This window comes from Pseudomonas sp. Irchel 3A18, assembly GCF_900187465.1.
GTDB classification, from domain to species: domain Bacteria; phylum Pseudomonadota; class Gammaproteobacteria; order Pseudomonadales; family Pseudomonadaceae; genus Aquipseudomonas; species Aquipseudomonas cichorii.
The window spans coordinates 1-57,671 of sequence record NZ_FYDI01000003.1 but is presented as its reverse complement, the minus strand read 5'-3'; the positions used below and the strand labels follow the sequence as shown (position 1 = coordinate 57,671).

Below are 57,671 nucleotides of genomic sequence, written 5' to 3'. Positions count from 1 at the left end.
CCCAGACGGTTTCCACCGAGGCGACGATCATGGCGCCGACCAGTACAACGGCCATCGGACCGCGCTCGGTGTCGAACAGGCAGACCACGCGCTCATTGCGGGCGAACAGCTCTGGAACGTTTTCGGCGGTGGTCTGGTTGACCGAAAAGAGACGGCCTGGCACGTAGACCATTTCGCGCAAGGTCCCGGCAAGAGGCATGTGGACGCGGTGGTAGTCCTTTGGTGACAGGTAGACAGTCGCAAACTGGCCGCCCATGAACGGAGCCGAGAGTTTTGGATCGCCGCCCAGCAGCTCGAGTGCGCTGAAGCTGTGGCCCTTGGCCTGGAAGATACGGCCGTGCTCGATAGGACCCAACTGGCTGATGGCGCCGTCGGCCGGGCACAGGATGGCGCCGGGAGTGGTGTCCAGTGGGCGTGCGTCCGGTTTCAGGGCGCGGGTGAAGAAGTCGTTGAAGTGCTCGTAGGCAGTGAGGTCTTCGACCTGGGCCTGAGACATGTCCACCTGATAGCGGCGTGCGAACCAGGCTGTGAAGGCATTCTTGAACCAGCGCACGCGGCATTCGGTAACGCAGCCCGCCAGACGGGACAGAAGATGATGTGGCAGCAGGTGCTGACTAAGGATGAACAGACGCTCTTTCATTTATATTCCTAAAGCTTGAGGGAGGAGCCGACTCGTTTGGAGCTGATGTCACTTCTCGATCGGGGTGTCCGGGTGATTGCCCCATTCACCCCATGACCCGGCGTAAGCCTTGACTCGTGGATAGCCGAGAGCCTTGGCCACCAGATAAGTGAAGCCGGAGCGGTGGTGGGTCTGGCAGTGGGTGATCACTTCCTTGTCGGGAGTGATGCCCAGGTTTTCCAGGATCTGCGGCATGTCCTGGCGGATACGCAGGTTGCGGGTCTTGTCCATGCCGGCAGTCCACTCAAAGTTGACTGCGCCAGGAATATGACCGCCTCGGGCTGCCACAACCTTTTCCCCTGAATATTCGGTCGGCCCACGTGCATCCCAGATCGCCAGATCGGCAGCACCGAGGCGCGACTGCACATATTCGCGGGTCGCGGTGGGCTCGCCATGCAGGGTGAGGGCCACAGGAGTGGTCGCAGCAGCCGGAACATCGGTGGTCAGCGGCAAGGATTGCGCTTCCCATGCCAGCACGCCGCCATCCAGATAGTGGTAGCCAGTGTGGCCGATGACATCCAGCAGCCAGATGAAACGTCCGGCCCAGCCGCCGCCTTCGTCGTCATAGACCACATAGACGGCGTCCGGATTGTGGCCGAGTTCGCTGAACAGTCTTTCGAGATCCCCATGGGCCGGCAGCAGGCCTGGCGCAGGTGGCTGGCCCAGTTGGGTACGCTTGGGATCGACGAAGCGGGCGCCGCGGATATGACCAGCCTCGTAACGGGCGCTGCTGGTCAGATCGACGAGGATCAGTTGCGGGGCGTCAAGGCGCTCAAGCAGATCTTGTGGCTCGATGACCAACGGCAAACCAGTGAAGACGGACATTTGCAGCCTCCGATAAAGGGGAAGTGCGAATTGTACGCCAGGCCTCAGGCTTTGCGTTGGCTAAAGATAGCCAGTGATCGCTCAATACATTGCGCGGTTTTTCCGAATGCCTGAACGGATATTTCCGACAATGGACCTCCACCCTGATCCGCGACCACCAGCAGCAGGACCCTGCCGTTGTTGCCCAGTGAGCGGATCAGCCAGTGCTCGCCCTTGAAGATGCCTTTCAGGGCAGCAGGCAGCAGCGCCGCAAATTGTGCATGGTTGGTGGGGGTGATGCGCAGTTGGGTTGGTTGGGTCAGCAGGCGCTGCAGGACCGTACTTTCCTTTATAGAGAATTGGAGTCCCGAAACTTCTGGTGGCAGCCCGCCGGCCAGATGCACGCGCACTACGCTGGCCGTCTTGTCCGCCATCAGCAGCATGACCCGCTCCATACCGCAGGCCACCAAAGCATCGCGAGCGGTCGTGGTCAGGTGCATGGAATTGATGAACGGCGTGGGTTCTACCAGCAATTCGGCGCACTGCTTGCGCCACTGTTGCAGGGCGTCGGCGGAGGGCGGGGGGGCGACATCGTTGTCGCGTCTGATGCGTCGGGCATCCCAGGGCCAGATCAGGGATTCGGCCGGATGCCACAAATCTGTTTCGGCATGGATGCGAGCGCTGTTGGCGGCGTTCTGGTGAGCCTGTTGCTGGACTTCCGCCAGTGGCTGTTGCAGATAAAGGCTGGCGAGCCGCTCCCAGCGCAGGCAATGCGGGCTGTTCCAAGCCTGTTGGGCCGACAGCGCCAGGCCATTGCCCAGCAGCACGGTATTGGCTGGCTGATTCAGCCAGCGACGCAGGTTCGGGTCGGCATCCATGAGTTGCTGCTGGCGCAACGGGTCTTGATCCTCACGGGCGATGTGCAGGGCCTTGACCAGCTCGCGTCGCTCGTTGATCAGCACTTTATAGCCGCGGGTGACCCAGACCGGCAGACGCCAGAACTCGGCCAGCGCCAGGCACAGCTCCAGCAGGCTGACGCCGAACAGCTCTTTCTCGACCACGCTGCTGGACTCGCCCTTGTGAATGACCCGCACTTCCCAGTCCTCCAGAAGCTTGGGGTGCGCGAGTGCCATGGGCCACAGCGGCGACAGAAACAACAGGCTGCCCAGATGGATGTCCTGCCACAGACGGGCGAGGCGACTGGCGAACAGCCCATTGGCCTGTTGCGTGGCATGCTGGCTGATAAGGATCAACTGGCGGAAAGCGGCCGGTATGTCCTTGGGGTCCTTGGCAGGCAGGCGACCGAGCAGTATTTCGGTGCGGGCCAGCCCCAGTCGGTTGATTGCAATCTCCAGGCTTTCCGCCGGTTCCACCATGCCATGGCTTTTATGGTTGGCTTCACGCAGCACGCTCAATACCAGCTCCGGGCTTTCCTGCATCATGTCGGCGATGTCGCGCAGCGAGCGGCGGCTGTCTTTCAGCGCGTCGCGAACATGATTGTGGTTCACCGAGGGGATAGGCAAGTCCACGGCGTCCAGATGCTTGATCCAGGCATCGAGGGTCTTGGGTATCGAGTGCTTCACAGAGCTTGCGGTCGACATTGGAAGGCCTTTACAGCTGATTTTTTTATGCAGCGCAGGCTGCGATTCTTCAGGGCTGGACAGCTGTTTTCAAGCCTTTGTTCTAGGGTCGAACTGGTTTTTCACAATAACTGACTATAGTCTGGACCAAGGAGGCCGATACGTAGAACAAGAGTTTCCGCACTTGCCCCTGAACCCGACTCGATAAGTATTTTCTACCTATGGCTAAAATTATCGGCATCATCGTCGTTTTCGCGAGCGTGCTCGGCGGATACGTTCTATCCCACGGCCAGGTCGCAGCGCTGTTTCAGCCCTATGAAGTGCTGATTATCGGTGGTGCAGCCCTGGGTGCATTCCTCCAGGCCAACCCTGGCTATATGACCATGCACGTCTTCAAGAAGTCCTTGCAGATGTTCGGTACGCGTTTTACTCACGCCTACTATCTGGAAGTGCTGGGTCTGGTCTACGAGATCCTCAACAAGAGCCGCCGCGAAGGCATGATGGCGATTGAAGGGGATATCGAGGAGCCGGCTTCCAGCCCGATCTTCGCCAAGTACCCTGGCGTGCTCAAGGATGCACGCATGACGGCCTATATCTGCGATTACCTGCGGATCATGTCGTCGGGCAACATGGCGCCCCATGAACTCGAAGGCCTGTTCGACATGGAGTTGTTGAGCATGAAGGAAGAGCTTGAGCATCCTTCCCACGCCGTTACCGGTATTGCCGACGGTATGCCCGGTTTCGGTATCGTGGCAGCGGTACTGGGTATCGTGATCACCATGGCTTCCCTGGGTTCCGGCGACAAGGCCGCTATCGGTATGCACGTAGGTGCGGCCCTGGTAGGTACCTTCTTCGGTATTCTGGCGGCCTACGGCTTCTTCGGCCCGCTGGCCACTTCCCTGGCTCACGATGCCAAGGAAGAGATGAACGTCTACGAATGCATCAAGGCTTCCCTGGTGGCTTCGGCTTCCGGCATGCCACCTTCACTGGCCGTGGAGTTCGGTCGCAAGGTTCTGTATCCGGCGCATCGGCCCAGCTTCAGTGAGCTGGAACAAGCGGTTCGCGGTCGTTAAGTCATGGAAAATAATCAGCCGATAATCATCAAGCGCGTAAAGCGCTTTGGTGGCGGACACCACGGTGGCGCCTGGAAGATTGCCTTTGCTGACTTTGCGACAGCGATGATGGCGTTCTTCCTGGTGCTGTGGCTGTTGTCTGCTGCCACACCCGAGCAGTTGATCGCGGTCGCAGGTTACTTCAAGGACCCGGTCGGCTTCACTGACAGTGGCTCGCCCTATGTGATCGATCTGGGCGGCTCGCCCGAGATGTCGCCTAACCAGACCCTCAACCCCGAGGTCAAGACCACGCCGTCCCCGGATACCGTGCCTATCGAGTCGGATACCTCTGAATCCAAGGCTGAGCAGGTCGAGCAGGAGCGTCTTGAGATGCTGTTGCAGGAACTGCAGAACAAGGTTGAAGAGAACCCGCAACTGCTGAAGTTCAAGGATCAGATCCTGTTCGAGATCACTCAGGATGGCCTGCGGATCCAGATCATGGACGCAGATAACCGGCCCATGTTCGACTCCGGCAGCGCCCGTCTGAAACCGTACTTCGAGGACATTCTGTTGGCCATGGCCGACACCATTCGCACGGTGCCGAACAAGACCAGCATCAGCGGCCACACCGACGCCAAACCTTATGTGGGTAGCGGTGAGTTCGGTAACTGGGAACTGTCGGCAAACCGCGCCAACGCTGCACGTCGTGCGCTGGTGGCAGGCGGTTACCCTGATTCGCAGGTCGCCCGGGTGGTCGGGTATGCTTCTTCGTCGTTGTATGACCGTGAGCATCCGTTCAATCCGGTAAACCGTCGTATCGATATCGTCGTGTTGACCAAAAAGGCCCAGCAGCGTATCGAGGGTGATCAGAATACCGGTGGTGCGCCGCAGACTCAGCCTGCTCCGGCAGCGCCAGGGGCTCCGGGAGCGTCCACTACGGTGCCGGTCGATCCGCAGGCCTATGCCCAGCCTCACGAGATTCGGCAAAAGCTGAATATCTTCGAGGAAGGCCAGTTGCGGGCTGAACCCGCCAAAAACTGAGTGATGACAACCGATACAAAAGCGCCGCGATCATCGCGGCGCTTTTGTGTGCGTTTCAGTAACTGTCTTGCGGCAGACTGGCGATGATCGAGCGATAACTGTTCATGCGCTGCTGCTGAACCCGGCCATCTTCCAGAGCCTTGAGCAAGGCACAGCCCGGTTCACGGTCATGCTTGCAGTCACGGAAGCGGCAGGTGCCGATCAGGTCGTTGAACTCGATGAAACCGGCTTCCACATCGGCACGGCTGACATGGCCCAGGCCGAATTCGCGTATACCCGGTGAGTCGATCAGGTCGCCGCCACGGGGGAAGTGGAACAGGCGGGCAGTGGTCGTGGTGTGCGTGCCCTGGCCGGACAGCTCCGACAGCGGGCCGACACGTGTCTCGACTTCCGGCAGCAGGCTGTTGACCAGCGAAGACTTGCCCACGCCCGACTGGCCCACGAATACGCTGATATGGCCATCGAGGCGGTTCTGCAACTGTTGCATGCCATCGCCATGATGTGCCGACACTTCCATGACCGGATAACCCAGTGTGCGGTACACCGCCAGCAGGGCGTTGAGCGCCGGAGCGTTCTGCTCGTCGATCAGATCGGCCTTGTTGAGCAGCAGCAACGGGTGAATGCCGGCGTGTTCGGCGGCAACCAGATAGCGGTCGATCAGGTTGGCGTGAGGCTCGGGCATCGGCGCGAAGACAATCACGATCAGGTCGACGTTGGCTGCTACCGGCTTGAGCTGGCCGCGGGTGTCCGGGCGACAGAGTTCGGTGGTGCGGGGCAGTTGCGCAACGATAACGCCAATGCCCTGGTTGCCTGCACGCCAGACCACCTGGTCGCCGGTAACCAGCGCTGGCAGGTTGGCGCGCAAGTGGCAGCGGAAAACCTGACCACGCTGTTCGCCGTCCTGGGCTTCGACTTCAACCTGCACACCGAAGTGAGCGATCACAAGCCCGGTCTGCTCGGGGCCGAGGTCGCCGCCCTCCAGGGTTTCCAGAGCCTGCGTCTCGCGTTTTGCAGCGCGGGCGGCGCGTTCGCCCTGGATCTTTTCGATGCGCCAGTTCTGGCGGCGATTGAGTTGGCGTTTGGCCATGGGTGTTCCGAGTTGATGAAGCGAATGATTGGGTCGTACATTGAATCCGGCGGAGTCTAGCACGCCGGGGTGAGCTAAACTGCGAAGCCTAGCCAAGGAGTCGTCACATGCAGAACAAGCAAAACCTGATCTGGATCGATCTGGAAATGACCGGCCTGGACCCGGACACCGATGTCATCATCGAAATGGCCACGATCATCACCGACAGTGAGCTCAATACGCTGGCCGAAGGGCCGGTGATCGCCATTCACCAGAGCGACGAAACGCTGGCCGGGATGGACGAGTGGAATACCCGTCAACATGGCGGCTCGGGCCTGACCCAGCGGGTTCGCGAAAGCACCATCAGCATGGCTGAAGCCGAGGCTCAGACCCTGGACTTCATCAAACAGTGGGTACCGGAGCGCAGCTCGCCGATCTGTGGCAACAGCATTTGCCAGGATCGCCGCTTCCTGTATCGACACATGTCGGCACTGGAAAACTATTTCCACTACCGCAACCTCGATGTTTCCACCCTCAAGGAACTGGCTGCCCGCTGGTCGCCGGAGTTGCGCTTCAAGAAAGGCAACACCCATCTTGCGCTGGACGACATTCGGGAGTCGATTGCCGAGCTGCGTTTCTACCGCGAGCATTTCATCAAGTAATGGGTTGCTGCCTGAGTGTGGCGAATAAACCTCGCCGCACTCTTTCAGTGCGTTGATCCGCTGGTTAGACTGCGCGCCTTTGTCGCAGGTGTAGTCGCCATGTTGCTGATGCTTTATCTGATTGCCATCACGGCTGAAGCCATGACGGGCGCTTTGTCTGCCGGACGTCGCGGCATGGACTGGTTCGGTGTGGTGCTGATCGCTTGTGTCACTGCGCTTGGCGGCGGTTCGGTGCGCGATGTGCTGATTGGGCATTACCCGCTGACCTGGGTCAAACACCCGGAATACCTGGTCCTGACCAGCGTAGCGGCATTGGTGACGATCTTTATCGCGCCCTTGATGCGCCATCTGCGCTCGCTGTTTCTGGTCCTTGATGCCCTGGGGTTGGTGGCTTTTACCCTCATTGGCTGCATGACTGCGCTGGAGGCCGGGCATGGCATGCTCATTTGCGCAGTATGTGGCGTTATCACCGGCGTTTTTGGCGGCATCCTTCGGGATATCTTCTGCAACGACATTCCCCTGATCTTCCGGCGCGAACTCTATGCCAGCGTGTCATTCCTGGCGGCCTGGTGTTTCCTGCTGTGCCGCTATCTGGAGCTGCCAACCGAGCAAGGCATCCTGATTACCCTCTTCGGCGGCTTCCTGCTGCGCTTGCTGGCCATCCGCTTCAAATGGGAAATGCCGAAGTTCGTCTACAAGGACGAACACTGAGCTTACTGAACGAATTCATTCCTACAGGGCGTGCTGCTTCAGCGCCCATTCCACATGCTCGCGCACCATTTCTGATGGATGGTCGCGGCGAGCTTCCAGGGCCTGGAGGACGGGGATGGTGGAGGGGGCGTTGCCCAGTCCCACTGCCAGATTGCGCAGCCAGCGCTCGTAACCGGCGCGTCGCAGTGGCGAGCCTTCGGTGCTGCTGAGGAATTTTTCTTCATTCCACATGAACAGTTCGGCCAGCCCGGCGTTGTCCAGGTTGTGGCGTGGCTGGAAGTCGCTCTGGCTTGTGGGGCGGGCGAAGCGGTTCCAGGGGCAGACGATCTGGCAGTCGTCACAGCCAAACACCCGATTGCCGATCAAGGAGCGCAGCTCTTCGGGGATCGAGGTCTTGAGTTCGATGGTCAGGTAGGAAATACAACGCCGGGCATCCAGCACGTAAGGCCCGACGAAGGCCGCGGTGGGGCAGATGTCCAGGCAGGCGGTGCAGCGTCCGCAATGTTCGGTTGCGTGCGGTGCATCTACAGGTAACGGCAAGTCCACGAACAGTTCGCCGAGAAAGAAAAAGCTGCCTGCCTTGCGATTGAGCACCAGAGTGTTTTTGCCGATCCAACCCAGCCCGGCCTGTTCGGCGATGGCCTTTTCCAGTACCGGCGCGCTGTCGACGAATGCCCTGAAGCCGAACGGCCCGATTGACTGCTGAATGCGCTCGGCCAGTTGCTGGACGCGCTTGCGAACCAGCTTGTGATAATCGCGCCCAAGGGCGTAACGCGAGACGTAGGCCTTTTCCGGTTCTGTCAGGCGCTGTGCCATTTCGGTATCGCCCGGCAGATAATCCATGCGTAATGACACGACACGCAACGTGCCCGGTACCAATTCGTCTGGATGGGAACGTTTGCTGCCATGGGCGGCCATATAGTCCATTTCGCCGTGGTAACCCGCCTCGAGCCAGCGCTCTAGGTGCTGTTCATGCTCTGCCAGATCGAGCCCTGATATGCCGACCTGTTGAAAGCCCAGCTCACGGCCCCACTCCTTGATCGATTGCGCAAGGCTGATGAGGTCATCGGAAGTTGGAAGTTCAGCAGTAATAGCAGGCATGCGCAGAGAGAAACCGGGTCCAAGGTGCGTATAATTCTGCCAGACATCGGAGCCCGGATACGCATGTTCGACACTAAACCTCATTTACCCGACGCGCTGTACAGTGCCGATCAGGTCCGGGATCTGGATTCCCGGCTGATTGCCGCAGGTACGCCGGGTCTGGAATTGATGCAGCGCGCAGCCCATGCGACTTGGCGAGCCTTGCGTCGGCAGTGGCCTCAGGCGGGTGAGTTGACGGTGCTGGCCGGGCGCGGCAACAACGCCGGGGATGGGTATCTGGTGGCGTCACTGGCACAGAAGGCCGGTTGGCGGGTAAGGGTGCTGGCGGTGGGAGATTCTGCCGCGCTGACGGGCGATGCCGCCACAGCCCATGGCGAGGCTGTTGCCACGGGTGTGGATATTCAGCCCTGGTCCGCTCAGGCGTTATCCGGAGTGGTGCTGGATGCCTTGCTGGGGACGGGCTTGAACGGCGAAGTGCGCGAGCCTTATCTGTCGGCGATCAAGGCAATCAACGCCAGTGGCTTGCCGGTTGTGGCGGTGGATATTCCGTCGGGCCTGAGTGCCGATACGGGACGAGTGCTGGGTGTCGCCGTACGTGCCGAACTGACCGTGACCTTTATCGGCCTGAAGCTTGGGCTGCTGACCGGTGATGCGGCGGATCGGGTCGGTGAGCTGGTCTTTGATGATTTGCAGGCGGATTCGAGTCTGGTCGCGCAGACGCCGGTCAGTGCGAAACGCCTGGATACATTTAACCTGCCAGCGCTGGCGTCACGTCCCAAGGCCGCTCACAAAGGGCTGTATGGGCGGGTTCTGGTGATTGGCGGCGATCATGGTTTTGGCGGTGCAGCCTTGTTGAGTGCCGAAAGCGCATTGCGTAGCGGCGCCGGCATGGTCACTCTGGCGACCCGCAGTGAGCATGTGCCTGCGGCATTGGTACGGATGCCGGAAGTCATGAGCGCGGCGATTCATTCTGCCAATCAGTTGCTGGCTTTGATCGAGCCAGCCGCTGTGCTGGTGGTCGGTCCCGGATTGGGGCAGGCGAGTTGGGGCCGCTGTCTGTTGTCGGCAGCGGCTGATGCCGGGCGACCGCAGGTCTGGGATGCCGATGCCTTGAATCAACTGGCGGGTGGCATTGTGAGTCTGCCGGTAAATAGTGTCATTACCCCGCATCCCGGTGAGGCTGCGCGGCTTCTGGGGATCAGCACCCAGGAGGTCCAGGCCGATCGCCCGTCAGCGGCGCGTGCGCTGGCCCGTAAATTCAATACCGTCTGTGTGCTCAAGGGCAGCGGCAGCCTGATTGTCGATCCCGATGGGCGCCTGGCCTTGTGTGATCGAGGCCATCCGGCCATGGCCACGGCTGGTCTGGGCGATGTGCTGGCCGGGTTGATCGGCGCGTTGCTGGCGCAACACATGACGCCATTCGATGCGGCCTGCCTCGGTGTCTGGCTGCATGCCCGCGCCGGAGAGCAGGCGGGTGCTTCAGGTCGCGGGCTGGCGGCCAGCGATACAATTCCAGCCATTCGTCAGTTATTGGAGGAGCTACAACCGTGTCTGAGTTAACGCTGCATTTGACTGGCGAAGAGGCCATGATGGGTTTTGGCTCGCGTCTGGGTCAGGTCACCCAGGGTGTCGGCGTCATTTTTCTCGAAGGTGATCTTGGGGCGGGCAAGACCACGCTTTCCCGTGGCCTGATCCGTGGGCTCGGGCATGTGGGGGCGGTCAAGAGCCCGACGTTTACCTTGGTCGAGCCCTATGAAATCGGTTCGATACGCGCCTTTCACTTTGATCTGTATCGTCTGGTGGATCCCGAGGAGCTGGAGTTCATGGGCGTGCGGGATTACTTCGATGGGGATGTGCTCTGCCTGATCGAATGGCCTCAGCGCGGCACAGGCTTTTTGCCAAAGCCCGACCTGACCATTACCATTAGGCCGCATGAGCAGGGGCGGTCTGTAACATTGAGCCCTCAAGGCTCGCGTGGCGAAACCTGGTGTGCCGCTTTGGCTTTGGAATTCAAATAGATATGGGGTTAGGTATGCGCATGCGCGCGCTGGTTACTGTAGTGGGCCTGCTGGTGATGGCTGTGGCCGTCGAAGCGCTGGCCGCTACCCAAGTACGAAGTGTCCGCTTATGGCGTGCACCGGATAACACCCGGCTGGTTTTCGATCTGTCCGGGCCTGTCCAGCACAGTGTTTTCACGCTGACATCGCCTGATCGTCTGGTCATCGATATCAATGGTGCGACCCTTGCCGGGCCGCTGAATGTGGCAACGGCCAATACGCCGATCACCAGCATGCGTTCGGCTCAACGTACTCCGACGGATCTGCGGGTGGTCATCGACCTGAAAAAGGTGGTCACGCCCAAGAGCTTCACCCTGGCGCCCAACCAGCAGTACGGCAACCGCCTGGTGGTGGACCTGTTCGACAATGCCGCCGACGCCAATCCTGCGCCGACTATCCCGGACAACGTGGCCAATACTGCGCCCGCTGTCCCTGTGAGCCCGGCCAAGCCCGAAATCAAGCTGACGCCTGTGCCCAACGGCAAGCGCGATATCGTGGTCGTCATCGACGCCGGTCATGGAGGCGAAGACCCTGGCGCCTCTGGCGGCAGAGGCCAGCAAGAGAAACATGTGGTGTTGTCCATCGCCAAGGAGTTGCAGCGCCAGATCAACGGTGAAAAGGGCTACCGTGCCGAGCTGACGCGCACCGGCGACTATTTCATTCCGTTGCGCAAACGTACGGAAATCGCTCGTGCCAAGGGCGCAGACCTGTTCGTGTCCATTCACGCCGACGCCGCACCTTCAAAAGCAGCCTTTGGTGCCTCGGTGTTTGCCTTGTCCGACAAGGGCGCAACCTCCGAAACAGCACGCTGGCTGGCGGACAGTGAAAACCGTTCCGACCTGATCGGTGGTGCCGGTGCGGTCAGTCTGGATGACAAGGACCGGATGCTGGCGGGCGTGCTGCTGGACCTGTCCATGACGGCTTCGCTGTCGTCGAGCCTGAACGTCGGGCAGAAGGTGTTGAGCAATATCGGTCGGGTGACTTCGCTGCACAAATCCCGTGTCGAACAGGCCGGGTTCATGGTGCTCAAGTCCCCTGACATTCCGTCGATCCTGGTGGAAACCGGCTTCATTTCCAACGCCAACGAAGCGAACAAGCTGACGACCTCTTCTCACCAGCAAGCGTTGGCCCGCTCGATCAATTCGGGCGTCAAACAGTTCTTCCAGCAGAATCCGCCTCAAGGCACTTACATCGCCTGGCTGCGGGATAACGGCAAGCTGGCGCAAGGGCCTCGTACCCATGTCGTGCGCTCGGGGGAAACCCTTGCGATGGTGGCTGCCCGTTATGACATGAGCGTGGCGACCCTGCGCAATGCCAACAACCTGAAGACCGATGCCTTGCGCATCGGCCAGGATCTGAGCATTCCGAGTACGGAGGTCGCTGCGCAATAATGAGTGACCTCCTTCTCGATGGCGATCAATCCGACGCCGTGAATGCAGCAGTGAATGCTGCCCGAATCGAACTGCTCAGCCCGCGACTGGCCAACCAGATCGCCGCGGGCGAAGTGGTCGAGCGCCCGGCCTCGGTCATCAAAGAGCTGCTGGAAAACAGCCTGGATTCCGGTGCCCGGCGCATTGATGTCGATGTCGAGCAAGCCGGTATCAAGCTGCTGAAAGTCCGTGATGACGGCAGCGGCATTTCTTCCGATGACCTGCCTCTTGCACTGGCGCGACATGCCACCAGCAAGATTCGCGAGCTGGAAGACCTTGAACGTGTCATGAGCCTGGGGTTTCGGGGTGAGGCGCTGGCGTCGATCAGCTCTGTGGCGCGCCTGACCCTGACATCTCGTACCCGCGATGCCGACAAGGCCTGGCAGGTCGAAACCGAAGGTCGCGACATGGCGCCGCGTGTGCAACCCGCCGCGCATCCGGTCGGTACTTCGGTGGAAGTGCGGGATCTGTTTTTCAATACGCCGGCGCGTCGCAAGTTCCTTAAGGCCGAGAAGACCGAATTCGATCACCTGCAGGAAGTCATCAAGCGCATGGCGCTGGCGCGTTTCGACGTCGCTTTCCATCTTCGCCACAACGGTAAAACTGTGCTCAGCCTGCACGAAGCCCATGACGATGCTGCGCGAGCGCGTCGTGTGGGGGCGATCTGCGGGCCTGGCTTCCTGGAGCAGGCGCTGCCGATAGAAATCGAGCGCAATGGCCTGCATCTGTGGGGGTGGGTCGGCTTGCCGACGTTCTCGCGCAGTCAGGCGGATCTTCAGTATTTCTTCGTCAATGGCCGTGCGGTGCGCGACAAGCTGGTGGCCCATGCGGTTCGTCAGGCCTATCGCGACGTGCTGTTCAATGGTCGGCACCCGACATTCGTGCTGTTTTTCGAGCTGGATCCGGCTGCCGTGGACGTCAACGTTCACCCGACCAAGCATGAAGTGCGCTTCCGTGACGGGCGCATGGTGCATGATTTCCTGTACGGCACCCTGCATCGTTCCCTGGGTGATGTGCGCCCCGACGATCAGTTGACCAGTGCGCCGATACCCGTGGTCGAACGCCCAAGCGGGCCGCAGGCCGGGGAGTTCGGGCCGCAAGGTGAAATGCGTCTGGCGAACAATGTGCTGGAGCAGCCTCAGGGCGAGCCTTATGCGCGACCGGCATCTGGCGGTTCGGGCGGCGGCTATCAGTATCAGTACTCGCCACGTCCGACTTCCGCATTGCCAACTGCCGAAGCGCAAAGTGCCTATCGGGAGTTTTTCGCGCCGCTGCCCGAGGCTGCACCGGCTTCGCTACCGGCGTCGCAAAGCGATATTCCGCCACTGGGTTACGCACTGGCGCAGCTCAAGGGTATTTATATCCTGTCCGAAAACGCCCACGGGCTGGTGCTGGTGGACATGCATGCCGCCCATGAGCGCATCATGTACGAGCGCCTGAAAATCGCCATGGCCAGCGAAGGCCTCAGCGGGCAGCCGTTGTTGGTGCCCGAGTCGCTGGCGGTGAGTCAGCGCGAGGCCGATTGTGCCGAAGAGCACATCGCGACCTTCCAGCGCCTGGGCTTCGAATTGCAGCGCCTTGGCCCGGAAACCCTGGCCATCCGGCAGATTCCGGCACTGCTCAAGCAGGCCGAGGCGAACCGTCTGGTCAGCGATGTACTGGCCGACCTGATGGAATACGGCACCAGCGACCGGGTGCAGGCGCATATCAACGAACTGCTGGGCACCATGGCGTGTCATGGCGCGGTTCGGGCCAATCGCCGTCTGGCCATCCCGGAAATGAACGCCTTGCTGCGCGATATGGAAAACACCGAGCGCAGCGGCCAATGCAACCATGGTCGACCCACCTGGACCCAGATGGGCCTGGACGACCTGGACAAATTATTCCTGCGCGGTCGTTGAATGAATGCTTTACCACCGGCCATCTTTCTCATGGGGCCAACTGCCGCTGGCAAGACCGATCTTGCCATCGAACTGACCAAAGTCCTGCCCTGCGAGCTGATCAGCGTCGATTCGGCGCTGGTCTATCGTGGCATGGATATCGGCACGGCCAAGCCTTCACGGGAGCAACTGGCCGAATTTCCCCATCGTCTGATCGATATTCTCGACCCGTCCGAAAGCTACAGCGCCTCCGATTTCCGTACTGACGCCATGGCCGCCATGGCCGAAATTACCGCACGGGGAAATATTCCTTTGCTGGTGGGCGGCACTATGTTGTATTTCAAGGCTCTATTGGACGGGCTTGCCGATATGCCTGCCGCCGATGCACAGGTTCGAGCCGAGCTTGAAGCTCACGCAAAGGCCCATGGCTGGCAGGCGTTGCATGATCAGTTGGCTGCCGTGGACCCGGTGTCTGCGGCACGTATACATCCCAACGATCCGCAGCGTCTGATCAGGGCGCTGGAGGTGTATCGAGTCAGCGGGATGAACATGACTGCGCATCGCGAGCAACAATCTGAGCAAACTGCTCAAGCCGCAGCGTCCGGGCGTCAGCAATTGCCCTATACTGTGGCCAGTCTCGCGATAGCTCCGGCTGATCGCAAGGTGTTGCATGACCGCATCGCGCTACGCTTTTTGCAAATGCTGGATCAGGGGTTTCTGGACGAAGTACTGGCTTTGCGCTCAAGAGGAGACCTGCATTCGGGTTTGCCATCGATAAGAGCTGTCGGTTATCGCCAGGTCTGGGATCACCTGGATGGGAAGCTGACACGGGAAGAAATGCAGGAGCGGGGCATCATTGCCACGCGCCAGTTGGCTAAAAGGCAGTTCACCTGGCTACGCAGTTGGGAGAATTTGCACTGGTTGGACAGCCTGGCACGCGACAATCTGCCACGCACCTTGAAATACCTGGGATCGGCCTCCATATTGGGCTGAGTCCTTGCAATTGCCGTCTATCCTTGGGGGGTGGCCGGTTCAAGCCAATCGAATTCGTTTTATTATTATTGATCCTTAAAGGAGTGCGGCACATGTCAAAAGGGCATTCGCTACAAGACCCTTACCTGAATACCTTGCGTAAAGAGAAGGTCGGGGTTTCGATCTATCTGGTTAACGGCATCAAGCTGCAAGGCACCATCGAGTCTTTTGACCAGTTCGTCATCCTGCTGAAAAACACTGTCAGCCAGATGGTCTACAAGCACGCAATCTCCACTGTTGTTCCTGTTCGTCCGATTCGCCTGCCTAGCGCTACCGATTCCGATTCGGGTGACGCTGAGCCAGGTAACGCCTGATAGGAGTCTGCCTTGTTCTTTGAGCGCCACAGTGGTGGTGAGCGGGCAATTCTCGTTCACCTGGATGGTCAGGACCCTGAGGCGCGCGAAGATCCGCAGGAGTTTCAGGAGCTGGCCATATCGGCGGGTGCCGATACCGTCGCGTTTATCAACGTGCCGCGTCATCGGCCATCGGCCAAATACCTGATTGGCACTGGCAAGGTCGAAGAGCTTCGCGACCAGGTCAGGTCCGAGCAGGCCGATCTGGTTATCTTCAATCACACCCTCTCGCCCAGCCAGGAACGTAACCTCGAGCGTGCATTCGAGTGTCGCGTGCTGGATCGCACCGGTCTGATTCTGGACATTTTCGCGCAACGTGCGCGCACTCACGAAGGCAAGCTGCAGGTCGAACTGGCCCAGCTTGAGCATATGAGTACCCGTCTTGTTCGTGGCTGGACTCACCTTGAGCGTCAGAAAGGTGGTATCGGTTTGCGTGGGCCGGGTGAAACCCAGCTGGAAACGGACCGTCGCCTGCTTCGGGTTCGCCTGCGGCAGATCAAGGCGCGCCTGGAAAAGGTTCGCAGTCAGCGCGATCAGGCCCGCAGAGGGCGCAAGCGCGCCGATATTCCTTCGGTTTCACTGGTGGGTTATACCAACGCCGGCAAATCGACACTGTTCAATGCGGTGACAGACTCTGAGGTGTTCGCGGCCGACCAGTTGTTCGCAACCCTCGATCCGACCCTGCGCCGTCTGCAGCTCGACGATCTGGGGCCGATCGTTCTGGCCGATACCGTGGGTTTCATCCGTCACCTGCCGCACAAGCTGGTCGAGGCTTTCCGGGCAACGCTCGAAGAGTCGAGCAACTCGGACCTGCTGTTGCATGTGATCGATTCCCATGAGCCTGACCGCATGTCGCAGATCGAACAGGTCATGGCGGTGCTGGGAGAGATCGGCGCCGAGGGCTTGCCGATCCTTGAGGTGTATAACAAACTCGATTTGCTGGAAGGTGTGGATCCTCAGATACAACGCGATGCCGATGGCAAGCCGCAGCGTGTCTGGGTGTCTGCCCATGACGGTCGAGGGCTGGACCTGCTCAAGCAGGCTGTGGCCGAACTGCTGGGTGACGATTTGTTTGTCGGCACCTTGCGTTTGCCTCAGCGTTTTGCTCGACTGCGCGCACAGTTTTTTGAGTTGGGCGCGGTGCAGAGTGAAAACCATGACGAAGAAGGTGCCAGCCTGTTGGCAGTTCGTCTGCCGCGAGTCGAATTCAATCGCCTGGTGAGTCGCGAAGGACTGCAGCCGCTGGAGTTCATTGAGCAACACACTTTGCAATAAAAGCGCGGTAAAGCCATTGTACGGCTTTAACGGGCATTCTGTAGCATTGGTTGGCGCGCCGTGGGCGCGTCTTTGCTTTATCAGATGGAGAGCGCTATGGCTTGGAATGAGCCGGGTGGCAACTCGAATAATCAAGATCCCTGGGGTGGAAAACGCCGTGGCGGCGACCGCAAGGGACCACCTGATCTCGACGAGGCCTTCCGTAAGCTGCAGGAAAGCCTGAATGGGTTGTTCGGCGGCGGTAAGAAACGCAGCGGTGACGGTAATGGCGGCGGTTCGGGTGGTGGCGGTGGCTTCGGCCTGCTGGGCATCGGCCTTGTCGTGCTTTTCGCTTTCTGGCTTTACAACGCCGTTTACGTCGTTGACGAGCAGGAGCAGGCTGTAGTTCTGCGTTTCGGCCAATACTACGAAACCGTAGGTTCGGGTCTGAATATCTATTTCCCGCCGTTCGATCGCAAGTACATGGAAAACGTGACTCGCGAACGTGCCTACAGCAAGCAGGGCCAGATGCTGACCGAAGACGAGAACATCGTCGAAGTGCCGCTGACCGTGCAGTACAAGATCAGCAACCTGCAGGACTTTGTGCTGAACGTCGATCAGCCTGAAATCAGCCTGCAGCACGCGACCGAAAGTGCGCTGCGCCATGTCGTGGGTTCCACGGCGATGGATCAGGTACTGACCGAAGGTCGTGAGTTGATGGCGAGCGAAATCAAGGAGCGTCTGCAACGCTTCCTCGATACCTATCGCACCGGTATCACCATCACCCAGGTGAACGTACAGAGCGCCGCTGCACCGCGTGAAGTGCAGGAAGCCTTCGATGACGTGATCCGTGCCCGTGAAGACGAGCAGCGTGCCCGCAACCAGGCCGAGAGCTACGCCAATGGCGTGATTCCTGAAGCCCGTGGTCAGGCCCAGCGCATCATCGAAGATGCCAACGGTTATCGCGATGAAGTGGTTTCCCGCGCCAAGGGTGAAGCTGACCGCTTTACCAAGCTGGTTGCCGAATACCGCAAGGCTCCTGAAGTTACCCGCCAGCGTCTGTATCTGGACACCATGCAGGAAGTCTTCAGCAACACCAGCAAGGTTCTCGTGACCGGCGACAAGGGTCAGAACAATCTGCTTTATCTGCCGCTCGACAAGATGATCGAAAGCAGTCGTGGCGGTAGCACCGGAAACACTTCGGGTTCCGGCAGTGCATCCGCAACTGGAACGGATACTGGTGCGCGAGCGCCCGATACCCAGCAGCGCGATGTACGTACCAGGGAGAGTCGCTGATGAGCAATAAATCGCTGATCACCCTTATTGTTGGCGTGGTGCTGGCAATCGTTGCCTGGAACAGCCTCTATATCGTGTCCCAGACCGAGCGTGCGGTTCTGCTGCAATTCGGTCGTGTGGTCAAGGCTGATGTGCCGCCGGGCCTTCATGTGAAGATTCCTTACATGAACCAGGTGCGCAAGTTCGATGGCCGCCTGCTGACGCTCGACGCGCCTACCCAGCGTTTCCTGACGCTGGAAAAGAAAGCGGTCATGGTCGATGCCTACGCCAAATGGCGCGTGAAGGATGCGGAGCGTTTCTACACCGCGACTTCCGGCCTCAAGCAGATTGCCGACGAGCGCCTGTCGCGTCGTCTGGAATCCGGCCTGCGTGACCAGTTCGGCAAGCGCACCCTGCACGAAGTCGTGTCGGGTGAGCGTGACGCGCTGATGGCTGACATCACGGGCTCCCTGAACCGCATGGCCGAGAAAGAGCTGGGTATCGAAGTGATTGATGTCCGCGTCAAGGCCATCGACCTGCCCAAGGAAGTCAACCGCAGCGTATTCGAGCGCATGAGCACCGAGCGTGAGCGCGAAGCGCGTGAACACCGGGCCAAGGGTAACGAGCTGGCTGAAGGTATTCGTGCCGATGCCGATCGTCAGCGCCGTGTGCTGCTGGCTGAAGCCTATCGCGAGTCTGAAGAGGCACGCGGTGACGGTGATGCCCAGGCTGCTGCGATCTACTCCAAGGCTTACGGCCAGGACCAGGAGTTCTACGCGTTCTACCGTAGCCTGCGCGCCTACCGCGAAAGCTTCACGAGCAAGAGTGACGTGATGGTGCTTGATCCGGGCAGCGAGTTCTTCCGCTTCCTGGAAAAAGCCAAGCCGTAATTCATCAACCCGCCGGGCGGCAAAACCGTCCGGTGGGGTGATCGTACGGTAAAACGTGTGTATGATGCGGCAGCCGGGAAATTCCCGGCTTTTTTGCGTCTGCACGATTGATTGGCCGCAGCCGACTTAGCGGGCGGCAAGATTTTTCGAGGAGAGTGGTCAGCAAGGCCTGTCTCGGGCGTTTGTCGTGCCCGTCATACGGGCGACCACTTTCTGCTTCACTCAAGGCTTGCCTCACGGCTGGCCACCCGGATCACAGGGGAATGGCGTAATGGCAACGGTTGACCGCTGGCTGCTACCAGATGGCATCGAAGAAGTACTGCCACCAGAAGCGGCGCGTATCGAAGTAGCGCGTCGTCAGGTGTTGGATCTGTTCCAGAGCTGGGGCTATGAGTTTGTCGTCACCCCGCATATCGAATATCTGGAGTCTCTGCTCACCGGAGCCGGCTCGGACCTGGATCTGCGCACCTTCAAGGTGATCGATCCGCAGTCGGGACGGCAAATGGGCTTTCGTGCCGATATCACGCCGCAGGTGGCGCGTATCGATGCGCACACCCTCAAACGTGAAGGGCCAAGCCGTCTTTGCTACGCGGGCAGCGTCCTGCATGCCCAGCCGCGTGCCTTGTCATCCTCGCGCAGCCCGATTCAACTGGGCGCCGAGTTGTATGGCGATGCGAGCCCGAGCAGCGATGTCGAAGTCATCAGCCTGATGCTGGCGATGCTGCAACTGGCCGACGTACCTGATGTCCACATGGATCTTGGGCATGTGGGCATTTATCGTGGGCTGGCCCGTGCGGCCGGTCTGTCGGGCGAGGTCGAGCAGCAGTTGTTCGATGCCCTGCAGCGCAAGGCCATCGATGAAGTCATTGCCCTGACGGCCGATCTGCCGCAAGAGCTGGCCACGATGCTGCGGGCTCTGGTCGACCTGTGCGGCGGCCGTGAAGTTCTGGCTGCTGCTCGTGACCGTCTGGCGAATGCGCCTGCGCCCGTGCTCGCTGCACTGGACGATCTGCTGAGCATCGCCGAGCGCCTGTCTGCGCGCTTCCCGCAGTTGCCTTTGTATTTCGATCTCGGTGAGCTGCGCGGCTACCACTACCATACCGGTGTGGTCTTCGCGGTGTTCGTGCCGGGCGTAGGTCAATCGATTGCCCAGGGCGGTCGTTATGATGATATCGGCGCCGACTTCGGTCGCGCCCGTCCGGCAACCGGTTTCTCCACGGACCTGAAAACTCTGGTGACACTGGGTCGTGCAGAAATCGAGCTGCCATCGGGTGGTATATGGATGCCGGACAGCACGGATGCAGCACTCTGGCAGCAGGTTTGCCAGTTGCGCAGCGAAGGGCAGCGTGTGGTTCAGGCTTTGCCTGGGCAGCAGGTGAGTGCAGCGCGTGAAGCCGATTGCGATCGGCAATTGATTCAGCATGGCGAGCGTTGGCAGGTAATGCCGCTGGCTTCTTGAGTATTCCTGCCGGCCGCCGCCGGCACCCAGTTTGCGTGAATGAGGACAAGTGTTATGGGTAAGAATGTCGTAGTCCTGGGCACCCAATGGGGTGATGAGGGCAAAGGCAAGATCGTTGATCTGCTGACCGAACATGCGACCGCTGTGGTTCGCTATCAGGGTGGCCACAACGCAGGTCACACACTGGTGATCGATGGCGAGAAGACCGTCCTGCACCTTATTCCGTCCGGTGTGCTGCGCGAAGGCGTGCAGTGCCTGATCGGTAACGGTGTAGTGGTTGCACCCGACGCGCTGCTGCGCGAAATCGTCAAGCTTGAAGAGAAAGGCATTCCGGTGCGCGAGCGTCTGCGCATCAGCCCTTCATGCCCGCTGATCCTGTCGTATCACGTTGCTCTGGATCAGGCGCGTGAAAAGGCGCGTGGCGAACTGAAGATCGGTACGACCGGTCGCGGTATCGGCCCGGCTTACGAAGACAAGGTCGCGCGTCGCGGTCTGCGCATTGGCGACCTGTTCCATCGTGAGCGTTTCGCAGCCAAGCTGGGCGAACTGCTCGACTACCACAACTTCGTGCTGGTCAATTACTACAAAGAGCCTGCCATCGACTTCCAGAAGACGCTCGACGAGTGCATGGAATACGCTGACCTGCTCAAGCCGATGATGCTCGATGTCACCGCTGCGCTGCATGAAATGCGTCGCGACGGCAAAGACATCATGTTTGAAGGTGCCCAGGGTTCGCTGCTGGATATCGATCACGGTACCTATCCGTACGTCACCAGCTCCAACACCACTGCTGGCGGCATTGCTACCGGTTCGGGTTTCGGTCCGATGTACCTGGATTACATCCTGGGCATCACCAAGGCCTACACCACTCGCGTCGGTTCGGGTCCTTTCCCTACCGAGCTGTTTGATGATGTAGGTGCTTTCCTGGCCAAGCGTGGTCACGAGTTCGGTGCTACCACCGGCCGTGCCCGTCGTTGCGGCTGGTTCGATGCGGTCATCCTGCGTCGCGCTATCGAGATCAACAGCATCTCGGGTCTGTGCCTGACCAAGCTGGACGTTCTCGATGGTCTGGAAACCATCAATATCTGTGTTGGTTACGAGAATGACGAGGGTGCTGTCATTGACGCGCCTACCGATGCCGACAGCTACAACGGTCTGCGTCCGGTCTACGAGCAGATGCCAGGCTGGAGCGAATCCACTCTGGGCGCCAAAACTCTGGCAGAGTTGCCTGAGAATGCGCGTGCCTACATCAAGCGTGTTGAAGAATTGGTAGGCGCGCCTATCGATATCATCTCCACCGGCCCTGACCGCAACGAAACCATTGTTTTGCGTCATCCGTTTGCCTGATCGGGCTCGTTGAGCTATCTAAAAAGGGCCGCATCTTGCGGCCCTTTTTTGTTTCCGGTCGGGTGCTGGATTGTGCTTGCTGAACGGCACGGCGCTTGCTACATAGAAGCGTCAGAAAAGGTGCCATTATTTTAATGTCACCCATGGTGGAGGGATTCTCCCGTGTCAGCAGTGCTCTCTCTTTTACGCAGCCGCTTGCTGCGTCCGGTTTTCATCGCGCTTGGTATTGCCATTCTGGTGCAGGTGCTTGTTGCAGTCGCTCTTACCCGGAGCACCGTCACGGCGCTGGAGGCGGATCTTGCCAGCCGGTTGGGGGTAGATTCGCAACATTTGTCTTCTGAGTTGGAGCGGGCGAGTAGCGAGGTGACATCAAGTCTTGATGCGCTTTCTGCCAGCACCCGTCAACGCTTGAGTGCCGGCTTGTCTACACGTCTCAAGGACGAGCAGGTGCAATTGCGCGCTACGCTGGAAAAGAGCCTCAAGGATTCGGCTACCGATATGGCCGAGTTACTGGCGGCTGTGGCGCCGCGAGCCATGTGGGATAACGATACGCCCACATTGTCCGAATTCGCCCGTCGTGCGCAGCGCAATCCCAATGTGCTGTTCGTCGTCTACGACGATGCTGCCGGTGAGCACCTGACCCGCTATCTGAACCGTGACAATGCCTTGATCAAGTCGCTGCTCGCCAAGGGTGAAGGCGAGCGCGCCATGGACAAGGTCCTGAATGCCGCGAAAAACGATCCGTCGGTTTACTACATCGAAGCCTCTATCAGCCCTAATGGTGTCGAGATCGGCAAGGTGCGCATGGGGGTTTCCACGGCCACGGTCGAGGAAAACCTGGTGGCTCTGGACAAGCGCTTCTCGTCTCTGATCACCAATGGTGAGCAACTGGTTTCGGAAAGTCTGGTGAGCGCATCGAAAGATAGCTCGGCTGCGCTGCGCACTCGTTTGCAGTCTGCCCAGAGCGCTGCGACGGCGATGACCAGCAATACCAGCCTGGCCGTTCAAGGCGCGGCCGAAGACCTGCGCTGGAGGATCGGTCTCGGTCTGGCGCTGGTTGGCCTGGGAGTGTTGCTGCTGCTGGCTGTGGTGCTGGGGCGTCGAGTGGTCAGCAAGCTGCATCTGCTGATTGCGGCCCTCAATGACCTGGCGGCAGGCGAGGGCGATCTGACCAAGCGTGTCAAACTCGACAGCAATGACGAGATTGGCGATATGTCGGCGGCGGTCAACCGCTTCATCGACAAGTTGCAGCCGATCGTGCGCGAGGCGGGCGAAGTGGCTCAGCGTACCGGTGTTGAAATCGGTGTGATGAGCCAGCGTAACGCTGGCGCCGATGCGGCGGCTGAGCGGCAGCGTGACGAAGTGGCGGCCAGCCTGAAGGCTCTTGAGCAGATGGCCGATGAGGCGCAGTCGGAAAGCAATGCCATGCAGGCTGCTCTGCAGCAGGTGGTCGGTATCAAGCAGGCGACCGACGAGAACACTCGCACTTCGAATCAGGTGGGTGGGTTGATCGAGGCGCTGGCCGGGCAGGTGGAAACCGGATCGAAAGTCATCGAGCGTCTGGCGCAGCAAAGCGAGCAGATCGAAGTCGTGCTTGAGGTGATTCACGGGATTGCCGAGCAGACCAACCTGCTGGCCCTGAATGCCGCCATCGAAGCGGCTCGCGCTGGCGAGACCGGGCGTGGTTTTGCGGTGGTTGCCGATGAAGTGCGTGCACTGGCCAGCAAGACTCAAAGCTCAACCGGAGACATCCAGGAGCATATCGGTGCCTTGCAGCGCGGTGCCAAGGAAGCTGTGGCTGCCATCGGTCTTGCCGGGCGGCAGGCCAAGGAAGGGCTGGCGGTTCTGCGAGAGAGCGCGAAGCTGCAACAGACAGTCCAGGAATCGGTCGAGCAGGTGCATGCGGCAATCGGTCTCGCGACCAGGGCGGCAGAGCATCAGGCCGAAGGTGCCCAGGCGGTACGCGGTCGTGTGGAAGTGATTCATGCTCAGGCCGAGCAGGCCGCCAAGGCTGTCGTCGAGACTACGGCCAGCGGCAAGGTGCTCAATGGCCTGGCTGCGCAGTTGAAGGCGAGTCTGGGGCAGTTCAGGGCCTGATCATTTCGCGAATGAATTCGCTCCCTCAGTCTGTGGGGGTGAATTCATTCGCGAGCCTGCAAAATTCCAAACCCTGAAAAACACAAAACCGAGCGCGAGGCTCGGTTTTGTTTGAATTGGTGCCCAGAAGAAGACTCGAACTTCCACGACCTTGCGGTCACCAGCACCTGAAGCTGGCGTGTCTACCAATTTCACCATCTGGGCAGCATCTTCAGCGCTGTACGCCGTTGATGGGGCGCACTATACGGAGGGAGTTTCGATCTGTAAACCCCTGTTTTGGTTTTAATAATCAAAACCCTGAAATGCAAAAACCCGCTTTCGCGGGTTTTTGTTTGAGCCTGAAGATTGATGTAATCTGCAGCTCTGAATTGGTGCCCAGAAGAAGACTCGAACTTCCACGACCTTGCGGTCACCAGCACCTGAAGCTGGCGTGTCTACCAATTTCACCATCTGGGCAGTATCAACAAGTGTTTGCCTGTCGATGGCGCGCACTATACGGAGCGCCTTTTAAGCTGTAAACCCCTGTTGCCAAAAATATTTGGAAAATTTCGCAGGCGGCGTCCAGTGCGGTTTTTCGCGCCCTCTGGAAGGATTTTTAGAGGGGTAGGTGAGTCTGAAATTTCCCGTTTCAATAGGTGTATGCCAAACTAACCCACATATAGACAAGGTGAAAACTCTCTAATGGCCGATTGGCAGTCCCTCGATCCCGAGGCCGCTCGTGAAGCGGAAAAATACGAAAACCCTATTCCCAGCCGTGAGCTGATTCTGCAGCACCTTGCCGAGCGCGGTTCGCCGGCAAGTCGCGAGCAACTGGTCGAAGAGTTCGGCCTGTCCACCGAGGATCAATTCGAGGCCTTGCGTCGTCGTCTGCGGGCGATGGAGCGCGACGCTCAGTTGATCTACACCCGCCGCGGAACCTACGCGCCGGTGGACAAGCTGGACCTGATCCTGGGCCGCATCACCGGGCACCGTGACGGTTTCGGTTTCCTGGTTCCCGACGATGGCTCCGACGACCTGTTCATGAGTCCGGCGCAAATGCGTCTGGTGTTCGACGGCGACCGTGCCTTGGCACGCGTTTCTGGCCTTGACCGCCGTGGCCGCCGTGAAGGTGTCATTGTCGAAGTCGTTTCCCGTGCTCACGAAACCATCGTCGGTCGCTACTTTGAAGAGAGCGGCATCGGTTTCGTCATCCCGGATAACCCGAAGATCCAGCAGGAAGTGCTGGTGACGCCCGGGCGCAACAGCAGTGCGAAGATCGGTCAGTTCGTCGAGGTGAAAATCACCCACTGGCCGACGCCGCGCTTCCAGCCGCAGGGTGATGTGGTCGAAGTGGTGGGCAACTACATGGCGCCCGGCATGGAGATCGATGTCGCGTTGCGCACCTACGACATTCCCCATGTATGGCCTGAGGCCGTGCTCAAGGAAGCGGCGAAGCTCAAGCCGGAAGTCGAAGAGAAGGATAAGGAAAACCGCGTCGACCTGCGTCACTTGCCTTTCGTGACCATCGACGGTGAAGACGCTCGCGACTTCGACGATGCGGTCTACTGTGAAGCCAAACCGGGCAAGCTGCGTCTGTTCTCCGGTGGCTGGAAGCTCTACGTGGCGATTGCCGACGTATCGAGCTACGTGAAGATCGGCTCGGCGCTGGATGCCGAGTCCCAGGTGCGCGGCAACTCGGTGTATTTTCCCGAGCGTGTGGTGCCGATGCTGCCTGAGCAGCTCTCCAACGGCCTGTGCTCGCTGAACCCGCTTGTTGATCGTCTGGCCATGGTGTGTGAGATGACCATCTCCAAGACCGGCGAGATGACCGACTACGTCTTCTACGAAGCCGTCATTCACTCCCATGCTCGCCTGACCTACAACAAGGTCAGCACGATTCTGGAGCAGCCGAAGACTTCCGAGGCCAAGGCGCTGCGCGGCGAATACGCTGAAGTAGTGCCGCACCTCAAGCAGCTTTATGCGATGTATAAAGTGCTGCTGGGCGCGCGTCATGTGCGTGGCGCAATCGATTTCGAGACTCAGGAAACCCGGATCATTTTCGGTTCCGAGCGCAAGATTGCCGAAATCCGCCCGACGACCCGCAACGATGCTCACAAACTGATCGAAGAGTGCATGCTGGCTGCGAACGTGGCCACTGCCGAATTCCTGAAGAAGCATGAAATACCTGCGCTCTATCGTGTTCACGATGGTCCGCCGCCGGAGCGTCTGGAAAAGCTGCGCGCTTTCCTGGGCGAGCTGGGTCTGTCGCTGCATAAAGGCAAGGAAGGTCCTACACCGAAGGATTATCAGGCGTTGCTGGAAACCGTGCGCGATCGTCCGGATTACCACCTGATCCAGACCGTGATGCTGCGTTCGTTGAGTCAGGCGGTCTACAGCTCGGACAACAACGGTCACTTCGGCCTGAATTACGAGGCGTATACGCACTTCACTTCGCCGATTCGTCGTTATCCCGACCTGCTCACGCACCGGGCCATCCGCAGCGTGATCCGTTCGAAGCAGGATACGCCGCATGTTCGTCGTGCCGGTGCTGCAACGATTCCGAAGGCGCGTATCTACCCTTACGACGAAGCCATTCTGGAACAGTTGGGCGAGCAGTGCTCCATGAGCGAGCGCCGTGCCGACGAAGCTACGCGTGATGTGGTGAACTGGCTCAAGTGCGAGTTCATGAAGGATCGCGTAGGCGAGTCGTTCCCGGGCGTGATCACGGCCGTGACCGGCTTTGGTCTGTTCGTCGAACTGACCGATATCTACGTCGAGGGTCTGGTTCACGTGACTGCCTTGCCAGGCGATTACTACCACTTCGATCCTGTGCATCACCGTCTCGCGGGTGAGCGCAGCGGTCGCAGCTTCCGCCTGGGCGATACGGTCGAAGTGCGCGTCATGCGTGTCGATCTGGATGAGCGCAAGATCGACTTCGAGGTGTCCGAGAAGGCGGCCAGCGCGCCGGTCGGTCGCAAGCGTCGCGGCCAGGAAACTGCGCCTGCACCTGCTGCCGAGAAGAGCAGCCCGGCTGCCAAGCCTGCCGGGCGTCGTGGCTCTGCGGCCAAGGAAGCCGTGTCCGAAGCCTATCGCCCCAGCGATGCCGCGGCGAAAAACGCCGAAGTGCGCAAAAGCCGGGAAATGAAAAAGGCTCTTCTGGATCAGGCAAAGACCAGCGGCAAGACTTCCTCGGGTAAATCCGACAAGTCTGGTTCTGCTGCGTCGAAACCCAGTAAACATCGTAAGGGTCCGTCCAAGTCGGGCTCTGCTCCAGCTGCGAAAAGTGGCGGGGCGCGTAAACCCAAGGCCAAGTCATGAGTCAGTTGGAAAAAATCTACGGCGTGCACGCTGTAGAAGCGTTGCTGCGTCATCACCCAAAGCGGGTCAAGCACATCTGGCTGGCTGAAGGCCGGAACGATCCTCGTGTCCAGGTGCTTGTCGAGCTGGCTGGTCAGAACCGCGTCACTATCGGTCAGGCTGAGCGTCGCGAAATGGACGCCTGGGTCGAGGGCGTGCACCAAGGCGTGGTTGCCGATGTCAGCCCGAGCCAGGTCTGGGGCGAGGCGATGCTCGATGAGCTGCTGGATCGTACCGAAGGTGCGCCGCTGATTCTGGTGCTCGATGGCGTTACCGATCCGCATAACCTCGGCGCATGCCTGCGTACCGCCGATGCGGCCGGCGCGCTGGCAGTGATTGTGCCCAAGGACAAGTCGGCTACCCTGACGCCAGCTGTGCGTAAAGTGGCGTGTGGCGCGGCGGAAGTCATTCCTCTGGTGGCCGTGACCAACCTGGCCCGCAGCCTGGAAAAACTCCAGCAGCGCGGTCTGTGGGTGGTCGGCACGGCTGGCGAGGCCGAGCAGGAGTTGTATCAGCAGGACCTCACCGGCCCGACCATCCTGATCATGGGGGCCGAAGGCAAAGGCATGCGCCGCCTGACCCGCGAGCACTGCGACTATCTGGTACGCCTGCCGATGGCCGGTAGCGTCAGCAGCCTGAACGTCTCGGTCGCGACCGGCGTCTGTCTGTTTGAGGCGATGCGTCAGCGCAGCGTCAAAGCGGCCGCCGCGCGGAAGTAGGCGTTAGCGGCTAGCGGTAAGGTTCAAGCTGCAAGCGGTCGGAGTACGGCTTGCAGCTTATAGCTTGCCGCTGAAGCTGCTTCTTTCCCTTGCAGCTTCTTCCCCCCTTCTCTACAATTGCGCCCCTTGCTGTCACGGCAGGCGCTTTTGTGTCTGTCCCTGAGCAAGACTAACAGTGTCATTCACTCCTTGTCTGACCGCTTTGGCGGCAGGCTACAACCCGTAAGGAGCATTCATGCGTCATTACGAAATTATCTTTTTGGTCCACCCGGATCAAAGCGAGCAAGTCGGCGGCATGGTTGAGCGTTACACCAAGCTGATCGAAGAAGACGGCGGCAAAATCCACCGCCTGGAAGATTGGGGCCGTCGTCAACTGGCCTATGCAATCAACAATGTTCACAAGGCTCACTACGTGATGCTGAACGTTGAGTGCACTGGCAAGGCCCTGGCCGAGCTGGAAGACAACTTCCGTTACAACGATGCTGTGATCCGTAACCTGGTCATCCGTCGCGACGAAGCCGTAACTGGCCAGTCCGAGATGCTCAAGGCTGAAGAGAACCGCAGTGAGCGCCGTGAGCGTCGTGACCGTCCTGAGCACTCCGACAGCGCCGATGGCGATGACGGTGACAACAGCGACGTTAGCGATAACGCTGACGAGTAATCCACGGACCTTTTGAGGAGCCTATTACATGGCACGTTTCTTCCGTCGTCGTAAATTCTGCCGCTTCACCGCTGAAGACGTGAAAGAGATCGATTACAAAGATCTCAACACTCTGAAAGCTTATGTATCCGAGACCGGCAAAATCGTTCCAAGCCGCATCACCGGTACCAAAGCTCGTTATCAGCGTCAGCTGGCCACCGCTATCAAGCGCGCCCGCTTCCTGGCCTTGCTGGCCTACACCGACAGCCACGGCCGCTGAGACCAGGTAGTCGACAAAACGTAACAAGGGATAGATAGCATGCGCGCCCTGGCTGAATTCATCATGCGCGGCCGTATGCAGGCCACTTTGTTAGTGGCTGGATGTGCGGCATTGCCGCTGTTGTTCTGGTTAAGTGCTGCCGCAGGTTGCCTTGTGCTCCTGCGACGCGGGTTCAGTGATGCCGTTGGTGTCCTGGCCTGGGCTCTGCTGCCGGCTTTGGCCTGGTGGTATTTCGGTGAGCCGCGTACAGCCATGGTGCTGTTCGGTTCGCTGAGTTTGGCAATGGTTTTGCGTGCCAGCGAGTCCTGGGTCCGCGTGCTGCTGGTCAGCGTGGCGTTGGGTGTGTTGTATGCAGTGATTCTGGGCACGGTTTTCCGCGAACCCATTGAAGCGATGTCGCAGGAGTTGCAGAAACACCTGCCGGCAATGCTCACGGGGCTCTACGAGCAATTGAACGTAGAAGAGCGAGCGCGTCTTGGAGCACTGATTACACCGGTACTCAATGGCCTGATAGCGTCGTTGCTGCAAATCGTTACAGTGCTGACCCTGATCCTGGGGCGTTACTGGCAAGCGTTGTTGTACAACCCGGGTGGTTTCGGACGCGAATTTCGCGCCCTGAGACTCCCGCTGATACCAACATCGGTGCTGTTGGTGTGCATGCTGCTGGGGCCGAACTTCGGTCCGCAGATGGCGATGCTTACACCGCTGTGCAGCGTACCGTTGTTGTTCGCCGGGCTGGCCCTGATGCATGGGATGGTGGCTGAAAAGCGACTGGCCAGGTTCTGGCTGGTGGGGATGTACATAACGCTGCTGGTATTCATGCAGCTGATCTATCCGTTGCTCGTGGTGATAGCCATTGTCGACAGCCTGATTGATTTTCGCGGTCGCCGGAAGCCGAAAGACTCCGGAGAAGGCCCTGCGAACGGTGAAGGTTAAAAGTTAAGAGGATTTTCCACATGCAACTGATCCTTCTGGAAAAAGTCGCGAACCTGGGCAACCTGGGCGACAAAGTAAACGTTAAGGCCGGCTACGGTCGTAACTACCTGCTGCCATACGGCAAAGCAACCGCTGCAACCGCTGCCAACCTGGCTGCGTTTGAAGAGCGTCGTGCAGAGCTGGAAAAACTGGCTGCAGAGAAAAAGGCTTCTGCCGAAACTCGCGCTGCCCAACTGGCTGAGCTGGAAGTGACCATCACTGCCACCGCTGGCGACGAAGGCAAGCTGTTCGGTTCTATCGGTACTCACGACATCGCTGATGCACTGACCGCCTCTGGCGTTGAAGTTGCAAAAAGCGAAGTTCGTCTGCCGAACGGCACTATCCGTAACGTCGGCGAATACGACGTTGCCGTGCACCTGCACAGCGACGTTGAAGCGACCGTTCGCGTTGTCGTGGTAGCAGCTTAAGCAGTACGCAATCGTCTGGCGGCTTTGCCGTTAGAGGATTAACATCGGGCACGATCCTGTTTACAGGTCGTGCCTTTTGTCTTTCTGCTAGCCCCTATTCTGTAAACCTCGAATTCAAGTGGCCATGAACGATATTTCCGCCCCCGAGCAATACGATCTGCAAACTGCTGCCCTCAAGGTGCCGCCGCATTCCATCGAGGCCGAACAGGCTGTGCTCGGTGGTTTGATGCTGGACAACAACGCCTGGGAGCGTGTGCTTGATCAAGTATCCGATGGCGATTTCTATCGGCATGACCACCGCCTGATCTTCCGCGCGATTGCCCGGCTAGCCGATCAGAACAGCCCGATTGACGTTGTGACCCTGTCCGAACAACTGGACAAGGAAGGTCAGACGTCTCAGGTGGGTGGTCTGGCGTACCTCAGTGAGCTGGCGAAAAACACGCCGTCTGTCGCCAACATCAAGGCCTATGCCCAGATCGTTCGTCAGCGGGCGACCCTGCGCCAGTTGATCGGCATCAGCAACGAGATTGCAGACAGCGCTTTCAACCCCGAAGGCCGTACCGCCGAAGAAATTCTCGACGAGGCCGAGCGGCAGATCTTCCAGATCGCCGAGGCGCGGCCCAAGACTGGCGGCCCGGTGGGCGTCAATGACCTGCTGACCAAGGCCATCGACCGTATCGACACGCTGTTCAACAGTGATAACGCGATTACCGGCCTGTCCACGGGCTATACCGACCTGGACGACAAGACCAGCGGCCTGCAACCGGCCGACCTGATCATCGTTGCCGGTCGTCCGTCCATGGGTAAGACCACGTTCGCCATGAACCTGGTGGAAAACGCGGTATTGCGCAGCGACAAGGTCGTACTGGTCTACTCGCTGGAGATGCCAGGCGAATCGCTGATCATGCGTATGCTTTCCTCGCTGGGGCGTATCGACCAGACCAAGGTTCGTGCCGGCCAGCTGGAAGATGATGACTGGCCGCGTCTGACCTCGGCGGTCAATCTGCTCAATGACCGCAAGCTGTTCATCGACGATACGGCCGGTATCAGTCCGTCCGAGATGCGTGCCCGTACCCGTCGTGTTGCCCGCGAGCACGGCGACATCGCCATGATCATGATCGACTACCTGCAGTTGATGCAGATTCCGGGTTCTGCCGGTGACAACCGGACCAACGAGATTTCCGAGATTTCCCGCTCGTTGAAAGCCCTGGCCAAGGAATTCAACTGCCCGGTCATTGCCCTCTCGCAGCTCAACCGCTCCCTGGAGCAGCGCCCCAACAAGCGCCCGATCAACTCCGACTTGCGGGAATCCGGAGCGATCGAGCAGGATGCCGACGTCATCATGTTCGTGTATCGCGACGAGGTGTATCACCCGGAAACCGAGCACAAGGGCATTGCCGAGATCATCATCGGCAAGCAGCGTAACGGCCCGATCGGTACGTCCCGTCTGGCGTTCATCGGCAAGTACACCCGCTTCGAGAATCTCGCGCCGGGCAGTTACAACTTCGATGACGAGTGATGCGCAGGAGCGAATTCATTCGCGAATGAATTCGCTCCTGCAGACAGGGCTTCATCGATAACTAATCCGACCACTATCGTCGGATTTGATCATTTTTTGTGCTATATTCCGCGCCCGCGATTTTTCCAACGTGCAAACGTAGGTCCTGACATGCAAGCAGCCAAGCCGTTATTTGACTATCCCAAGTACTGGGCCGAATGTTTCGGACCGGCGCCTTTCCTGCCGATGAGCCGGGAAGAAATGGATCAGCTTGGCTGGGATTCCTGCGATATCATCATCGTCACCGGCGATGCCTATGTGGATCACCCGTCTTTCGGCATGGCGATCATTGGTCGCCTGCTGGAATCCCAGGGTTTCCGCGTCGGGATCATTGCCCAGCCTGACTGGCAGTCCAAAGACGACTTCATGAAGCTCGGCGAGCCGAACCTGTTCTTCGGTGTCGCTGCTGGCAACATGGACTCGATGATCAACCGCTATACCGCGGACAAGAAGATCCGTTCCGACGACGCCTATACACCGGGCGGTCTGGCCGGCAAGCGTCCTGATCGTGCGAGCCTGGTCTACAGCCAGCGCTGCAAGGAAGCCTACAAGCATGTCCCGATCGTGCTGGGTGGTATCGAAGCCTCGCTGCGCCGCATCGCGCATTACGATTACTGGCAGGACAAGGTTCGCAACTCGATCCTGATCGACGCCAGCGCCGACATCCTGCTCTACGGCAACGCCGAGCGTGCGATTGTCGAAGTCGCCCAGCGTCTGTCCTACGGCCATAAGATTGAAGAGATCACCGATGTGCGCGGCACGGCGTTCATCCGTCGCGATACGCCGGCTGGCTGGTACGAAGTCGATTCGACGCGCATCGACCGTCCGGGCAAGATCGACAAGATCATCAACCCGTACGTGAACACTCAAGATACCCAGGCCTGCGCCATCGAGCAGGAAAAAGGCCCGGTTGAAGATCCGAACGAAGCCAAGGTCGTGCAGATCCTGGCCAGCCCGCGCATGACCCGCGACAAGACGGTCATCCGCCTGCCTTCGGTCGAGAAGGTCCGTAACGACGCCGTGCTCTATGCTCACGCCAACCGCGTGCTGCACCTGGAAACCAACCCGGGCAACGCCCGTGCGCTGGTACAGAAGCATGGCGATGTGGATGTCTGGTTCAACCCGCCGCCCATTCCAATGACTACCGAAGAAATGGACTACGTGTTCGGCATGCCCTATGCGCGCGTTCCGCACCCGGCGTATGGCAAGGAGAAAATTCCGGCCTACGACATGATCCGTTTTTCGGTCAACATCATGCGCGGCTGTTTTGGTGGCTGCACCTTCTGTTCGATCACCGAGCACGAAGGGCGGATCATCCAGAACCGTTCCGAAGATTCGATCATTCGCGAAATCGAAGAGATTCGCGACAAGGTCCCAGGCTTTACCGGCGTTATTTCCGATATGGGCGGCCCGACCGCGAACATGTATCGCATCGCCTGCAAAAGCCCGGAAATCGAGTCGGCGTGCCGCAAGCCGTCCTGTGTTTTCCCTGGCATCTGCCCGAACCTGAACACCGACCATTCGGCACTGATCCAGTTGTATCGCAGTGCCCGCGCCTTGCCGGGCGTGAAAAAGATCCTCATCGCTTCCGGCCTGCGTTACGACCTTGCGGTCGAGTCGCCGGAGTACGTCAAAGAGCTGGTGACCCACCACGTGGGTGGCTACCTGAAGATCGCCCCGGAACACACCGAGGAAGGTCCGCTCAACCAGATGATGAAACCGGGCATCGGCAGCTATGAAAAATTCAAGCGCATGTTCGAGAAGTATTCGAGAGAGGCAGGCAAGGAGCAGTACCTGATCCCTTACTTCATCGCCGCCCACCCGGGCACCACCGATGAAGACATGATGAATCTGGCGTTGTGGCTCAAGGGCAATGGTTTCCGTGCCGATCAGGTGCAGGCGTTCTATCCGTCGCCAATGGCTTCGGCGACCGCCATGTATCACTCGGGCAAGAACCCGCTGCGCAAGGTCACGTACAAGAGCGATGGCGTCACCATCGTCAAGAGCGAGGCCCAGCGTCGTCTGCACAAGGCGTTCCTGCGCTATCACGACCCCAAAGGCTGGCCGATGCTTCGCGAAGCGCTGGAGCGCATGGGCCGTGCCGACCTGATCGGCCCTGGCAAGCATCAGTTGATCCCGCTGCACCAGCCGTCGACCGACAGTTATCAGAGCGCCCGTCGCAAGAACTCGACACCGGCAGGCAGTCACAAGGTGGGCAAGGGTGGCAAGACCAACCTGATCCAGACCCAGCACACCGGCCTGCCGCCACGTGGCAGCGACGGCAGCAAGCCCTGGGACAAGCGCGAAGAAGCCAAGGCCGCCGCGCTGGCTCGCAACAAGCAGGCTGCCAAAGAGCGAATGGAAGCCGCCAAGGGCGGAAAGGGCAAGAAGCCAGCCCGTAAGCCAGTGGTCCCGCGCTAACGGCTCCTCCTCCCCGTAGGAGCGAACTCATTCGTGAATGAATTCGCTCCTGCTGCCCCATTTCTGTGCGACCCTTGCACCGCTAATCTGAATTGGCGCGATCCTGGTGCTGTGCTTAGCTGATCCAGTCACTTCAATATCGCTGGCGCAGGCTTTGTTCCGCATGGCATAAGTCTTGCGCGGTTCAATGACCGTCCAGGCCGCAGGAGGCACGCCGTGTCGATTCATATTGCCTTGCACCATGTCACGCATTACCGCTACGAACGCGCGGTTGAACTGGGTCCCCAGATTGTTCGCCTGCGCCCGGCCGCTCATAGCCGAACCCGCGTGTTGTCGTACTCGCTGAAAGTCTTGCCTGAAACCCACTTCATCAATTGGCAGCAGGATCCCCAGGGCAATTACCTGGCGCGTCTGGTATTCCCTGAGAAAACCCAAGAGCTGCGGGTCGAGGTCGATCTGGTTGCCGAGATGGCAGTGTTCAACCCCTTCGACTTTTTTCTTGAGCCCTACGCGGAAAATATTCCGTTTTCTTATGCCGGTGAGGAACAGCGCGAGCTGGCGCCATATCTGGAAAAACTGCCGCTCACGCCGCGTTTTACCGCTTATCTCGAAAGCATCAGTCGTGAGCCGGTGCCCGCCATCGACTTTCTGGTGGGGCTCAACCAGCGCCTGAGTCAGGACATCGATTACCTGATCCGCATGGAACCGGGTGTGCAGACCCCGGAATTCACTCTGGAGAACGCTTCAGGTTCGTGCCGCGATTCCGCCTGGTTGCTGGTGCAATTGTTGCGTCATCTGGGGCTGGCAGCGCGTTTCGTGTCGGGATATCTGATTCAGCTCAAGGCCGATGTCGAGGCGCTGGACGGGCCGTCCGGCACTGACGTGGATTTCACTGACCTGCACGCCTGGTGCGAGGTCTATCTGCCGGGCGCCGGTTGGATCGGGCTGGATGCGACGTCCGGCCTGTTTGCCGGGGAAGGCCATATTCCTCTGGCCTGTAGCCCGGAGCCTTCTTCGGCTGCACCCATCAGTGGTCTGGTCGAGCCTTGCGAAACCGAGTTCAGCCATGAAATGTCGGTGGAACGGATCTGGGAAGCGCCTCGCGTCACCAAACCTTACACCGAAGAGCAGTGGCAGGAGATTCAGGCCCTCGGGCACCAGATCGACGCTGATCTGGTTCGCGATGACGTGCGCCTGACCATGGGCGGCGAGCCGACGTTCGTCTCTATCGATGACCGTGATGGCAGCGAGTGGAACACTGCCGCCCTCGGGCCGAACAAGCGGGCGCTGTCGGCCGAGCTGTTTCAGCGGATGCGCGGGCATTATTCCCCCAAGGGCATCGTGCATTTTGGCCAGGGCAAGTGGTATCCCGGTGAGCAACTGCCGCGCTGGTCGCTCAACAGCTTCTGGCGCAAGGACGGCAAGCCGGTCTGGAACAACGATGCGCTGATTGCCGATGAAACCCGTGACTACGGCGCGACCGGTGAGCTGGCTGGACGTTTTCTGAGCAGTGTTGCCGAGCGCTTGAAACTGCCGACCCGCTTCGTCTTCCCGGCTTACGAAGACAATCTCTATTACCTGTGGCGCGAAGGCGCGTTGCCTGTGAACGTCACTGCCGAGGATTCCCGGCTGAGCGACGAGCTGGAGCGGGCACGCTTGCGCAAGGTGTTCGAGCAAGGGTTGGACAAGGTGATTGGCCAGGTGCTGCCATTGGCGCGCACCGCTGCGGGTGACCGCTGGCAGAGCGGGCGCTGGTATTTGCGCGATACCCATTGCCGTCTGGTGCCGGGTGATTCCGCCCTCGGCTATCGCTTGCCTCTGGCTTCGCAGCCGTGGGTCAAGGCGGCGGAGTATCCGTTCATTCATCCGACCGACCACAACCAGGATTTCCCCGAGCTGCCTGAACGTGACGAATTACATTCAGAAACGCTGCTCGATACCGATCAGCCTCAGCCGGTCATCGACCAGTCCGCCGACTGGCTGACCCGCACGGCCTTGTGCGCAGAAGCGCGTGGCGGGCGTTTGTACCTGTTCATGCCGCCGCTGCAAAAGCTTGAGGAATACCTTGAACTGGTGGCGGTGATCGAAGCCACCGCCGAAGAATTGCAGTGCCCGGTGCTGCTGGAAGGCTACGAGCCGCCGAGCGATCCGCGCCTGAGCAATTTCCGGATTACGCCGGATCCGGGTGTGATCGAGGTCAACGTGCAACCCTCCTCCACCTGGGACCAACTGGTGGAGCGCACCGAGTTTCTTTATGAGCAGGCACGCCTCACGCGCCTGACCACTGAAAAATTCATGATCGATGGCCGCCATACCGGTACAGGCGGTGGCAACCACTTCGTGCTTGGTGGTGCGACCCCTGCGGACTCGCCATTTCTGCGCCGCCCCGATCTGCTGCGCAGCCTGATCAGCTACTGGCACAACCATCCGTCCTTGTCGTATCTGTTTTCCGGCCTGTTCGTCGGTCCGACGTCTCAGGCACCGCGGATTGACGAGGCGCGCAACGATTCGCTCTATGAAATGGAAGTCGCCTTTGCGCAAATGCCCAAGCCGGGCGAGGAAGTTGCGCCCTGGCTGATCGACCGGCTGCTGCGCAATCTGCTGATTGATGTCACCGGTAATACCCATCGCGCCGAGTTCTGTATCGACAAGCTGTATTCGCCGGATGGTGCGACCGGGCGCCTGGGGCTGCTGGAGCTGCGCGCCTTTGAAATGCCGCCCCATGCGCGCATGAGCCTTGCCCAGCAATTGCTGTTGCGGGCGCTGGTCGCCCGTTTCTGGCGCGAGCCTTACGCACCGGCCAAGCTGGCGCGCTGGGGGACGGAGCTGCATGACCGTTTCATGCTGCCGTATTTCATCGAGCAGGATTTCGCTGATGTGATTGCCGAACTCAATGACGTCGGTTATCCACTGCGGGCCGAATGGTTCGCCGCGCATCTGGAGTTCCGCTTCCCGAAAGTGGGCGACTACGCGGTCAACGGCATCGAGCTGGAGCTGCGGCAGGCGCTGGAGCCCTGGCATGTACTGGGCGAGGAAGGCTCGGGCGGCGGCGCGGTGCGTTATGTGGACTCGTCTCTTGAGCGCTTGCAGGTGCGGATCAATGGTTTGCCGCCGCAGCGCTATATGTTGACCTGCAACGGTATTGCGGTGCCTTTGCAGCCCACCGGGCGAGTGGGCGAGTTCGTCGCGGCTGTGCGCTATCGGGCCTGGCAGCCTGCCAATTGCCTGCAACCGACCATCGGCGTTCATGCACCGCTGGTCTTCGATTTGCTGGATACCTGGATGCAGCGCTCGCTGGGCGGCTGCGAGTATCATGTCGCCCATCCGGGCGGCCGCAACTATGAAACCTTGCCGGTCAACGCCAACGAAGCGGAAAGCCGGCGCCTCTCACGGTTTTTCCGTGTGGGGCATACCGCAGGCAAACTGGAGATTCCGTCGCTCAACATTAGCGATGAACTGCCGATGACGCTGGATATGCGCCTGCATTAATAAAAATGGCTCAGTCAGTTGGATGCACACGGACGTGTCCACATCGGTGTGACATCTGACTGCGCTAACCTGAAGCCCTTATGCTGTTTGCCGAGCCTTCCATGCCTGATCTGCTTGACCGTTACCCGCTTTCCGAGGGGACCTATCACGAGATGCTCGATGCCAGCGGCGCTGTACGGCCGCACTGGCAGCGCCTGTACGAGCATATGCAGCGCAGTACTTCCATCCAGTTGACCCAGCGCCAGGCGCTGTTGACCCGGCAGATCCAGGAAAACGGCGTGACCTACAACGTCTACGCCGACCCCAAGGGCGCCGATCGCCCGTGGGAGCTGGATCTGCTGCCGCATGTCATCCCGGCCGAGGAGTGGCAGCATCTTGCGGCAGGCATCGCCCAGCGTGCCCGCCTGCTCAATGCCGTGCTGGCTGATCTGTATGGTCCGCAAGACCTCATCGCCAATGGCTTGCTGCCTGCCGAGCTGGTATTCGGGCATAACAATTTTCTGTGGCCTTGCCAGGGTGTCAAACCGCCTGAAGGGACGTTCCTGCACATGTACGCCGTTGATCTGGCGCGTACGCCGGACGGACGTTGGTGGGTCACTGCTGACCGCACGCAGGCGCCTTCGGGTGCCGGTTATGCGCTGGAGAACCGGCAGATCGTCGCGCGTGCGCTGCCGGAAGCCTACCGTGATCTGCAGGTCAGGCACTTGTCGGGCTTTTTTGGTGCCCTGCAACAGACTCTGGCCCGTCAGGCGCCCACCAGCAGCGAAGCGCCGCTGGTGGTACTGCTGACGCCAGGCCGTTTCAATGAAAGCTACTTCGAGCATTTGTATCTGGCTCGCCAGTTGGGTTATCCACTGGTGGAAGGTGGCGACCTGACCGTGCGCGATGCCACGGTCTATCTGAAGACTCTCAGCGGTCTGCGCCGGGTTCACGCGATCATGCGGCGTCTGGACGATGACTTCTGCGATCCGCTGGAGTTGCGCACCGACTCTGCGCTGGGCGTGCCCGGTCTGCTGGAAGCCGTGCGTCAGGGTAATGTGCTGGTGGCCAACGCTTTGGGCAGCGGTGTTCTGGAATCGCCGGGGTTGCTGGGTTTCCTGCCGAAAATCAGCCAGTACCTGTTTGGCGAAGACCTGATCCTGCCCTCGGTTGCGACCTGGTGGTGCGGTGAGCCTCCGGTGTTGGCTCAGGCGCTGGAGAAGCTGCCCGAATTGCTGATCAAGCCGGCGTTTCCGTCGCAGCGATTCGCACCGGTCTTCGGGCGCGACTTGAACGAAGAACAACGCAAGGCACTGGCGACTCGCATGCAGGCCCGTCCTTACGCTTATGTCGCGCAAGAGCTGGCGCAACTGTCCCATGCGCCAGTCCTGCAGCCTGACGGCAAGGGGCTGCAACCTCGCGCCATTGGCATGCGGGTGTATGCGGTGGCGGGCATGGAGGGTTATCGCGTGCTGCCGGGTGGTCTGACCCGTGTGGCTGCCGAAGCCGATGCGGATGTGATTTCCATGCAGCGCGGCGGTGCCAGCAAGGACACCTGGGTGTTGGGCGAGCACTACTCGCATCTGGGCGAACCATGGAAAGGGCAGCGCCCGCTGGGTGTTTACGACCTGATTCGTCGCGACCCTTACCTGCCGTCGCGGGTGGTGGAAAACCTGTACTGGTTCGGACGTTATTGCGAGCGCTGCGATGACAGCGCCCGGTTATTGCGGATCATGCTGGCGCGCTATATCGATGGCGATGATCCTCTGGCCTTGCAGGCTTCCGTGGAGCTGGCCGAAAGCCTGAACCTGTTGCCCGAAGCCGAGGAGGGCGAAGAGTTGCCCGATCGTCTGCTTACGGCGTTGCTGGGGGATGAGTGGGTGTTCAGCCTGCGCTCCAATCTGCAGCGTTTGCAGTGGGCTGCGTCCCAGGTGCGGGGCAAGCTTTCCCGGGAGAACTGGCAGGCGCTGGTGGAGTTGCAGCGCGAAGCCGCAAGTCTGGAAACCAAGGAGCCGGATTTCGGCGAACTGCTGGACTTCCTCAACCGGCTGGTGATGTCTCTGGCCGCTTTGTCCGGGTTTGCCCTGGACGACATGACCCGTGACGAAGGCTGGAGCTTTTTGATGATCGGGCGGCGTATCGAACGTCTGAAGTTTCTCAGCTCCAGCCTGGCCGCTTTCCTGAGGGCTGCGGCGGTGTCCGATCACTCGGGGCTGGACTGGTTGCTGGAGCTGGGCAACAGCAGCATTACCTACCGTTCACGTTACATGGCCGTGCCGCATCTGATTCCGGTGCTGGACCTGTTGCTGCTGGACGAGCAGAACCCCCATGCCGTGCTGTTCCAGCTGAAACAGGTGGAGCGTTCGTTACGGCGCTTGAATGACGATTTCGGTGCGCCGTGCGACAGAAGCCTCGCGGTCCTGATTCAGCGTCTGTCCAGCTTCGATCTTGGCAGCCTGGAAAATCCATTGTTTGGTGAAAGCAGCCTCAAGGCTGTGCTGGAAGGGCTGGCTGATCTGCTGCAAAACATTGGCGATACCAGCGGGCAGGTTTCCGACCGCCTGGCTCTGCGCCACTTCGCCCATGTCGATGATGTCAGCCAACGTACGGTATCCGTTTGATGAGTGCCCATTACCAGATCCTCCACGACACCCATTACAAGTACGACAGCCCGGTTTCCCTGGCGCAGCAACTGGCGCACCTGTGGCCGCGCAGCAGTCCGTGGCAGCGTTGCAGCGAGCAGCATCTGGAAATCCTGCCGACGCCCACCACGCGCCGGGACGAGCTGGATGTATTCGGCAATCCGCTGACTCGTCTGGCTTTCGAGCGTCCCCATGACGAACTGCAGGTCAATGCCCGTTTGCGGGTGGAAGTGCTGAAGCGGCCTGAACTGGACTTCAACCTATCGCCCGAGTGGGAAGTGACGCGCAGCGCCTTGACCTATAGCGCACAAAAGATGAGCGCCGATCTTCTGGAAGCCTGTCGGTATCGTTTCGAGTCGCCCTATGTGCACCTCAAGCGCTCGTTCGCCGAGTTCTCTCAGGATTGCTTCCCGCCGGGGCGGCCTTTGCTGCTGTGCGTGCAAGCCTTGATGGAAAAGATCTTCGAGGAATTCACTTTTGACGGCGAAGCCACTCAAGTAGCGACACCGCTTGTGGAAGTACTGGAGCGGCGTCGCGGTGTCTGTCAGGACTTTGCCCATCTGATGCTGGCGTGCCTGCGCTCTCGTGGGCTGGCGGCACGTTATGTCAGCGGTTACCTGCTGACCCAGCCACCACCCGGCCAGCCACGGCTTATCGGGGCTGACGCTTCCCACGCCTGGGTTTCAGTGTTTTGCCCGGCGTCGGGCTGGGTCGATTTCGACCCGACCAACAACATTCAACCGGCGCTGGAGCACATCAGCCTGGCCTGGGGGCGGGATTTCTCCGATGTCTCCCCTTTGCGCGGCGTGATTCTGGGCGGCGGCAGCCATGATCCCGAAGTGCGGGTGACGGTGATGCCCATCGGTGAAGTGTATTCAGGTATCGCCATTAATTCCTGAGGCCTTTGAATCGTTCCTTAAGCGGCGCACTCAATTATCCGGCAGTGCGCCGCGCCTGGTCGCAGGCATCGTGTGGACAACTGGCGCTGGCGCCACAGGCGTAAGCGGCAAGCAAACTGCGAAACAGGCTATTGAGCTGCATGACAGGCATTCCATGGGTGGCAATGCGCCGATGGTAGAGCCGCCTGCGCTGGCTGGCTGTTTGATTGTTTCGATGGCGGCGATAGCCGGTATCATTCCGCGCCACTGATCGATAAGCCTTCCTTGGGAGTCACGTTGACGCAGGTCATTGGAACCTGGCCCTGAATGGGGCAGTCTCTCATCACATTAATGAAGTACCCTGCCTTGGAGATTCATATGATCCGCAAGCTTGTAGCTATCTCTCTGTTGACGTTGGCCAGTGGTCAGTTGTTGGCTGCCGAATGCTCTACCACCGTCGATTCGACCGATCAGATGATGTTCAACACCAAAGCCATCGAGATCGACAAGAGCTGCAAGACCTTCACCGTCAACCTGACCCACTCCGGCAGCCTGCCGAAGAACGTGATGGGTCATAACTGGGTGTTGAGCAAAACGGCTGACTCGCAGGCTATCGCCACTGATGGCCTGAGCGTGGGTATCGACAAGGGATACCTGAAGGAAGGTGACACTCGCATTATTGCTCACACCAAGTTGATCGGTGCCGGTGAGACTGATTCCGTGACCTTCGATGTGTCGAAGCTCGACCCGGCCGAGAAATACCAGTTCTTCTGCTCGTTCCCGGGCCACATCAGCATGATGAAAGGCACGGTTACGCTGAAGTAAGTTGATGCTTTCGCGAATGAATTCCCCCTGGGATCGAATTCATTCGCGAAGTGCAGGTGCCCATATCGTCAGTTCCACCGCCTTCCCGGATAAATCCGGTCCTGCTTAAGGCGCATAAGGCAGTTCACGCTTGTGCTGGGTCTTGGAGTAGGTGTCGCAAATGATCCTGAATGCCTCTTCACGCACAGGTTCGCCGTGCAGGAAGGCATCGATCTCGGCGTAAGTCACGCCATGGGAGGCTTCGTCCGGCTTGCCGGGTACCAGGTCTTCCAGGTCCGCCGTTGGTACTTTCTCCACCAGTGATTCCGGTGCGCCGAAATGGCGGGCGATGGCGCGTACCTGGTTTTTTACCAGGCCGCTCAGGGGGGCCAGGTCGCAGGCGCCGTCACCGAACTTGGTAAAGAAGCCCATCACCTTCCTCCCCCCGGAAAAGTGCACAATCAACTGAATATAAGCACCCGTTTTATTGCTGATGATATGTGCACAATCCACGTCTGCACAACGGAAAATAATTTAAAATTTTCGCCTACCACCCAGCTTTGCCAGCAATCGAGCCTCGGCATCACCCCTTGATCGGGCATAATGACTCTACTATCACAAGATGCTGCGACATGTCCGGCCTGTCCTTAGATGAGTTACCAAAGCCACTTTGTGCTGCCGCTCAGTCGCCTTCAGCCAACTCGGTAGCGTGTTTCGGATGTCACCCGAGCGCTCCCCGAAATTGCCAGATGAACGACGCCTAGCTGACGGCGCAGAATCTTGTAGATCCCTTATCAGGTTTCGGGAGGACCCATGGATCAGCGTTTGAGAGTGGTAATGGCCCAGTTGAACATCCGAGTTGGTGATGTTCATGGCAACGTCGAGAAAATCATCGAAGCAGTTCAGACCGCTCGCGACGACCTCGGCGCACAGGTCATCGTCTTCCCTGAGCTGACCCTTTGCGGCTATCCTCCAGAGGATCTGCTACTGCGTTCCAGCATGCAGAGCCGCATCGAGAAGGCACTGGCGCGCGTCCGCGAGGCCGCTCGCGGCATCGTGATCGTGATCGGCTTCCCGTGGGTTGAAGATGGCGCTCGCTACAACAGTTGCGCGGTCATCTCCGAAGGCGAGGAGGTTGCTCGCTACTATAAGCAGCGCCTGCCGAACTACCGCGTCTTCGATGAGAAGCGCTATTTCGAGTCCGGCAGCGGCCCCTGCGTCGTCAACTTGTTCGGCATCCAGGTCGGCATCACGATCTGCGAGGACATCTGGTTCTCGGAGCCCCTCAAGCAGGCCTGCGACGCTGGCGCCCAGATCATGCTGACGCTCAACGCATCGCCGTTTCATCGCGGCAAGCAAGCGGAGCGTGAAGCCCTGCTGGCCCAGCGGGCCGATGAGTGCTCAATTCCAATGGTGTACGTGAACCAAGTCGGCGGCCAGGACGAGCTGGTTTTTGACGGCAATAGTTTTGTCGTGGACGGCAACGGCAAGGTCACCCAGCGCGCTCCAGCGTTTGAAGAGGGCCTGTACGTCACCGACTTCGATTGCACCGACAGTGCTCTGGTGCCAGTTCCAGGGACTGTGATAGAGCTGCTGAGCCTGGAAGCCAGCGTGTACCAGGCGCTGGTGAGTGGCGTGACAGACTACGTGCAGCGTAATGGCTTTAAAGGTGTTGTACTGGGCCTTTCTGGCGGGATCGACTCAGCACTGGTTCTGGCCGTTGCTGTTGATGCGCTTGGCGCAGAAAACGTCGAAGCCGTGATGATGCCTTACCACTACACGGCGCAGATGAGCCAAGACGACGCGAGGGAAGAAGCAGACATCCTGGGGGTGAAGTACAGTGTTCTGCCAATCGCACCCATGGTCGAAGCGTTCCTTGCTACGCTTGCGCCAATGTTCGAAGGGCTGGGCAAGGACACCACGGAGGAGAACCTCCAGGCCCGGTGCCGTGGCACGATGTTGATGGCCATCTCCAACAAAAAGCGCTACTTGGTGCTGACAACCGGCAACAAGAGCGAGATGGCTGTCGGCTACGCGACTCTCTACGGCGATATGGCCGGTGGGTTTGATGTCCTCAAGGACGTACCAAAGACGCTGGTATTCAAGCTCTGCGAGTACCGCAATACCCAGGGCTACGTGATCCCGCAGCGCGTCATTGACCGCCCACCGTCAGCTGAGCTGGCACCCGACCAGAAAGACGAAGACTCCCTGCCACCGTATCCGGTGCTTGATGAAATGCTTCGCCTTTATGTCGAGCAGGACCTGTCCGCCGACGCGATCATCGAGGAAGGATTTGACGCAGAGGTCGTGCGCAAAGTGATCCGCCTTGTTGACCTCAACGAATACAAACGTCGCCAGGCAGCAGTGGGCCCAAGGATCACCGAGCGTGGGTTTGGGCGAGATCGTCGTTACCCGATTACGTCTGGCTGGCGTATCGGCGACTGATCTTCAAGGCCAGTTGCTATAGAAATACGAGTGCCTGTAGGAATTAGACTTACGGCATCGCGAAATAGGACCCCCTTCTTTCGTGATGTAGTAAGCGTGTTTTTTTGGCTTACGTACTCCCTCTGGAGTATTGTGTTTCGATTTTTTTTGTTAAGGTAACCGGTAGTGTGCTTGTGATCTTCAGTAAGTTTCTTGATCCATACCTTGAGTTTATAACAGGCGCTGCGCGACAGATAAGGGACATAATACGACAATGGTACGTTCACGTCACAGGAAGACTTCAATGAGCAACGAACTGCCTTTTTTTGAGCGCCCTGACCTCTCACCATATTTGGTGCATCTGACTCGGAGGTCTAGCGATAACGGATTTTCAGCTTTTGAGAACTTGATATCTATACTTCTCGATGGACGAATAGAAGGTAGCACAACAAAAAAAGGATTTATCAAGGGGGTCAATCCAGCGGCTTGCTTCATGGACATACCTTTAAATTCACTCAAGTACGTACTGAATCAGGCGAACACAGATCCCGCAAAACCCAGGTATGAGCCTTATGGGATTGTTATTACCAAAAAAACCGCTTATAAAAAGGGATGCCGACCAGTAATTTATCTTTCAGACGCTGAGATGGAGCAACTCGGAATTGCTGAGGATGAAAAATGGCGTGTAGTCCGTTTGGAAAATGTAGATGGTACAGGCGTCAACTGGATTCATGAGAGAGAATGGCGGTGCAAAGGAAGTTTAATTATGCCTGAATCGCCTATTGCCGTTTTAGTCAAAAGCAGTAATGAAGCGGCAAGGCTTCAGAAAGTACTGTCAAAACGCAAGCGCGACTTTGCAAGCATGCCTAACTCAATAATTCCTCTAAGTATTTTGTGCCAAGGCTTACCGTATATGTCGTAATTGCTATAAGATTTTTAAGGTTTTATTTCTTCGCCTAGCTTCTGAACGCGTCTGTCCGACGCGATTCACTGACCATCAAACGCTGATTTGTAAGCGGCCCGAGATCGTAAGGTCTGACTATCAGAATATACAACTCTCCCTTGTCGAGAAGTTCAGGGTTCTTGCCCTAGCACGGCTGCGTGGCTGGCAGTACTTACAGCTCTATTGGTCGCTATATGCACTGCCTTAAGCTCGGGATGTTAAGTTTTTTCATGTGCTTGCTGTGTGTTTAGTGGTCATGCGTTGGTTTAGTAATGCCGAAAGCTAGAAGCAACTTTTCTCTTTCCTCGTTTTCAATGATCATTCTGCCTAGACTGCTATCAATAATTTTTGAGGCGGAGCTTACCTCTAGTCGGCCGTGCGGGTTAAGAGTGGTGTTGAAAGAATAGAAAGGCATTTTTTCATCTGCATACTCCCTGTTGCTTGCAATAATCGTTTTTATATGGCGCTCGTAATCCTCGCTTACTCTGGGGCCGAATATTATACCGCTTATAAAATTTGTGCCATGGTACAAAATTCTCTGCTTGGGGTTTTCTGGTTTTTTGTCAGACGCAGCCATCCAGTGAGTCTGAATTTCCTCACTCGTGAATAGCCTTAGTTCTTGTTCGTAGCACCAAAATGAGTTTTTTTGTAAAAAAGCCTCCTCCACTTTAGTCTTGCCTTCCGTTGCACACTCAAGGATAGGAATATGTTTATCCGAATCTATGTACTTGACCTCACGCAACGGGTAAATGTCCGCTTGGTCTGACATCAGATGGTGTCTTAGCTTTATAGTAGGTCCTTCAAGTCCGCCATATATCACCACGCAGCCTTTGAAACCATCGGCATAATGGGCCCACATCATTGGGTCAAGAGCGCTCTTTGAGAACGAAACACTATAGAGCTGATGGTTTACTGCCCTAGCAAGAAGTTCTGTAATTATAAGAACGCACCAATCGACGCGATTTTTTTTCGATGACTGCTCTGCGAAATCAGATTCGTTTGATGCGGGACTGTCAATGATCGAGCGCTCAAATAAATCCTTCAAGTCAGGTTCTCTGCTTTGGATTATTTCTCGTATCGAACCGGTCAATGAGTCCACTGTTACGTTTTTGAATAAAGTGTTAAGCTCATTTATTAATAGTTCGTCATGTGCGGATATGTGGTGAAGGATATTCCATGCGGGACTGATTGGTTTAAGCGATAGTAAATTTTTCCAGAGAGAAGGGCTGTCTTCAAAATAGTAGGTGGCTTTAAGGTCGTTAGGATCGTTTAGCTCATGATTTGCTGAGAAATACAACTCGTTGTAGCGAATCGATTTTTCAAAATATATATTCGGTCTGTAATATTTAAAAATAGGCATGAAAAACTCTTTAATGGTGGTGTTCTTAGCTATAAAAAGATATTAAACCTTGACTGGTTGGGTTGAAGTTTTCAGAAAAGATTGATTCCTTTTATATAAAGAATTATCTGTTCTTTATGTAAGAATTGGGTTCGCGTCTCGTCCAGCCGTACTATGAGATTAGATGTGATTTCATAGTAGTTGCCTTCAATCATTTTCGCTTCCTTTTCCAATGTCAACGATGAGGGTGTTGAATGCCCTTCAATGGCATTTAAGATCGTGTCGACGTCTGATGCTGTGATTGAGCCAACAAAAAATCCGTCTTTGAGAAATATTTCAATTTTCCTGCTTTGCTTTTTCAAAGCTCAAACCTTTATTTAGTGTCGCAGTTTTAATTTTAAAATGTTGGGCTGAACTCCCAATAAGCTGTTATCACACATCGCGATAAGTTGGGATTTGGCCCTCACCCCTTCTGATGTTTTCCTCGGTTTTTATCCTTATAAGCACAAATTTTGAGCTGGTAGCCCTGTGCTATCAATCTGTCGACAGTGAGTGTGCGGCCAGCCCGCGAGTTTGACTCCTGCACTAGGGACAGTCCGAGACGCACATACAGAACGCTTTCTGCATCAGCAAGGATTTCCAGACGGTTGTGATTCCTCTATCAAATCAGCTCTCCTCGGCGACTCTTAAGGGGTAGCTAGGCCGACTCCAGCCGGTCATGGAGATCATGTGCACTGGTCAAGTCGAGTGCAAATGGGTGGTTAAGTCCATGCAGTCACTCAAATGGGGCTGCTTTTTTTGTCATATCCGCCAATGATCCTCGTCGCTCATGTCTCGCCCTTGTGTTCAACTCGAATAAACCGCCAATCGAGTGCAGCGCCTGTTCGGCCAACCGGCTTTAACTCGGCACGTGCAGATCGAAAAACCTGGGTCATGCAGCCGGTTTCGGTCATGCCTTTCTCGAGTCCGGCGTTGTAGCCAGCAAAGTCATCGCACACCAGCTTACTGTTCCCAAGCTCAGTGGTCGGCATTCAATTGATCCTTCAACTTGTAGCACAAGAATAGCCCCATCCAAGGGGCATGCACCTAATCAAGAAGTGGGCGGGGAAACTCGAATTCCGAGTAACCAGCGAACGTAATCCCAGATTAAGTACCGGTTCCTAGGCCAATGCCAATGCCATGGCCAGCTCCCATAGTGGGGATGTCTGAAAACCTCTTCATGCTTGAAATGTACGCCGAGGCTCGTGCCCCCAACCATCAGTAGATGTACGCCTTTTTGATAATTGGCTGTTTTTACAACATCGCTTGCGAGGTCCACTTCTACAGTTTTATGTGGATGATACGGGGAAACATCCGGTACACACTGCACATACATCTGTGCATCGAACGTAGAGGCTGATCCAATTTCCCAAGAGTGCTGAGAACCATGGTGAGGTACCTGTACGGCAGCTAGCCGGATCCAGCGATGCTCGCCGAAATGTCTCCGCATCGAGCTGGAGGTGGCAGAATCGACTTTCAAGTCGCCGAGCATCAGTGAGGCCGAAACGCATACACATCTTGGTTGCCCATTTCTCGAACATCTGGCACATAGGTCTTCAGAGAAAGTGACAAGGCGGCTCATCAGGCAAAGCGATATGTTGTTGCGAGCAATCCCTGAAGAGCCGAAATGTCTGTCGTAAATTTTTCGCAGCTCTTCTCGCCAATTTGGTTTGGGCTTCCCTCCGGGCACGCCAATTCTATAACGCTTGACTATGTCTTCTATCTCCACCTCGACTTGCGTCAAGGCTACTTTAGAGCGACGAGCGGCTCGCTCACCCTTGCTATTGACGACACTTACATCCGGCTGGTCGGAGTTGTAAAACATGAACTCGATGCCACCCCCCACTGCGCTGAACGGCGTCGAATGGCTGAGCGTTGCCATTGCATGATCATCGGCGTTGCTCGGGGCCGTGCTTGGCTGCACTTTCTCATTTAGGTCGGTGGATTTACCATTGCTGAGCGGCCGATAGCGCTCCAAAATCGGGCGGTATTCTCCGTCTCCCTCCACGTTGTCCCCCTCTTTGGGGAACGGTCTAGGTTCGCCCGGTATCTCATCCGGATTTCCTTGGTCATCGGGGGGAGGGCCGCCATTCACCTGCAAAATTGTTTCAACCTGCTGGCTCAGCCCGCGTGATGCGAGCCACTTGGTAGGTGCGATTTGAAAGAGTGCAGTTGAGTCTGAGCATGGGCCACCGACCAAGCCGGCTGCCTGAGCTAGCCTGGCGGGGAGATCAAGGAAGGGGAGCGCCAGCCACTTTACAGACCAAGTCTCTAGAAATAGCTCCACACCGTTGACGTGGTCGTCGTCGAAGTGTGACAGAACCAATAAATCGAATCTTTTGGTCTTGCTTTCGATGAGGTAGCGGCCAGATTCAGACAGGTCGCGGATAGCTGCACTAGTCAGAGTTCTTCGTTTCGACCCACAGTCATAAGCCCAAGTGAAGGAGGCTTCACCAGTAGGAGACCATGCTACACCAGTAAGAAAAGTGCCATGCCCCACTGGGTGAAAAAATTGGCTAGCTGCTACTTCCATGGTTTCCCTACCTGAAATTGGTGTAGATGCTCATTGGGCCGCTGCATGCTTATCCGAGATGATGGCAGACAATAAGAGCGAACCAAGAAGGGGTCAATAGGACAGCCAATGTCCGTGTCTGTCATGCGAAGCCGCATCAGGAATCTTCCAAGTCCCTTCCTTCTATGAACGACATGGTTCCACTGAGTTTGGGCGTCTAAATGATTTCCCTCCAGAACATAAGCGTTTTTTCTAAAGAAGCGATTAGGTTGAGGGCCGTCTGTGGTGTGGTCGACCTCTTGCGGTCCTGTGGGAGGGTGTGGAAATAGGGTTGCTTATGTATGAAGATTGGGGGCCTCCTCAGGGCTACATTTACGAAATTTTCGTGCTTCCCGCATTCAGGGGGGAAGGGCAGGTGCTTGGATGCTTGAGCAAGCTGAGCGCATTGCACGTGAGCTTGCCTGGGCGGGCATACACCGCAGGCGAGCGTGGTGCTTAGGTTTTCAATCAGATCGCCTAACTCGCTGCGCGGAAAGCGCCCAGTTGGGGAGCGTTGATGGCATACCTGGTCTGGGGTGCCCTTGCCGGCATAATCCGATGAAAATTCCGTCTGTATTTCATCCCGTCAAGCAACAACAGTTTGATTAGTGAATACGAGCAAGGGATGCATGAGCAGGCTGGAGGTGCCGACGCCCAAACCACCTCCACACAGCTAGGCTGATTGAGGATGGAGGCTGTGAATGAGTTTGATTGTCCAGGTCTTTCAAAATGTGGCAGCTGTGAGCGCATTGGTGTTCGGCTATGTGAAGCTTTCGGCTGCGCCGAAGATCGGCGCTCATTCGTTGCTCAGGCGAACCGCAGTTCTTTCTGCTATGAAAGGGATCGTCGCTATGTCGGTATGGCAAGTCGCAGCGTTCGCTTTTCGGGGACGGCCTGCCAACCAGGAAGGAAATACTTTGGCTGCTGTTGAATCTCTGGAATATGACCATCTACACGATTTTGGGGATAGGCCTGTTCGCGTGCCTGTTAAAGCAACCACTGCACCCGTTGGCTGAGGATGTAGGGGGTATTACCTCCGTGAGTGGTAACTCAAAACCGAAGTGACAGTGCCTTCTGAAAATTCCGTCGACTCTCGGAACCCTCGGTGAAAAGGATCAAGCATGGCCTACGTAACAGATGAGCGGTTGAAAGGATATTTGGACACAAACCAGCTGCATCGGGAGCAAATGTGCCTGAGTATACTCGCACTGGATAAACGATTTACAAATGTGCGGCCACGCCATCCTCGGGGCGGTCCTGATGGAGGTAGAGACATCGAAGCACAATTCAGAGCTACTGAACTGGCCTATGGGGCTGTTGGCTTCGTCAACCAAGCCGCAGATATTGAGGAAAAGAAACGCACAGCACGAGCGAAGTTCGCCGATGACCTTAAGAGCGCGTGGACAGCTGTTCCAAGACCGTCCGTTTTCATATTTCTCACCAATGTCAATTTTACGGTAGGGGAGAAGTCTGACCTCGTAGCTCTGGCAAAAACCAAAGGTTTTAGCTTTTGCGAGATTCTCGACCGTGAGCGTCTTCGAGTGGCTCTTGATAGCGCAGATGGTTTTGCAGCGCGATTTCAGTATCTGGGGATTTCGATGTCTGAGGCCGAGCAGGCTAGCTTTTTCGCGAAATGGGGGGATGAAATACAGTCAGTCATTGCGACTGGGTTCCAGGAGGTGCACTCTACGCTTTCACAGCTGCTTTTTCTGCAAGAGGCCACGCAACCTATCTCCGGCGTGCATGTGCAATTCAAGCTTGATAGAGAATACGATGCCAGTGAGATTGGGCATTTTCGAGCGTTCTGCTACATCTGGCTGCGCGAACCCAAGCTTAATATTTGCTCATTGCTATTTGGATCTACAGACAAATCTGACAGGTTTCGTACGGACATTGAGGAAAAGGTTGATGAGTCTGCCGGAATTGCTCACGGAGTTGCGTCAGGTCAGTGGAAGTTAGGCTGGAAGAGTTTAGCTGACATAGAAGTGAGCGCCCAAACCAGTCAAGAAGAGGAAGACGAGCAGTTTGATGAGTACGTACAGATCGGATGCAGCTCTGCGGTTGGCAGGAAGATAGTCGAGCGCGTTGTTGTTAGCTATAGCACAGACAGCTTTATTCGGTACGAGCCAGTGTTGTCACTGATGGATTTCGATGAGTCTATGATAATGCCAGTATTAAGTCGCTCGCTGGCAGATAAGGTGGAGCGCATACGCATTATCTCAAATGGATACTTGCTGGCCGATTTAGACAAGACTGATTTTCGAATCGACGATGTTGCCTTTGCGTTCGAACTCGATAGCTCCTTCTCAGCAAGCGAATTGGCCGACCCTTGGGTTCGCATCCGTCCATCAAAGCTTGCCTCGTCTTTTAGTTTGCATTTCTCAGGTAACGTTCCGGCTCGCATGTTTAAATCCAAGAATCTGTCATGGGAGTGATGTTTTAGAGAACATTCGTAATGCAGCAGTTGTCGCGCAACTGCAAGCTGTGCGACAAGTTTTGTATTTGCTGGTGTTAGTGTTTTTAGGGACGTGTTAGCTTATCGTAAATAATTTTAAAATTGGAATACAATTTGCGATGGAATAATAATGAGCCATTTAATTGGTTATGCTCGCGTTTCAACACGGGGCCAGAGTCTTGAGCATCAGCATTCTCAGTAAGTTGAACAAGGATGCGTGAGGATTTTCGAAGAGAAGGTTAGTGGTACTAAACGAGATAGGCCCGAGCTGACTCGCATGCTCGATCATCTCAGGGACGGGGATGTCGTGATCGTGACGCGTCTTGACTGTCTCGCCAGGTCGACCTCCGATTTGTTGGCCGTTGCTGAGTTGTTACGGGACTGTGGAGCAGGGTTGCGCTCGCTTGCAGAGCCTTGGTCTGACACGACAACCCCAGCAGGCCGGATCATCTTGACCGTCTTCGCAGGAGTTGCAGATTTCGAACGATCATTGATTGCAGAGCGCACCAGTGCAGGCAAGTAGGCTACTAAATACAGGGGGTAAAATTTGTCCTAAACATGCGGTCAATCCCTCACAAACTGCGCGCTCGTGAGTTGCTCGAAGCAGGGCGTCTAGTCTCGGCGCTTTCGAAGATTTTCGGCATACACAGAGCGGCCGTTTACCTTGCATTGGGTCGTGGGTGACGCAGTGGCGACTGCATATTCTATTGTCGGAGAATCGAACGCTATGCCTAGAGAATCTATCGGCCACGCCTACCAGTTGCGGATGCACTGGTGAGGCGAATGGCCCATTAGGGTGTGTAGGTTCCACGTGCCAGGCTTATCCCATTGGCCTAAATCGCCGCGTCTCCGTCCCCGCCGTCCGGTCTTAAAATAGCACCCATAGTGTTTCTGTTGCATTGGTATAACTACATATAGTATTTTTGACCTTCTGGTGTGTAATGGCTATCGTCCACTCGAACGATGCCCCATCCTGAGGGACATAGCATGCATATTGTTCGGTTTTTTCCTATCGGCAACGCCGATACCTGCCTGATTGAGCTTGCCAACGGTCGTCGAATTCTCTTCGACTTCGCGGACATGCATAACCCCGATGACGCTGATGACAAGCGTTGCGACCTTGAAAAAGAGCTGCGCGACATTCTCGGGGATGACAAGGTCATTGATGTTGTTGCGTTCACCCATCTGGACCGTGATCATTGTCACCGCGCCAAGGAGATCTTTTGGCTTGAGCACGCTGAGAAATATCAGGATGATGACCGAATCAAGATCAAGACGCTCTGGGTTCCTGCCCATGCTGTGCTAGAGAAGGGGATCACAGGCCAAGCCCGCACCCTTCGTGCCGAAGCCCGGCACCGCTTCATCAAAGGCGAGGGGGTACGGGTTTTTTCTCGACCTGAAGAGCTGGAGGACTTCCTTACCGAGCGCGACATCGATCTCGCGAAGCGCCGAAACCTGATAAGCGACGCAGGCACCCTGTGCCCGGAGTTCAACCGGGAACACGATGGGGTGGAGTTCTTCGTGCATTCGCCTTTCGGGAAGCGTGATCAGGATGATGTAGTGCGCGTCCGGAATAACGACGCGCTTTTCATGCAGGCAACGTTTGAGGTTGATGGCCAGCAGACGAAGATGGTCTTGTCGGCTGACGTCACTCATGAGGTCATCGACAATATCGTCGAGGTGACCAAGTATCATGGGCGAGAGTCTAGACTCGAATGGGATATCAATAACGTCCCGCATCACTGTAGCTACAAATCTCTGTCTGATGAGAAGGGTGACAACAAGACCGAGCCAACGGAGACCTCCAAATGGTTGTACGAAGAGGCTGGCCAGGCCGGTGGGCTGCTGGTCAGTACTTCCAAGGTCATACCAAGTAATGATGAGGACAAACAGCCTCCTCACCGGCAGGCGGCTGCATACTACAAGGATGTTGCCAACCAGTTGGGCGGTGAGTGGATCGTTGCGATGGAGCACCCCACAAAGACTAAGCCTGAGCCACTGGTTATCGAGATCAAGAACACCGGCTATAAGATCAGGAAGCAGACTCCCAAGGTGGTCATCACCACTGCTGCGCCGCGCGCGGGAGTTTAATGATGGTTGAGGCGTTTGAAGCCCCCCGATCTCGGTTGGCTCGCTCGGTCGTCCGGTATTTAAGCGAGTCTCCGAACTATCCCTATGCGACTCTAACTGGCGTCAGTCGAGACTACGCATTCGATGTGCTGGATATCGAGCTTGAGATTGAGCTGGAGCAGCGCCGAAAGGTCCCGATCCGGCCCAGGGAGCCAGTTCGACTTATCTTCATGTCCAGCGACGACGCTTGGCCACCGCGAGTGCTTTCGAGGCGTGAGGACTTCCCAGTTGGCATGGTCCACACCAATCTTGACCGTGAAGCGGGCGGGTTGGGGTTGTGTATTTGGGAGGAAGCGTGGTCGGATTTGGCGACCAACCTCACCGGTCAAGCGTTGGTCGAAAGGATTCGTTCCTGGTTCTCCTCTATGGGCGCTGGCACTGTTCATGATGATGATCAGTTTCTGGAGCCGTTGATCCTCTCAGGCTCACACACGCTTATCATCCCGCCTGGAGAAATGAAGGGCCCTTGGTACATCCAACAGTCCTACAAGCACTACGGCCAGATCATTCTGGGCATGTCGAAAGAGAAGTCTGAGAAAGAGGGCGTCGGTCAAAATTTCGCCATCTACACGCCACAACTATCTGGTCAGCTACACCGTGGTCTTGCCAGCACGCCATACGACTTAGGCGCACTACAAAGCCTGTGTTTGGACTTTGGTTTTGACTTGGTTGAGGACTTGGCACAGTGGTTACTTTCGCCCGAGCAGTTGATCAATGCGCGTAATCGTCAACCTTTGATGATCATAACGGTGCCAAAGCGCCGTACGGTGGATGGTCCGGACGAGCAGCCGGAGGTGTGGTGTTACACCCTTGGCCAAAGCCTGGCTGAGCTTGGCGAGCGGCTGGATGTCACGATCACTGAAGCCAAGACTGGGCTTACCACATCAAAGCTATTCGGGAGTGTCAGTAACGCTGACCTATCATCAATTCACATGGCTCCCTGGCGTGTCGTGCAACGGCTGGATCGGGCCACAGCCCGCCATTTTGCGGGCACGGCGCATAATACAGATACCCCTTTGCTGGCAATTGGTGCCGGTGCTATCGGGTCGAACGTGACCATGATGGCGGCCCGGTCCGGCATAGGCCCTTGGGTTGTGGTGGACGGGGATATCACCCTGCCGCACAACACGGTTCGCCAAGTGCAGAAAAATGCCTCGGTAGGATATCCGAAGGCATACACATTGCAGATCGAGCTAGATCAAGTATTTGAAGGCGGCGGGAATGCTTCAATCCCAGTCAATATCTTCGCAGCTGGAGAGCAGGTGGCTGCGTTGGATGCTGCTGTAGCAAACGCCGAGATCGCTATCGATTTCAGCGCTTCACCGGCGGTGTTGGGCTGGCTGGCTGATCAACCCGTGAAACGAGGGGCCAGTGCCTTCTTCGGGCCCGATGGTTCCGACTTGGTTGTGCTCGCAGAGAATAAATCTCGGGTCGTCAGGCTTGATGAAATCGAGGCCCAGTACTTTTGGTCTGTGGCTACTGAAGCACGTATGAAAGGGCATTTATCCGCTGCCCGGTTGGACACAATCCGCTACGCCAATGCCTGTCAGGATCTTTCGCGTCCTCTTCCGCCTTGGCAGCTTCAGACGCTTTGTGGACTGGCAGCGGGGCAGGTGGCACAGCTAATCGAGAATGATGACGCATGTTTTAAAGTCTGGAGGCTGGAGCCTGAGACGGGGGCTGTCCAAGCAGTTGTTATCCCTGTTCACCGGGTACATCGCTACCAAGAAGGGGCTATGCGTGTATCTATGACGGACGAGGTCGTCAGCACGATGCGGGAGCTTCGTCGTAAAGCGGGCAGAAACGAAACGGGGGGTGTGCTGATAGGCACCTTTGATCTGGTTCGCAATGTGGCTCATGTCGTCGCGGCGCTTCCGGCTCCCCCCGACAGCAAACAAGCCCCGACCTATTTCATCCGTGGCAAAAAAGATCTCAAGCCACGGATCGAAGTATTGGCTGCTGGATCAGCGGGGCGTTTGCACTACATCGGAGAATGGCATAGCCACCCTGGAGCCGTGCCTGCCAGGCCCAGTGATGATGACGAGGGGGTATTTGCGCACCTCGAAACTCATCTGGGATCGGTAGGGTTGCCGCACATTATGGCCATTTGCGGCGAGCGTGATTCCTGGATTCGAGCAGGTTGGTCTGAGTGTGGGGTGGTGGAAGGAGTCTTAACACATGGGCATGAATGAAGTCCTATCGGTTTCTCAGGTTCAGGATACCGATAAGATCGCGCTGGCCTTGTCGGGCGGTGGTTCCAGAGCCATGGCCTTCCATTTGGGCTGCTTGCGTGCGTTGCACGATCTCGGGGTACTTCAGCGTGTGTCAACGATCACTGCCGTTTCGGGTGGAAGTGTGCTGGCGGGCCTCTATTGCAGCTACCCAGGTGACTTTGAGGCATTCGAGGCCAGGGCGCGGTACCTCCTTCGTCAAGGATTCGCCAAGCCCGCTCTTCGACGGGCGCTGACTTCCTTAGATGGCGTCAAGGCAGTGGCGTACTCCAGTGCCTTGGTAGCCGAGAGGTCGGCTGCATCCATCTGGCGTATTGGCCAGCAAATTTTGGGGAGGTGGACTCCTGGCGAGCATTGGCCCAATACCGTTCCATTTCTGCGCAAGGTCAGTCGAACGACCATCATGCGAAATGTGTTCAGTAAGACCTTCAACGGTTCTTTGCTAAAGAATCTTCGGCAAGATCGCCCGCAGCTCATCGTGATCGCATGCGAGCTTCGAGCAAAGGCGGCTTTTTACTATACTAGGGACCGGCTCCACTGCTGGCGATACGGTTCTGCCAGCTCAGCGGATGTTGAGCTGGCAGATGCCGTCGTGGCTTCAGCTGCGTATCCAGCATTTCTTCCAGCCCTGGATCAGCGCCTGATCTTCACCAAAAGCAATGAAGAGAAGTCCCACAGGATCACGCTCACGGATGGTGGAGTATACGACAATCTCGGTTTGGTGCCGCTGTGGCCGGACCGTGATTTTTCGGACAGTCTACCTTTACCAAAGCATGACTGGATCATTGCCTGTCGGGCTGGCTATGGCCTCGAAGTGACTGAGCCTGCTTCCATGTGGGGGGCGCGAATGAATGCATCATTTGAGAGTGTGTTCGCCAGATCCCAGAATCTCGCAATGAAACGTCTCTTTGATCTCAAAGAGCTGGGCAAGCTGAAGGGTTTTTTGCTGCCCTATCTTGGGCAAAATGACGGCACGCTTAAATTCACCAACCGCGACATGGTAACCGCCGAGTCGACCGCAGGCTATGCAACAAATTTCAATGCGATGGACATGGAGTGGATCGAACGACTGGTGGGGCGAGGCGAGCAGATTGTCCATGCGCAGTTCAAAGAGCACTGGCAGTAGTTTGAGCTGCCGTCACCGGTCAGGGCTTGTTCTTAGCGTCCAGCCCACCTAAAGCGGGCAGTTTAGCTGCCGGTCTGTTCATCGATTAAAAATTAAGTGTGCCTATGTAGTAGTCAAGATCTCGAACACCGAAATCTTCGTTTGGCTTGTTTTCGTCGTCGAGCCAGTCACGCTTGCCATAGGTTTTCCATGAAGCGTAGCAATGGACTTTTCGCCCATCAGGGATGAACGTTATGTCGCCAGCGTTATTTTGAGTGATCTTTTTATAACCCTGATAGTAGGTTAGGTGTCGGCTGCGTGCTTCACCAATCACAATAATCTTGGGCTTCAATTTTTCTAGCCATTTTCCGGGGAGTTTTCCCGACTCTCGGCCATGGTGAGGTGCGATGTTGGCGCTGATTTAAAACTGACCCACCCTGCCGATTGAAAATTGACCCAGGACGGATTGCTGATTTTTGCCCCAGCAATTGTGGATAAGCTTAGCAGCAGTGTTCCGATTCAAGACCATCAAGCC

Annotated in this window: 43 protein-coding genes, 2 tRNA genes and 3 pseudogenes (1 of these 48 running past the window's edge); 37 read left to right on the top strand and 11 right to left on the bottom strand. The window is 57.5% G+C overall.

Annotated elements, in window-relative coordinates:
* The 3 genes in view from asd to CKW23_RS05975 are tightly spaced (at most 48 nt apart) and all read right to left on the bottom strand, a layout consistent with a single transcriptional unit that may run on beyond the window.
* Positions 1-640, bottom strand: partial view of an archaetidylserine decarboxylase gene (asd, locus tag CKW23_RS05985; RefSeq protein ID WP_095067234.1) — the 5' portion only. Its footprint begins 224 nt before the window's first position; 640 of the gene's 864 nt are visible here — the first part of the coding sequence; its start codon is at positions 638-640; its stop codon lies off the left edge, out of view.
* Positions 641-688: 48 nt separating this feature from the next.
* Positions 689-1,504 (bottom strand): rhodanese-like domain-containing protein, encoded by an 816-nt coding sequence (locus CKW23_RS05980; protein WP_025258285.1) that lies wholly within the window; start codon positions 1,502-1,504, stop codon positions 689-691.
* A gap of 44 nt (positions 1,505-1,548) precedes the next feature.
* Positions 1,549-3,084: an HDOD domain-containing protein gene (locus CKW23_RS05975; protein ID WP_025258286.1), complete on the bottom strand. Its 1,536-nt coding sequence runs from the start codon at positions 3,082-3,084 to the stop codon at positions 1,549-1,551.
* Positions 3,085-3,284: 200 nt separating this feature from the next.
* On the opposite strand from CKW23_RS05975, the gene motA reads away from it, so the two are divergent.
* Positions 3,285-4,136, top strand: a complete 852-nt coding sequence (motA, locus tag CKW23_RS05970) for a flagellar motor stator protein MotA (RefSeq protein ID WP_025258287.1) — start codon at positions 3,285-3,287, stop codon at positions 4,134-4,136.
* A gap of 3 nt (positions 4,137-4,139) precedes the next feature.
* The gene (gene motB / locus CKW23_RS05965) at positions 4,140-5,156 is read left to right on the top strand and encodes a flagellar motor protein MotB (protein ID WP_025258288.1); all 1,017 of its coding nucleotides are present in this window, start codon (positions 4,140-4,142) and stop codon (positions 5,154-5,156) included.
* A gap of 55 nt (positions 5,157-5,211) precedes the next feature.
* Here the strand turns inward: motB and rsgA are convergent, their stop codons facing one another.
* Positions 5,212-6,243: a small ribosomal subunit biogenesis GTPase RsgA gene (rsgA, locus tag CKW23_RS05960; RefSeq protein WP_025258289.1), complete on the bottom strand. Its 1,032-nt coding sequence runs from the start codon at positions 6,241-6,243 to the stop codon at positions 5,212-5,214.
* A 107-nt stretch (positions 6,244-6,350) separates the two neighbouring features.
* On the opposite strand from rsgA, the gene orn reads away from it, so the two are divergent.
* The gene (gene orn, locus CKW23_RS05955; RefSeq protein WP_025258290.1) at positions 6,351-6,884 is read left to right on the top strand and encodes an oligoribonuclease; all 534 of its coding nucleotides are present in this window, start codon (positions 6,351-6,353) and stop codon (positions 6,882-6,884) included.
* 99 nt (positions 6,885-6,983) lie between these two features.
* Positions 6,984-7,595, top strand: coding sequence for a trimeric intracellular cation channel family protein (locus CKW23_RS05950; RefSeq protein ID WP_025258291.1), 612 nt, complete (start codon positions 6,984-6,986; stop codon positions 7,593-7,595).
* Between the two features lie 21 nt (positions 7,596-7,616).
* Here the strand turns inward: CKW23_RS05950 and queG are convergent, their stop codons facing one another.
* A complete protein-coding gene (gene queG / locus CKW23_RS05945; RefSeq protein ID WP_038399739.1) occupies positions 7,617-8,696 on the bottom strand; it encodes a tRNA epoxyqueuosine(34) reductase QueG in 1,080 nt (359 codons plus the stop codon).
* Between the two features lie 63 nt (positions 8,697-8,759).
* Between queG and CKW23_RS05940 the strand changes: the two genes are divergently transcribed.
* The 12 genes from CKW23_RS05940 to CKW23_RS05885 all read left to right on the top strand — a co-directional run bounded on the left by CKW23_RS05940 (position 8,760) and on the right by CKW23_RS05885 (position 23,770).
* A complete protein-coding gene (locus tag CKW23_RS05940) occupies positions 8,760-10,256 on the top strand; it encodes a bifunctional ADP-dependent NAD(P)H-hydrate dehydratase/NAD(P)H-hydrate epimerase (protein WP_025258292.1) in 1,497 nt (498 codons plus the stop codon).
* Complete coding sequence (tsaE, locus tag CKW23_RS05935; protein ID WP_025262626.1) at positions 10,244-10,714, top strand: tRNA (adenosine(37)-N6)-threonylcarbamoyltransferase complex ATPase subunit type 1 TsaE; 471 nt, start codon at positions 10,244-10,246, stop codon at positions 10,712-10,714. Before CKW23_RS05940 ends, tsaE begins: the two co-directional genes overlap by 13 nt.
* A gap of 14 nt (positions 10,715-10,728) precedes the next feature.
* A complete protein-coding gene (locus CKW23_RS05930) occupies positions 10,729-12,144 on the top strand; it encodes an N-acetylmuramoyl-L-alanine amidase (RefSeq protein ID WP_025258293.1) in 1,416 nt (471 codons plus the stop codon).
* Positions 12,144-14,084 carry a DNA mismatch repair endonuclease MutL gene (mutL, locus tag CKW23_RS05925; RefSeq protein ID WP_025258294.1) on the top strand — a complete coding sequence of 647 codons (1,941 nt, stop codon included), beginning with the start codon at positions 12,144-12,146 and terminating at the stop codon, positions 14,082-14,084. The genes CKW23_RS05930 and mutL overlap by 1 nt, the downstream gene beginning before the upstream one ends.
* On the top strand, positions 14,085-15,056 hold the full coding sequence (gene miaA / locus CKW23_RS05920) for a tRNA (adenosine(37)-N6)-dimethylallyltransferase MiaA (protein WP_095067233.1): 972 nt from the start codon (positions 14,085-14,087) through the stop codon (positions 15,054-15,056). It begins immediately after the preceding gene.
* Positions 15,057-15,148: 92 nt separating this feature from the next.
* Complete coding sequence (gene hfq / locus CKW23_RS05915; RefSeq protein ID WP_025258296.1) at positions 15,149-15,409, top strand: RNA chaperone Hfq; 261 nt, start codon at positions 15,149-15,151, stop codon at positions 15,407-15,409.
* A gap of 12 nt (positions 15,410-15,421) precedes the next feature.
* Entirely contained in the window at positions 15,422-16,723 is a 1,302-nt protein-coding gene (gene hflX, locus CKW23_RS05910; RefSeq protein WP_025258297.1) for a ribosome rescue GTPase HflX, read from the top strand.
* Between the two features lie 96 nt (positions 16,724-16,819).
* A complete protein-coding gene (gene hflK, locus CKW23_RS05905) occupies positions 16,820-17,998 on the top strand; it encodes an FtsH protease activity modulator HflK (protein ID WP_025258298.1) in 1,179 nt (392 codons plus the stop codon).
* Positions 17,998-18,867 carry a protease modulator HflC gene (gene hflC / locus CKW23_RS05900; protein ID WP_025258299.1) on the top strand — a complete coding sequence of 290 codons (870 nt, stop codon included), beginning with the start codon at positions 17,998-18,000 and terminating at the stop codon, positions 18,865-18,867. Before hflK ends, hflC begins: the two co-directional genes overlap by 1 nt.
* A gap of 271 nt (positions 18,868-19,138) precedes the next feature.
* A complete protein-coding gene (locus CKW23_RS05895; RefSeq protein ID WP_025258300.1) occupies positions 19,139-20,326 on the top strand; it encodes an ATP phosphoribosyltransferase regulatory subunit in 1,188 nt (395 codons plus the stop codon).
* A 54-nt stretch (positions 20,327-20,380) separates the two neighbouring features.
* Positions 20,381-21,673: an adenylosuccinate synthase gene (locus CKW23_RS05890; protein WP_025258301.1), complete on the top strand. Its 1,293-nt coding sequence runs from the start codon at positions 20,381-20,383 to the stop codon at positions 21,671-21,673.
* A gap of 162 nt (positions 21,674-21,835) precedes the next feature.
* A complete protein-coding gene (locus CKW23_RS05885) occupies positions 21,836-23,770 on the top strand; it encodes a methyl-accepting chemotaxis protein (protein ID WP_025258302.1) in 1,935 nt (644 codons plus the stop codon).
* A gap of 117 nt (positions 23,771-23,887) precedes the next feature.
* Here the strand turns inward: CKW23_RS05885 and CKW23_RS05880 are convergent.
* Together CKW23_RS05880 and CKW23_RS05875 are read right to left on the bottom strand one after the other, a co-directional pair.
* Positions 23,888-23,974, bottom strand: a tRNA-Leu gene (locus CKW23_RS05880).
* A 165-nt stretch (positions 23,975-24,139) separates the two neighbouring features.
* Positions 24,140-24,226, bottom strand: a tRNA-Leu gene (locus tag CKW23_RS05875).
* Between the two features lie 225 nt (positions 24,227-24,451).
* Between CKW23_RS05875 and rnr the strand changes: the two genes are divergently transcribed.
* The 13 genes from rnr (at position 24,452) to azu (ending at position 41,940) form a co-directional block, all read left to right on the top strand.
* Complete coding sequence (gene rnr, locus CKW23_RS05870) at positions 24,452-27,067, top strand: ribonuclease R (protein ID WP_025258303.1); 2,616 nt, start codon at positions 24,452-24,454, stop codon at positions 27,065-27,067.
* Positions 27,064-27,825 (top strand): 23S rRNA (guanosine(2251)-2'-O)-methyltransferase RlmB, encoded by a 762-nt coding sequence (rlmB, locus tag CKW23_RS05865; RefSeq protein WP_025258304.1) that lies wholly within the window; start codon positions 27,064-27,066, stop codon positions 27,823-27,825. Before rnr ends, rlmB begins: the two co-directional genes overlap by 4 nt.
* Before the next feature lie 235 nt (positions 27,826-28,060).
* Positions 28,061-28,486 carry a 30S ribosomal protein S6 gene (rpsF, locus tag CKW23_RS05860; protein WP_002551828.1) on the top strand — a complete coding sequence of 142 codons (426 nt, stop codon included), beginning with the start codon at positions 28,061-28,063 and terminating at the stop codon, positions 28,484-28,486.
* Between the two features lie 28 nt (positions 28,487-28,514).
* Positions 28,515-28,745, top strand: coding sequence for a 30S ribosomal protein S18 (gene rpsR, locus CKW23_RS05855; protein WP_002551829.1), 231 nt, complete (start codon positions 28,515-28,517; stop codon positions 28,743-28,745).
* A gap of 39 nt (positions 28,746-28,784) precedes the next feature.
* Positions 28,785-29,681, top strand: a complete 897-nt coding sequence (locus CKW23_RS05850; RefSeq protein WP_095067232.1) for a hypothetical protein — start codon at positions 28,785-28,787, stop codon at positions 29,679-29,681.
* Positions 29,682-29,701: 20 nt separating this feature from the next.
* A complete protein-coding gene (gene rplI / locus CKW23_RS05845) occupies positions 29,702-30,148 on the top strand; it encodes a 50S ribosomal protein L9 (RefSeq protein WP_025258306.1) in 447 nt (148 codons plus the stop codon).
* Between the two features lie 124 nt (positions 30,149-30,272).
* A complete protein-coding gene (gene dnaB, locus CKW23_RS05840; protein ID WP_025258307.1) occupies positions 30,273-31,667 on the top strand; it encodes a replicative DNA helicase in 1,395 nt (464 codons plus the stop codon).
* A gap of 150 nt (positions 31,668-31,817) precedes the next feature.
* Positions 31,818-34,127 carry a YgiQ family radical SAM protein gene (locus tag CKW23_RS05835; RefSeq protein WP_095067231.1) on the top strand — a complete coding sequence of 770 codons (2,310 nt, stop codon included), beginning with the start codon at positions 31,818-31,820 and terminating at the stop codon, positions 34,125-34,127.
* A 216-nt stretch (positions 34,128-34,343) separates the two neighbouring features.
* Complete coding sequence (locus CKW23_RS05830; protein WP_095067230.1) at positions 34,344-37,616, top strand: DUF2126 domain-containing protein; 3,273 nt, start codon at positions 34,344-34,346, stop codon at positions 37,614-37,616.
* A 101-nt stretch (positions 37,617-37,717) separates the two neighbouring features.
* Positions 37,718-40,216: a circularly permuted type 2 ATP-grasp protein gene (locus tag CKW23_RS05825; protein WP_025258310.1), complete on the top strand. Its 2,499-nt coding sequence runs from the start codon at positions 37,718-37,720 to the stop codon at positions 40,214-40,216.
* Positions 40,216-41,136, top strand: coding sequence for a transglutaminase family protein (locus CKW23_RS05820; protein ID WP_025258311.1), 921 nt, complete (start codon positions 40,216-40,218; stop codon positions 41,134-41,136). The genes CKW23_RS05825 and CKW23_RS05820 overlap by 1 nt, the downstream gene beginning before the upstream one ends.
* Positions 41,102-41,386 carry a hypothetical protein gene (locus CKW23_RS26440; RefSeq protein ID WP_159918418.1) on the top strand — a complete coding sequence of 95 codons (285 nt, stop codon included), beginning with the start codon at positions 41,102-41,104 and terminating at the stop codon, positions 41,384-41,386. Before CKW23_RS05820 ends, CKW23_RS26440 begins: the two co-directional genes overlap by 35 nt.
* Before the next feature lie 107 nt (positions 41,387-41,493).
* Entirely contained in the window at positions 41,494-41,940 is a 447-nt protein-coding gene (gene azu, locus CKW23_RS05815) for an azurin (protein ID WP_025258312.1), read from the top strand.
* A 105-nt stretch (positions 41,941-42,045) separates the two neighbouring features.
* Here azu and nadE read toward each other — a convergent pair.
* Positions 42,046-42,354: pseudogene (gene nadE / locus CKW23_RS05810) on the bottom strand (NAD(+) synthase); the annotation flags it as partial.
* A 378-nt stretch (positions 42,355-42,732) separates the two neighbouring features.
* Between nadE and CKW23_RS05805 the strand changes: the two are divergent.
* On the top strand, positions 42,733-44,364 hold the full coding sequence (locus CKW23_RS05805) for an NAD+ synthase (protein ID WP_095067229.1): 1,632 nt from the start codon (positions 42,733-42,735) through the stop codon (positions 44,362-44,364).
* Between the two features lie 283 nt (positions 44,365-44,647).
* The gene (locus CKW23_RS05800; protein ID WP_017704078.1) at positions 44,648-45,265 is read left to right on the top strand and encodes a hypothetical protein; all 618 of its coding nucleotides are present in this window, start codon (positions 44,648-44,650) and stop codon (positions 45,263-45,265) included.
* A gap of 268 nt (positions 45,266-45,533) precedes the next feature.
* Here the strand turns inward: CKW23_RS05800 and CKW23_RS05795 are convergent, their stop codons facing one another.
* From CKW23_RS05795 to CKW23_RS05785, 3 genes and pseudogenes are all read right to left on the bottom strand, one after another.
* A complete protein-coding gene (locus CKW23_RS05795) occupies positions 45,534-46,646 on the bottom strand; it encodes a DUF2971 domain-containing protein (protein ID WP_095067228.1) in 1,113 nt (370 codons plus the stop codon).
* Between the two features lie 783 nt (positions 46,647-47,429).
* Positions 47,430-47,635, bottom strand: a pseudogene (locus tag CKW23_RS05790) (transposase); the annotation flags it as partial.
* Between the two features lie 80 nt (positions 47,636-47,715).
* Entirely contained in the window at positions 47,716-49,197 is a 1,482-nt protein-coding gene (locus tag CKW23_RS05785; RefSeq protein ID WP_095067227.1) for a hypothetical protein, read from the bottom strand.
* A 719-nt stretch (positions 49,198-49,916) separates the two neighbouring features.
* On the opposite strand from CKW23_RS05785, the gene CKW23_RS05770 reads away from it, so the two are divergent.
* The 6 genes and pseudogenes from CKW23_RS05770 (at position 49,917) to CKW23_RS05745 (ending at position 57,157) form a co-directional block, all read left to right on the top strand.
* Complete coding sequence (locus CKW23_RS05770; RefSeq protein WP_095067226.1) at positions 49,917-50,231, top strand: hypothetical protein; 315 nt, start codon at positions 49,917-49,919, stop codon at positions 50,229-50,231.
* A gap of 105 nt (positions 50,232-50,336) precedes the next feature.
* On the top strand, positions 50,337-51,650 hold the full coding sequence (locus CKW23_RS05765) for a hypothetical protein (protein ID WP_095067225.1): 1,314 nt from the start codon (positions 50,337-50,339) through the stop codon (positions 51,648-51,650).
* Between the two features lie 237 nt (positions 51,651-51,887).
* Positions 51,888-52,354 (top strand): annotated as a pseudogene (locus tag CKW23_RS05760) (recombinase family protein).
* A gap of 303 nt (positions 52,355-52,657) precedes the next feature.
* On the top strand, positions 52,658-53,761 hold the full coding sequence (locus tag CKW23_RS05755; protein ID WP_095067224.1) for a hypothetical protein: 1,104 nt from the start codon (positions 52,658-52,660) through the stop codon (positions 53,759-53,761).
* Between the two features lie 2 nt (positions 53,762-53,763).
* The gene (locus CKW23_RS05750; RefSeq protein WP_095067223.1) at positions 53,764-55,992 is read left to right on the top strand and encodes a Mov34/MPN/PAD-1 family protein; all 2,229 of its coding nucleotides are present in this window, start codon (positions 53,764-53,766) and stop codon (positions 55,990-55,992) included.
* Positions 55,979-57,157 carry a patatin-like phospholipase family protein gene (locus CKW23_RS05745; protein WP_095067222.1) on the top strand — a complete coding sequence of 393 codons (1,179 nt, stop codon included), beginning with the start codon at positions 55,979-55,981 and terminating at the stop codon, positions 57,155-57,157. The genes CKW23_RS05750 and CKW23_RS05745 overlap by 14 nt, the downstream gene beginning before the upstream one ends.
* The last annotated feature ends 514 nt before the right edge of the window (positions 57,158-57,671 follow it).

What these genes read in the sequence shown, in the direction of transcription:
- hflC (WP_025258299.1), top strand. Translation starts at nt 17,998, where the DNA reads ATGAGCAATAAATCGCTGATCACCCTTATTGTTGGCGTGGTGCTGGCA.
- CKW23_RS05800 (WP_017704078.1), top strand. Translation starts at nt 44,648, where the DNA reads ATGAGCAACGAACTGCCTTTTTTTGAGCGCCCTGACCTCTCACCATAT.
- CKW23_RS05765 (WP_095067225.1), top strand. Translation starts at nt 50,337, where the DNA reads ATGGCCTACGTAACAGATGAGCGGTTGAAAGGATATTTGGACACAAAC.
- rpsF (WP_002551828.1), top strand. Translation starts at nt 28,061, where the DNA reads ATGCGTCATTACGAAATTATCTTTTTGGTCCACCCGGATCAAAGCGAG.
- CKW23_RS05770 (WP_095067226.1), top strand. Translation starts at nt 49,917, where the DNA reads ATGAGTTTGATTGTCCAGGTCTTTCAAAATGTGGCAGCTGTGAGCGCA.
- hfq (WP_025258296.1), top strand. Translation starts at nt 15,149, where the DNA reads ATGTCAAAAGGGCATTCGCTACAAGACCCTTACCTGAATACCTTGCGT.
- motA (WP_025258287.1), top strand. Translation starts at nt 3,285, where the DNA reads ATGGCTAAAATTATCGGCATCATCGTCGTTTTCGCGAGCGTGCTCGGC.
- CKW23_RS05785 (WP_095067227.1), bottom strand. Translation starts at nt 49,197, where the DNA reads ATGGAAGTAGCAGCTAGCCAATTTTTTCACCCAGTGGGGCATGGCACT.
- orn (WP_025258290.1), top strand. Translation starts at nt 6,351, where the DNA reads ATGCAGAACAAGCAAAACCTGATCTGGATCGATCTGGAAATGACCGGC.
- CKW23_RS05835 (WP_095067231.1), top strand. Translation starts at nt 31,818, where the DNA reads ATGCAAGCAGCCAAGCCGTTATTTGACTATCCCAAGTACTGGGCCGAA.
- CKW23_RS05750 (WP_095067223.1), top strand. Translation starts at nt 53,764, where the DNA reads ATGGTTGAGGCGTTTGAAGCCCCCCGATCTCGGTTGGCTCGCTCGGTC.
- rnr (WP_025258303.1), top strand. Translation starts at nt 24,452, where the DNA reads ATGGCCGATTGGCAGTCCCTCGATCCCGAGGCCGCTCGTGAAGCGGAA.
- CKW23_RS05850 (WP_095067232.1), top strand. Translation starts at nt 28,785, where the DNA reads ATGCGCGCCCTGGCTGAATTCATCATGCGCGGCCGTATGCAGGCCACT.
- hflK (WP_025258298.1), top strand. Translation starts at nt 16,820, where the DNA reads ATGGCTTGGAATGAGCCGGGTGGCAACTCGAATAATCAAGATCCCTGG.
- CKW23_RS05895 (WP_025258300.1), top strand. Translation starts at nt 19,139, where the DNA reads ATGGCAACGGTTGACCGCTGGCTGCTACCAGATGGCATCGAAGAAGTA.
- CKW23_RS05975 (WP_025258286.1), bottom strand. Translation starts at nt 3,084, where the DNA reads ATGTCGACCGCAAGCTCTGTGAAGCACTCGATACCCAAGACCCTCGAT.
- azu (WP_025258312.1), top strand. Translation starts at nt 41,494, where the DNA reads ATGATCCGCAAGCTTGTAGCTATCTCTCTGTTGACGTTGGCCAGTGGT.
- rlmB (WP_025258304.1), top strand. Translation starts at nt 27,064, where the DNA reads ATGAGTCAGTTGGAAAAAATCTACGGCGTGCACGCTGTAGAAGCGTTG.
- CKW23_RS05805 (WP_095067229.1), top strand. Translation starts at nt 42,733, where the DNA reads ATGGATCAGCGTTTGAGAGTGGTAATGGCCCAGTTGAACATCCGAGTT.
- CKW23_RS05745 (WP_095067222.1), top strand. Translation starts at nt 55,979, where the DNA reads ATGGGCATGAATGAAGTCCTATCGGTTTCTCAGGTTCAGGATACCGAT.
- rpsR (WP_002551829.1), top strand. Translation starts at nt 28,515, where the DNA reads ATGGCACGTTTCTTCCGTCGTCGTAAATTCTGCCGCTTCACCGCTGAA.
- CKW23_RS05940 (WP_025258292.1), top strand. Translation starts at nt 8,760, where the DNA reads ATGTTCGACACTAAACCTCATTTACCCGACGCGCTGTACAGTGCCGAT.
- CKW23_RS05890 (WP_025258301.1), top strand. Translation starts at nt 20,381, where the DNA reads ATGGGTAAGAATGTCGTAGTCCTGGGCACCCAATGGGGTGATGAGGGC.
- rplI (WP_025258306.1), top strand. Translation starts at nt 29,702, where the DNA reads ATGCAACTGATCCTTCTGGAAAAAGTCGCGAACCTGGGCAACCTGGGC.
- CKW23_RS05950 (WP_025258291.1), top strand. Translation starts at nt 6,984, where the DNA reads ATGTTGCTGATGCTTTATCTGATTGCCATCACGGCTGAAGCCATGACG.
- queG (WP_038399739.1), bottom strand. Translation starts at nt 8,696, where the DNA reads ATGCCTGCTATTACTGCTGAACTTCCAACTTCCGATGACCTCATCAGC.
- CKW23_RS05930 (WP_025258293.1), top strand. Translation starts at nt 10,729, where the DNA reads ATGCGCATGCGCGCGCTGGTTACTGTAGTGGGCCTGCTGGTGATGGCT.
- CKW23_RS05980 (WP_025258285.1), bottom strand. Translation starts at nt 1,504, where the DNA reads ATGTCCGTCTTCACTGGTTTGCCGTTGGTCATCGAGCCACAAGATCTG.
- mutL (WP_025258294.1), top strand. Translation starts at nt 12,144, where the DNA reads ATGAGTGACCTCCTTCTCGATGGCGATCAATCCGACGCCGTGAATGCA.
- rsgA (WP_025258289.1), bottom strand. Translation starts at nt 6,243, where the DNA reads ATGGCCAAACGCCAACTCAATCGCCGCCAGAACTGGCGCATCGAAAAG.
- CKW23_RS05820 (WP_025258311.1), top strand. Translation starts at nt 40,216, where the DNA reads ATGAGTGCCCATTACCAGATCCTCCACGACACCCATTACAAGTACGAC.
- miaA (WP_095067233.1), top strand. Translation starts at nt 14,085, where the DNA reads ATGAATGCTTTACCACCGGCCATCTTTCTCATGGGGCCAACTGCCGCT.
- CKW23_RS05755 (WP_095067224.1), top strand. Translation starts at nt 52,658, where the DNA reads ATGCATATTGTTCGGTTTTTTCCTATCGGCAACGCCGATACCTGCCTG.
- CKW23_RS05825 (WP_025258310.1), top strand. Translation starts at nt 37,718, where the DNA reads ATGCCTGATCTGCTTGACCGTTACCCGCTTTCCGAGGGGACCTATCAC.
- motB (WP_025258288.1), top strand. Translation starts at nt 4,140, where the DNA reads ATGGAAAATAATCAGCCGATAATCATCAAGCGCGTAAAGCGCTTTGGT.
- dnaB (WP_025258307.1), top strand. Translation starts at nt 30,273, where the DNA reads ATGAACGATATTTCCGCCCCCGAGCAATACGATCTGCAAACTGCTGCC.
- CKW23_RS05795 (WP_095067228.1), bottom strand. Translation starts at nt 46,646, where the DNA reads ATGCCTATTTTTAAATATTACAGACCGAATATATATTTTGAAAAATCG.